Annotated in this window: 46 protein-coding genes and 3 pseudogenes (1 of these 49 only partly in view); 21 read left to right on the top strand and 28 right to left on the bottom strand. The window is 68.8% G+C overall.

Going from position 1 to position 56,492, the window contains the following annotated elements:
* Together ACQ859_RS28970 and ACQ859_RS28965 are read left to right on the top strand one after the other, a co-directional pair.
* Positions 1-393, top strand: the 3' portion of a protein-coding gene (locus ACQ859_RS28970) for a phage holin family protein (RefSeq protein WP_431263875.1). The gene continues 15 nt to the left of window position 1, outside the view; 393 of the gene's 408 nt are visible here — the last part of the coding sequence; its start codon lies beyond the left edge, outside the window; the stop codon is at positions 391-393.
* Positions 390-812 carry a hypothetical protein gene (locus ACQ859_RS28965; RefSeq protein WP_431263874.1) on the top strand — a complete coding sequence of 141 codons (423 nt, stop codon included), beginning with the start codon at positions 390-392 and terminating at the stop codon, positions 810-812. Before ACQ859_RS28970 ends, ACQ859_RS28965 begins: the two co-directional genes overlap by 4 nt.
* Before the next feature lie 6 nt (positions 813-818).
* Here ACQ859_RS28965 and ACQ859_RS28960 read toward each other — a convergent pair whose 3' ends face one another.
* Both ACQ859_RS28960 and ACQ859_RS28955 read right to left on the bottom strand, forming a co-directional pair.
* Positions 819-3,332: a YgiQ family radical SAM protein gene (locus ACQ859_RS28960; protein ID WP_431263873.1), complete on the bottom strand. Its 2,514-nt coding sequence runs from the start codon at positions 3,330-3,332 to the stop codon at positions 819-821.
* Positions 3,333-3,432: 100 nt separating this feature from the next.
* The gene (locus ACQ859_RS28955; protein WP_431263872.1) at positions 3,433-4,227 is read right to left on the bottom strand and encodes a TetR family transcriptional regulator; all 795 of its coding nucleotides are present in this window, start codon (positions 4,225-4,227) and stop codon (positions 3,433-3,435) included.
* Positions 4,228-4,499: 272 nt separating this feature from the next.
* Between ACQ859_RS28955 and ACQ859_RS28950 the strand changes: the two genes are divergently transcribed.
* Genes ACQ859_RS28950 through ACQ859_RS28940 form a run of 3 tightly spaced genes read left to right on the top strand, consistent with a single transcriptional unit; the run spans position 4,500 to position 10,332 of the window.
* On the top strand, positions 4,500-5,696 hold the full coding sequence (locus ACQ859_RS28950; RefSeq protein WP_431263871.1) for an efflux RND transporter periplasmic adaptor subunit: 1,197 nt from the start codon (positions 4,500-4,502) through the stop codon (positions 5,694-5,696).
* Between the two features lie 29 nt (positions 5,697-5,725).
* Positions 5,726-8,911, top strand: coding sequence for an efflux RND transporter permease subunit (locus ACQ859_RS28945; protein ID WP_431263870.1), 3,186 nt, complete (start codon positions 5,726-5,728; stop codon positions 8,909-8,911).
* 2 nt (positions 8,912-8,913) lie between these two features.
* Positions 8,914-10,332 carry an efflux transporter outer membrane subunit gene (locus ACQ859_RS28940; RefSeq protein WP_431263869.1) on the top strand — a complete coding sequence of 473 codons (1,419 nt, stop codon included), beginning with the start codon at positions 8,914-8,916 and terminating at the stop codon, positions 10,330-10,332.
* Between the two features lie 322 nt (positions 10,333-10,654).
* Here ACQ859_RS28940 and ACQ859_RS28935 read toward each other — a convergent pair whose 3' ends face one another.
* The 4 genes and pseudogenes from ACQ859_RS28935 to ACQ859_RS28920 form a co-directional block, all read right to left on the bottom strand.
* Positions 10,655-11,617: an IS110 family transposase gene (locus tag ACQ859_RS28935; RefSeq protein WP_431263868.1), complete on the bottom strand. Its 963-nt coding sequence runs from the start codon at positions 11,615-11,617 to the stop codon at positions 10,655-10,657.
* A gap of 222 nt (positions 11,618-11,839) precedes the next feature.
* Positions 11,840-12,742: an NAD(P)-dependent oxidoreductase gene (locus ACQ859_RS28930; protein WP_431263867.1), complete on the bottom strand. Its 903-nt coding sequence runs from the start codon at positions 12,740-12,742 to the stop codon at positions 11,840-11,842.
* 156 nt (positions 12,743-12,898) lie between these two features.
* A complete protein-coding gene (locus ACQ859_RS28925) occupies positions 12,899-14,035 on the bottom strand; it encodes a PilT/PilU family type 4a pilus ATPase (RefSeq protein WP_431263866.1) in 1,137 nt (378 codons plus the stop codon).
* Positions 14,036-14,121: 86 nt separating this feature from the next.
* Positions 14,122-15,164 (bottom strand): annotated as a pseudogene (locus ACQ859_RS28920) (type IV pilus twitching motility protein PilT).
* Between the two features lie 25 nt (positions 15,165-15,189).
* On the opposite strand from ACQ859_RS28920, the pseudogene ACQ859_RS28915 reads away from it, so the two are divergent.
* From ACQ859_RS28915 to ylqF, 10 genes and pseudogenes are all read left to right on the top strand, one after another.
* Positions 15,190-15,920, top strand: a pseudogene (locus ACQ859_RS28915) (YggS family pyridoxal phosphate-dependent enzyme).
* Positions 15,921-17,459 (top strand): diguanylate cyclase, encoded by a 1,539-nt coding sequence (locus tag ACQ859_RS28910; protein WP_431263865.1) that lies wholly within the window; start codon positions 15,921-15,923, stop codon positions 17,457-17,459.
* A 334-nt stretch (positions 17,460-17,793) separates the two neighbouring features.
* Entirely contained in the window at positions 17,794-19,353 is a 1,560-nt protein-coding gene (locus tag ACQ859_RS28905; RefSeq protein ID WP_088407841.1) for a methyl-accepting chemotaxis protein, read from the top strand.
* A gap of 56 nt (positions 19,354-19,409) precedes the next feature.
* Entirely contained in the window at positions 19,410-19,760 is a 351-nt protein-coding gene (locus ACQ859_RS28900) for an energy transducer TonB (RefSeq protein ID WP_431263864.1), read from the top strand.
* Between the two features lie 158 nt (positions 19,761-19,918).
* Complete coding sequence (locus ACQ859_RS28895) at positions 19,919-20,413, top strand: hypothetical protein (RefSeq protein ID WP_431263863.1); 495 nt, start codon at positions 19,919-19,921, stop codon at positions 20,411-20,413.
* 98 nt (positions 20,414-20,511) lie between these two features.
* Positions 20,512-20,781: a hypothetical protein gene (locus ACQ859_RS28890; protein WP_431263862.1), complete on the top strand. Its 270-nt coding sequence runs from the start codon at positions 20,512-20,514 to the stop codon at positions 20,779-20,781.
* Between the two features lie 10 nt (positions 20,782-20,791).
* Positions 20,792-22,237, top strand: a complete 1,446-nt coding sequence (locus ACQ859_RS28885; protein WP_431263861.1) for a TolC family protein — start codon at positions 20,792-20,794, stop codon at positions 22,235-22,237.
* Positions 22,238-22,263: 26 nt separating this feature from the next.
* On the top strand, positions 22,264-23,685 hold the full coding sequence (locus ACQ859_RS28880; protein WP_431263860.1) for a multicopper oxidase family protein: 1,422 nt from the start codon (positions 22,264-22,266) through the stop codon (positions 23,683-23,685).
* A gap of 40 nt (positions 23,686-23,725) precedes the next feature.
* Entirely contained in the window at positions 23,726-24,109 is a 384-nt protein-coding gene (locus tag ACQ859_RS28875) for a copper-binding protein (protein ID WP_431263859.1), read from the top strand.
* A 38-nt stretch (positions 24,110-24,147) separates the two neighbouring features.
* On the top strand, positions 24,148-25,158 hold the full coding sequence (gene ylqF / locus ACQ859_RS28870; RefSeq protein WP_431263858.1) for a ribosome biogenesis GTPase YlqF: 1,011 nt from the start codon (positions 24,148-24,150) through the stop codon (positions 25,156-25,158).
* Between the two features lie 125 nt (positions 25,159-25,283).
* Here the strand turns inward: ylqF and ACQ859_RS28865 are convergent, their stop codons facing one another.
* Positions 25,284-25,904 (bottom strand): trimeric intracellular cation channel family protein, encoded by a 621-nt coding sequence (locus tag ACQ859_RS28865; protein WP_431263857.1) that lies wholly within the window; start codon positions 25,902-25,904, stop codon positions 25,284-25,286.
* 152 nt (positions 25,905-26,056) lie between these two features.
* Between ACQ859_RS28865 and htpG the strand changes: the two genes are divergently transcribed.
* Complete coding sequence (gene htpG / locus ACQ859_RS28860; protein WP_431263856.1) at positions 26,057-27,949, top strand: molecular chaperone HtpG; 1,893 nt, start codon at positions 26,057-26,059, stop codon at positions 27,947-27,949.
* A 118-nt stretch (positions 27,950-28,067) separates the two neighbouring features.
* On the opposite strand, the gene ACQ859_RS28855 is transcribed toward htpG, so the two are convergent.
* From ACQ859_RS28855 to ACQ859_RS28845, 3 genes are all read right to left on the bottom strand, one after another.
* Positions 28,068-29,093: a serine/threonine protein kinase gene (locus tag ACQ859_RS28855; protein ID WP_431263855.1), complete on the bottom strand. Its 1,026-nt coding sequence runs from the start codon at positions 29,091-29,093 to the stop codon at positions 28,068-28,070.
* A 71-nt stretch (positions 29,094-29,164) separates the two neighbouring features.
* A complete protein-coding gene (locus tag ACQ859_RS28850) occupies positions 29,165-30,082 on the bottom strand; it encodes a DUF2726 domain-containing protein (protein WP_431263854.1) in 918 nt (305 codons plus the stop codon).
* A 207-nt stretch (positions 30,083-30,289) separates the two neighbouring features.
* The gene (locus ACQ859_RS28845) at positions 30,290-31,012 is read right to left on the bottom strand and encodes a GNAT family N-acetyltransferase (protein WP_431263853.1); all 723 of its coding nucleotides are present in this window, start codon (positions 31,010-31,012) and stop codon (positions 30,290-30,292) included.
* A 313-nt stretch (positions 31,013-31,325) separates the two neighbouring features.
* Here ACQ859_RS28845 and rplM point away from each other — a divergent pair, with 313 nt between their 5' ends.
* The 3 genes from rplM to erpA all read left to right on the top strand — a co-directional run bounded on the left by rplM (position 31,326) and on the right by erpA (position 32,732).
* Positions 31,326-31,754, top strand: a complete 429-nt coding sequence (rplM, locus tag ACQ859_RS28840; RefSeq protein ID WP_067065533.1) for a 50S ribosomal protein L13 — start codon at positions 31,326-31,328, stop codon at positions 31,752-31,754.
* A 9-nt stretch (positions 31,755-31,763) separates the two neighbouring features.
* Positions 31,764-32,156: a 30S ribosomal protein S9 gene (gene rpsI, locus ACQ859_RS28835; RefSeq protein WP_067065532.1), complete on the top strand. Its 393-nt coding sequence runs from the start codon at positions 31,764-31,766 to the stop codon at positions 32,154-32,156.
* Between the two features lie 201 nt (positions 32,157-32,357).
* Positions 32,358-32,732, top strand: coding sequence for an iron-sulfur cluster insertion protein ErpA (gene erpA, locus ACQ859_RS28830; RefSeq protein WP_088407855.1), 375 nt, complete (start codon positions 32,358-32,360; stop codon positions 32,730-32,732).
* Between the two features lie 151 nt (positions 32,733-32,883).
* On the opposite strand, the gene ACQ859_RS28825 is transcribed toward erpA, so the two are convergent.
* Positions 32,884-34,014: an anhydro-N-acetylmuramic acid kinase gene (locus ACQ859_RS28825; protein WP_431263852.1), complete on the bottom strand. Its 1,131-nt coding sequence runs from the start codon at positions 34,012-34,014 to the stop codon at positions 32,884-32,886.
* 58 nt (positions 34,015-34,072) lie between these two features.
* Positions 34,073-35,458, bottom strand: a complete 1,386-nt coding sequence (locus tag ACQ859_RS28820) for a peptidoglycan DD-metalloendopeptidase family protein (RefSeq protein ID WP_431266689.1) — start codon at positions 35,456-35,458, stop codon at positions 34,073-34,075.
* A gap of 384 nt (positions 35,459-35,842) precedes the next feature.
* Here ACQ859_RS28820 and tyrS point away from each other — a divergent pair, with 384 nt between their 5' ends.
* Complete coding sequence (gene tyrS, locus ACQ859_RS28815; RefSeq protein WP_431266688.1) at positions 35,843-37,021, top strand: tyrosine--tRNA ligase; 1,179 nt, start codon at positions 35,843-35,845, stop codon at positions 37,019-37,021.
* A gap of 158 nt (positions 37,022-37,179) precedes the next feature.
* Here the strand turns inward: tyrS and ACQ859_RS28810 are convergent, their stop codons facing one another.
* From ACQ859_RS28810 to gspG, 14 genes and pseudogenes are all read right to left on the bottom strand, one after another.
* The gene (locus ACQ859_RS28810) at positions 37,180-40,650 is read right to left on the bottom strand and encodes a S41 family peptidase (protein WP_431263851.1); all 3,471 of its coding nucleotides are present in this window, start codon (positions 40,648-40,650) and stop codon (positions 37,180-37,182) included.
* Between the two features lie 109 nt (positions 40,651-40,759).
* Complete coding sequence (locus ACQ859_RS28805; RefSeq protein ID WP_431263850.1) at positions 40,760-41,659, bottom strand: 5'-nucleotidase; 900 nt, start codon at positions 41,657-41,659, stop codon at positions 40,760-40,762.
* Between the two features lie 63 nt (positions 41,660-41,722).
* A complete protein-coding gene (gspF, locus tag ACQ859_RS28800) occupies positions 41,723-42,934 on the bottom strand; it encodes a type II secretion system inner membrane protein GspF (RefSeq protein WP_431263849.1) in 1,212 nt (403 codons plus the stop codon).
* A 51-nt stretch (positions 42,935-42,985) separates the two neighbouring features.
* Positions 42,986-44,419, bottom strand: a complete 1,434-nt coding sequence (gene gspE, locus ACQ859_RS28795; RefSeq protein ID WP_431263848.1) for a type II secretion system ATPase GspE — start codon at positions 44,417-44,419, stop codon at positions 42,986-42,988.
* 13 nt (positions 44,420-44,432) lie between these two features.
* A complete protein-coding gene (gspD, locus tag ACQ859_RS28790) occupies positions 44,433-46,712 on the bottom strand; it encodes a type II secretion system secretin GspD (RefSeq protein ID WP_431263847.1) in 2,280 nt (759 codons plus the stop codon).
* Positions 46,713-46,714: 2 nt separating this feature from the next.
* Entirely contained in the window at positions 46,715-47,623 is a 909-nt protein-coding gene (gene gspN, locus ACQ859_RS28785) for a type II secretion system protein N (RefSeq protein WP_431263846.1), read from the bottom strand.
* 3 nt (positions 47,624-47,626) lie between these two features.
* Entirely contained in the window at positions 47,627-48,124 is a 498-nt protein-coding gene (gene gspM / locus ACQ859_RS28780; RefSeq protein ID WP_431263845.1) for a type II secretion system protein GspM, read from the bottom strand.
* Positions 48,121-48,915, bottom strand: coding sequence for a GspL/Epsl periplasmic domain-containing protein (locus ACQ859_RS28775; protein ID WP_431263844.1), 795 nt, complete (start codon positions 48,913-48,915; stop codon positions 48,121-48,123). Before ACQ859_RS28775 ends, gspM begins: the two co-directional genes overlap by 4 nt.
* 17 nt (positions 48,916-48,932) lie before the next feature.
* A pseudogene (gene gspL, locus ACQ859_RS28770) lies at positions 48,933-49,343 on the bottom strand (type II secretion system protein GspL); the annotation flags it as partial.
* A gap of 157 nt (positions 49,344-49,500) precedes the next feature.
* A complete protein-coding gene (gene gspK, locus ACQ859_RS28765) occupies positions 49,501-50,568 on the bottom strand; it encodes a type II secretion system minor pseudopilin GspK (RefSeq protein WP_431263843.1) in 1,068 nt (355 codons plus the stop codon).
* A complete protein-coding gene (locus ACQ859_RS28760) occupies positions 50,568-51,218 on the bottom strand; it encodes a PulJ/GspJ family protein (RefSeq protein WP_431263842.1) in 651 nt (216 codons plus the stop codon). Before ACQ859_RS28760 ends, gspK begins: the two co-directional genes overlap by 1 nt.
* On the bottom strand, positions 51,218-51,598 hold the full coding sequence (gspI, locus tag ACQ859_RS28755) for a type II secretion system minor pseudopilin GspI (protein ID WP_431263841.1): 381 nt from the start codon (positions 51,596-51,598) through the stop codon (positions 51,218-51,220). Before gspI ends, ACQ859_RS28760 begins: the two co-directional genes overlap by 1 nt.
* On the bottom strand, positions 51,595-52,074 hold the full coding sequence (locus ACQ859_RS28750; RefSeq protein ID WP_431263840.1) for a type II secretion system protein: 480 nt from the start codon (positions 52,072-52,074) through the stop codon (positions 51,595-51,597). Before ACQ859_RS28750 ends, gspI begins: the two co-directional genes overlap by 4 nt.
* A gap of 52 nt (positions 52,075-52,126) precedes the next feature.
* Positions 52,127-52,567, bottom strand: a complete 441-nt coding sequence (gene gspG / locus ACQ859_RS28745; protein ID WP_431263839.1) for a type II secretion system major pseudopilin GspG — start codon at positions 52,565-52,567, stop codon at positions 52,127-52,129.
* Positions 52,568-52,730: 163 nt separating this feature from the next.
* Here gspG and ACQ859_RS28740 point away from each other — a divergent pair, with 163 nt between their 5' ends.
* Complete coding sequence (locus ACQ859_RS28740; RefSeq protein ID WP_431263838.1) at positions 52,731-53,240, top strand: hypothetical protein; 510 nt, start codon at positions 52,731-52,733, stop codon at positions 53,238-53,240.
* Between the two features lie 76 nt (positions 53,241-53,316).
* Here ACQ859_RS28740 and ACQ859_RS28735 read toward each other — a convergent pair whose 3' ends face one another.
* Positions 53,317-54,435 (bottom strand): nicotinate-nucleotide--dimethylbenzimidazole phosphoribosyltransferase, encoded by a 1,119-nt coding sequence (locus tag ACQ859_RS28735; RefSeq protein WP_431263837.1) that lies wholly within the window; start codon positions 54,433-54,435, stop codon positions 53,317-53,319.
* Positions 54,436-54,598: 163 nt separating this feature from the next.
* Positions 54,599-56,185, bottom strand: coding sequence for a threonine ammonia-lyase, biosynthetic (ilvA, locus tag ACQ859_RS28730; RefSeq protein ID WP_431263836.1), 1,587 nt, complete (start codon positions 56,183-56,185; stop codon positions 54,599-54,601).
* Between the last annotated feature and the right edge of the window lie 307 nt (positions 56,186-56,492).

The following is a 56,492-nucleotide window of genomic DNA, read 5'->3' as shown; positions in this document are numbered from 1 at the left end:
CCGGGGCTCACGGAACGGCTGCGGCGAGTGGCCGATCGGGCGCTCGAACTGGCCCGCGTGCGGCTGGAATTGCTGGGCGTGGAACTGCAGTCGGAGCTGCTCCGCCTGTTCGGCGCGTTGACCGCGCTGCTGCTGGCCTTGCTGCTCGGCGTGGCCGCCTTGCTGATGCTGGTGTTCGCCGCGCTGCTGTGGGTGCCTGACGTGTGGCGGGCTCCGGTGGGCGCCGGGTTGGGGGCCGCATTCCTGATCGGCGCAGCCGCGTGCTGGCTCTGGGCGAAGCGGCAACTGGCGGCGGGCAAGCCGTTCGCGGCGAGCGTCGCGGAACTGGCACGCGACCGGCGCGCGCTCGAGCCCGACGACGGCCAGCCTGGCGACCGGAGGGCGCAGCCGTGATGTGGGGCGACGCGCAACAGCGGCTTCAATTGCGGCAGCTCGAACTGCAACTGCGCAGCGCCGAGCTGCGGCTCGGCTTGCGGCACGAGGTGAGGGGGCTCGAAGGCCCGATGCGCTGGGTCGACCGCGGGCATGCGTTCTATCGGCTGGCCGGCAGCCTGCCGCGTCTGTGGCGGACGGTGGCCGCGCTGGCCGCGGCGGGCGGCCTGGCAGGCCTGATGCGCGTCTTCCGCCGGCACGAGCCCGGGTCGGGCGACAGCTCGCCGGGACGGATCGCCCGGCTCTGGGCCTGGATCAGTCTGGGCTGGAAGGTCTGGCAGTGGGTGAAGCCGGCACCGTCGGCCGAGTCGCCGACGGCAGCCCCGTCGACGGCAACCCCGTCGACGGCGGCCCGATCGACCCCCGCGGACGATTGCTGATCCGCTTCAGCGCGGGCCGCGCTTCGCGTCGGCCTTCGTTCCTGTCCGTGCCCCTGCCTTGGTTCCTGACCTTGTTGTCGACCCCGGCTTGACGAAGGGTGACGACGTCGGACGCGCGCCGGCGCCGGCAGGGCGCTGCGGCGTCCGGGCCGAGCCGGTCTCGCGCGGCGGCAAGCCGGTGTGCTGGGTCAGGATCTGGCCCGAACGCGGCTTGTTCGGCGCGACCTTCTCGCCGGCCTGCGTCGAGTTCTTGCGGCGCGCCGATTCGTAGCCGCCATCGGTCGCCGGCTGGAAGGTCGGGATCAGGTGGTGCTTGCCGTTGCCGATCAGGTCGGCGCGGCCCATGTCCTTGAGCGCCTCGCGCAGCAGCGGCCAGTTGTTGGGGTCGTGGTAGCGCAGGAAGGCCTTGTGCAGGCGACGACGGCGCTCGCCCTTGACGATGTCGACCGGCTCGCTGTCGCGGGTCACCTTCTTCAGCGGGTTCTTGCCCGAGTGGTACATCGCCGTGGCCGTGGCCATCGGGCTCGGGTAGAAGGTCTGCACCTGGTCCGCGCGGAAGCCGTTGCGCTTGAGCCAGAGGGCGAGGTTCATCATGTCCTCGTCGGCCGTGCCCGGGTGCGCCGCGATGAAGTACGGGATCAGGAACTGCTTCTTGCCCGCCGCCGCGCTCGCCTGCTCGAACAGCTGCTTGAAGCGGTCGTAGGTGCCGATGCCCGGCTTCATCATCTTCGAGAGCGGCCCGCCCTCGGTGTGTTCCGGCGCGATCTTCAGGTAGCCGCCCACGTGGTGGGTGACCAGTTCCTGGATGTACTCCGGCGACTCGATCGCCAGGTCATAGCGCAGGCCGGAGCCGATCAGGATCTTCTTGACGCCGCGCAGCGCGCGGGCGCGCCGGTACAGCTTGATCAGCGGACCGTGGTCGGTGTGCAGGTTCGGGCAGATGCCGGGATAGACGCAGCTCGGCTTGCGGCAGGCGGCCTCGATCTCGGGGCTCTTGCAGCCGATGTGCCACATGTTGGCGGTGGGGCCGCCCAGGTCCGAGATGATCCCGGTGAAGCCCTTGACCTTGTCGCGGATGTCCTCGATCTCGCGGATGACCGAGTCCTCGCTGCGGCTCTGGATCACGCGGCCTTCGTGCTCGGTGATCGAGCAGAAGGTGCAGCCGCCGAAGCAGCCGCGCATGATGTTCACGCTGAAGCGGATCATTTCCCACGCCGGGATCTTGGTGGCGTGGTCGTGGCTGCCGTTCTCGTCGGCGTAGACCGGATGCGGGCTGCGGGCGTAGGGCAGGTCGAAGACGTGGTCCATCTCGACCGTCGTCAGCGGAATCGGCGGCGGGTTGAACCAGACGTCGCGGTCGACGCCGCCCGACGAATGCCGCTGCACCAGCGCGCGGGCGTTGCCAGGGTTGGTCTCCAGATGCAGCACGCGGTTGGCGTGGGCGTAGAGGACCGGATCGCTCTTGACCTGCTCGTAGGCCGGCAGCCGGATCACGGTGCGCTCGCGCGGCGTGACCAGCGCGCGGCCGTCGGTCTTGGACAGCGTCTGGCGGATGATCTTGATCGGCTTGATCTCGGGCATGCCCGGCTGCGCCGCAGCACCTGCGGAGACCGCCGAGGCGGGAGCGCCAGCCGCGCCGGCCGCACTGGCCGCTTGCGCCTGTTCCTGCTGCTTCGAGCAATCGGTGCCCTGATCGGCCGCCGCTTCCTCGGTGGTCATGTACGGGCTGAGCAGCGCGTCGATCTTGCCGGGGGCGTCGACGTCGGTCGAGTCGATCTCGAACCAGCCGTCCAGCGAGGCGTCGTCCGGCTTGCGCATGAAGGCGGTGCCGCGCACGTCGGTGATCGACTCGATCGGCTTCTTCTGCGACAGGCGGTGGGCGATCTCGATGATCGCGCGCTCGGCGTTGCCGTAGACCAGCAGGTCGGCTTTCGAGTCCACCAGGATGGAGCGGCGGACCTTGTCCTGCCAGTAGTCGTAATGGGCGATGCGGCGCAGCGAGGCCTCGATGCCGCCGATGATCACGGGGACGTCCTTGAACGCCTCCTTGCAGCGCTGCGTGTAGACCAGCGTCGCGCGGTCGGGCCGCTTGCCGGCGGCGCCGCCCGGCGTGTAGACGTCGTCCGAGCGGATCTTCCGGTCCGCCGTGTAATGGTTGATCATCGAATCCATGTTCCCGGCCGCCACGCCGAAGAACAGGTTGGGCTTGCCCAGGGCCCGGAACGCGTCCGGCGAGTTCCAGTCGGGCTGCGCGATGATCCCCACGCGGAAGCCCTGCGCCTCCAGCGTCCGCCCGATGACCGCCATGCCGAAGCTGGGGTGGTCCACATAGGCGTCGCCGCTGACGATGATGATGTCGCAGCTGTCCCAGCCGAGTTGCGTCATCTCCTCCCGCGACATCGGCAGGAAGGGGGCGGGACCGAAGCGTTTCGCCCAGAACGGGCGGTACGAGGTCAACGCCTTCTGGCCGGTCTTCTTCAGATCGGACAGCGGACGGGTGGGCGGGGGTGCGATGGACACGGCGGCGGCTCGGGCGTGGGCAACCGGGTATTGTCGCCGCAGCCTGGGGTTGACCCCAGGGCACCCTGCATAAATACAGGGCTTTCCAACGGAAAGGCGTTTATTCCCGAGGATGGATGGGAGTTGCCGCGTCGCCGGCGGCCGTGCCGTCCGTCTGCGCGGTGCCGGGGGCGGCGTCGGCCAGCGGGTCCCGGCACGCGTCACGGCCCGCCTCGCAGACCGGCTGCCGGCCCAGCGCACCGCGCTCGGCGGCCGTCAGCGGCGGGAAGCGGTTCGGCACCACCACCGTCAGCGAGGACAGGTAATGCTCCAGCCGCGCCTGGCCGACCACGATCAGGTCGAAGGCCTCCGGATCCAGGATCCAGTGATGCAGCAGCCCCCCGATCAGCGCCATCAGCCCGATGGCGGCCTGGTGCGCGTCGACCTCCGGGGGCAACTGGCCGAGCGACTTGGCGCGCTCGAAGGCCTCGCGGTTGTGCTCGGTCCATTCCCGGTGGGCGGCGACCTTGCGGCCGCGGATCGACGCCATCTCCCCGACGAACTCGACCCGCAGGTTGGCGATCTCGAAGGCGCGACGCGTGCGGGCATTGAACGCTGCGCAGTGCATGACGTTCATCAATCTCAGGCGCAGATCGTCCAATGGCCGGTCCGGCCCGGGCGACACCGAGGGCTCGAAGTCCTCCTCCAGCGGCATGGTGGCGCGTTCCATCATCGCGTTGAAGAGCTGGACCTTGTCCTCGAAGTGCCAGTACACGGCGCCCCGGGTCACGCCGGCGGCCTGCGCGATGTCCTGCAGCGAGGTGCGCGAGACGCCGCGCTCATGGAACAGCTGCTCCGCGGCGTCCAGCAGACGGGCGCGGGTTTCCTGGGCTTCCTGTTTGGTTCGACGAGCCATGCGCCGATTGTAGGAGCACATGGCAGAAACATACATGCATGAATGTATGTATATACTGCGCCACTTTGGTCGAACCGTACCGATGCCGTACGTCGTGACGGTAGGGCCGCGGTTTGCCCTGTCCGCCCGGCCGTCCAAGCCGGGCCGACCCCCTGGATCTGCGAATCTGCACTTCGAATCTGTACTGCGAGAGGAATCCCATCGTGATGTCTACCCCTCTGACAAAAGCAACGCCGGGGTCGGAGCGCCCGAGCCTGAAGGCCGGCGCGCGCATGCTTTATCTGCTGCCGCTGGTGATCTCGATCGCGGCGGTGCTGACCGCCTGCGGCAAGGACGAGAAGGCCGCCGGTGCGCCGGGTGGCGGCATGCCGCCGGCCAACGTCGGTGTCGTGACGGTGGGTGAGCAGGCGGTCGCGCTGCAGACCGAACTGCCGGGGCGCGTCGAGGCGCTGCGCACCGCGCAGGTCCGCGCCCGCGTCAACGGCGTGATCCTGAAGCGCCTGTTCACCGAAGGTTCCGAAGTGAAGGCCGGCCAGGCGCTGTTCCTGATCGATCCGGCGCCGTACCAGGCCCAGCTCGACAGCGCCAACGCCAACGTGGCCAAGGCGCAGGCCAATGAGGCCCAGGCCTCGGCACAGGCCGCGCGCAACAAGCCGCTGGCCGACGCGAAGGCGATCAGCCAGCAGGAATACATCACCTCGGTCGCGACCGCCAAGGCCGCCGCGGCCGACGTGGCCGCCGCCAAGGCCGCCGCGGTGCAGGCCAAGCTGAGCCTGGACTACGCGCATGTCTACGCCCCGATCGCCGGCCGCATCGGCCGCGCGCTGGTGACCGAAGGCGCGCTGGTCGGCGCCTCCGACGCCACGCAGCTGGCGCTGATCCAGCAGGTCAGCAGCGTCTACGTGAACTTCACGCAGTCGGCGAATGAAGTGCAGGCGATGCGCCGCGCGCTGGCCGCCGGCCAGTTGCGCAGTGCAGGCAACAACGCCGCGCAGGTCGAGATCGTCGGCGACGACGGCGCCGTGCTGCCGCGCACCGGCAAGCTGCTGTTCACCGACCTGACGGTCGATCCGACCTCGGGCCAGGTCACGCTGCGCGCCGAAGTGCCCAACCCCGACAGCGCGCTGCTGCCCGGCCAGTACGTGCGCGTGCGCGTGGCGCAGGCGGAACTACCGTCGGCCATCCTGCTGCCGCAGCAGGCGGTGACGCGGGGCTCGGCCGGCGACACGGTGCTGGTGGTCGGTCCCGACAACAAGCCCGCGCCGCGCAAGGTCAAGATCGGCAACGCGATCGGCAACCAGTGGGTGGTGCTCGACGGCCTGAAGGCCGGCGAGAAGGTCATCGCCGACGGTTTCCAGAAGATGTTCGTGCCGGGCGCGCCGGTCAATCCGGTGCCGTTCAACCCGGCCAGCGCCGCCTCCGGCGCGGCGTCCGGCGCAGCGCCCGCCGCCTCCGCGGCGAGCCGCTGAGCGCCTGACGCTCAGGAAGGATCCAAGACATGGCACGTTTCTTCATTGATCGCCCCATCTTCGCGTGGGTGATCGCCTTGTTCATCCTGGTCTTCGGCGGGGTGGCCATCACCCAGCTGCCGGTGGCCCAGTACCCCACCGTCGCGCCGCCGTCGCTGTCCATCAACGTCGCCTACCCGGGCGCATCGGCCAAGACGCTGGACGAGTCGGTGATCTCTGTCATCGAGCAGGAGCTCAACGGCGCCCCCGGCCTGGCCTACATGGAATCGGTCAGCCAGGCCAACGGCACGGGCGCCATCACGGTGACCTTCGAGTCGGGCACCAACATCGACCTGGCGCAGGTGGAAGTGCAGAACCGCCTGTCGCGCGCGACGCCCCGGCTGCCCGCCGCGGTGACGCAGCAGGGCGTGCGCGTCGACAAGGCGCGCTCCAACTTCCTGCTGTTCGTGACGCTGTCGTCCAAGGACGGCTCGATGGACCCGATCGCGCTGGGCGACTACGCCGCCCGCAACGTCGTGCCCGAGATCCAGCGGATCGCCGGCGTCGGCCAGGCGCAGCTGTTCGGTTCCGAGCAGGCGATGCGCATCTGGCTGGATCCGGCCAAGATGGAGTCGTACAAGCTCAGCCCCGCCGAGGTCAACGCCGCCATCACCGCGCAGAACGCGCTGGTGCCGGCCGGTGTGCTGGGCGACCGCCCGAACACCAGCAGCCAGACCATGTCCGCGACCATCGTGGTCAAGGGCCAGCTGGAGAACAAGGAGCAGTTCGGCAACATCGTGCTGCGCGCCAACACCGACGGCTCCACCGTGAAGCTGAAGGACGTCGCGCGCATCGAGATGGGCGGCCAGAGCTACAGCACCTATGCGCGGCTGAACGGCCAGCCGTCCACCGGCGTGGGGGTGCAGCTGTCGCCGACCGGCAACGCGCTGGGCACCGCCAAGGCGGTCAAGGCGCGCATGGAAGAGCTGAAGAAGTACTTCCCCGCCGGCGTCGAATACAAGGTGCCGTACGACTCGTCCAAGTTCGTGCAGATCTCCATCTCGCAGGTGGTGGAGACGCTGATCGAGGCGATCGTGCTGGTGTTCCTGGTGATGTACCTGTTCCTGCAGGACTGGCGCTACACGCTGATCCCGACGCTGGTGGTGCCGGTGGCGCTGCTGGGCACCTTCGGGGTGATGCTGACGCTGGGCTTCTCGATCAACGTGCTGACGCTGTTCGGCATGGTGCTGGCGATCGGCATCCTGGTCGACGATGCGATCGTGGTCGTCGAGAACGTCGAGCGCATCATGAGCGAGGAGGGGCTCAGTCCCCGTGAAGCGACCAAGAAGGCGATGGGCCAGATCTCGGGCGCCATCATCGGCATTACCACGGTGCTGATCGCGGTGTTCATCCCGATGGCCTTCTTCGCCGGCTCGGTGGGCAACATCTACCGCCAGTTCTCGCTGGCGATGGTGGCCTCGATGGCGCTGTCGGCGCTGATGGCGCTGTCGCTCACGCCGGCGCTGTGCGCGACGCTGCTCAAGCCGGTCGACGCCGGCCACCACCACGAGAAGCGCGGCTTCTTCGGCTGGTTCAATCGCGGCTTCTCGCGCACTGCCAAGGGCTACGAGGGCTGGGTCGCCAAGCTGCTCAAGCGCGCCGGTCCGATGATGGTCGCTTTCGTCGCCGTGGTCGCGGTCGTGGGCTGGCTGTACGTCCGCATGCCGACGTCCTTCCTGCCCAACGAAGACCAGGGTTACCTGATCGTCAACGTGCAGCTGCCGCCGGGTGCGACGTCCAACCGGACCGAAGCGGCCGTGGCCACGCTGGAGCAGTTCCTGCACAAGCAGCCGGAAGTCGCCGACACCATCGGCGTGATCGGTTTCTCCTTCTCCGGCCAGGGCCAGAACGCCGCGCTGGTGTTCGTGCCGCTCAAGCCCTGGGACGAGCGCAAGGGCAAGGACCACAGCGCGCAGGCGGTGGCCGGCCGCGTGATGGGCGCGATGATGGTGGGCGTGCGGGACGCGTTCATCTTCCCGCTCTCGCCGCCGCCTATCCAGGAACTGGGCAACGCCACCGGCTTCGCGCTGCGTTTGCAGGACCGCGCCGGCCTCGGCCACGAGGCGCTGCTGAACGCGCGCAACCAGCTGATGGGCATGGCCTCCAAGAGCAAGCTGATCACCGGCATGCGTCCTGACGGCCTGGAAGACGCGCCGCAGCTGCAGATCGACATCGACCGCGCCAAGGCGCAGGCGCTGGGCGTCAGCTTCGACACCATCGCGCGCGTGCTGGGCACGCAGCTGGGTTCCGCCTACGTGAACGACTTCCCGAGCACCGGCCGCATGCAGCGCGTCGTGGTGCAGGCCGACGCGGCGCGCCGCTCGACGCCGGAAGACGTCCTCAAGCTGAACGTGACCAACGCGGCGGGCGCCAACGTGCCGGTCTCGGCCTTCGCGTCCAGCAAGTGGATCACCGGCCAGATGCAGGCCACGCGCTACAACGGCTATCCGGCGATGCGTCTGGCGGGCGATCCCGCGGCGGGCGTGTCCTCGGGCCAGGCGATGAAGGAACTGGAGAACATGGTCTCGCAGCTCCCGGCCGGCATCGGCTTCGAGTGGACGGGCCTGTCGCGTGAAGAGCAGCTGTCGGGCTCGCAGGCGGGCATCCTGCTGGCGTTCTCGCTGCTGGCGGTCTTCCTCTGCCTGGCCGCGCTGTACGAGAGCTGGTCCATCCCGATGTCGGTGATGCTGGTGGTCCCGCTGGGCCTGCTGGGCGCGCTGGCGGGGGCGACCTTGCGCGGCATGCCCAACGACGTGTACTTCAAGGTCGGCCTGATCACCATCATCGGCCTGTCGGCGAAGAACGCGATCCTGATCATCGAGTTCGCCAAGGACCTGCAGGCGCAGGGCAGGGGCCTGGTCGAGGCGATCCTGGAGGCGGCGCACCTGCGCTTCCGCCCGATCATCATGACCTCGCTGGCCTTCATCCTGGGCGTGACGCCGCTGTTCTTCGCCAGCGGCGCGGGCTCGGCGAGCCAGCGCGCCATCGGCACCGGCGTGCTCTCGGGCATGGTCACCGCGACCCTGCTGGCGGTGATCTTCGTGCCGGTGTTCTTCCTGGTGGTGCGCCGCTTCTTCAAGGGCAGCGACCGCCAGCAGAAGCTGTACGCCCACGAACTGGACGGTCCGGATCCGACCAAGGCCATCGCGGCCGCCAAGAACGCGGACGGAGTCTGAGCATGATGAAAAGCAAACTTTCCGTGATGGCCGCGGCGGCCGCGACCGTGGCGCTGCTGACCGGCTGCGTGAACCTCGCGCCCGACCACAAGCGCCCGGACGCGCCGGTGGCGCCGCAGTGGCCGCAAGGCCCGGGCGCCGAGGCGACCGACGCCAAGGCGGCGACCGAGCTGCAATGGCAGCAGTTCTTCCGCGACGAGCGGCTCAAGCAACTGATCGATCTCGCGCTGAAGAACAACCGCGACCTGCGCATCGCGCTGCTGAACGTCGACGTGGCGCGGGCGCAGGCCAACGTCACGGCGGCGAGCCGCTGGCCGACGATCAACGCCGGTCTGTCGGCGTCGCGCGCGCCGCAGACCACGGCCAACGGCGACAGCCGCATCGTCAACGCCTACCAGGCGGGCCTGCAGATCACCTCGTACGAGATCGACCTGTTCAGCCGCGTCAAGAACCAGAGCGCCGCGTCCTTCGCGCAGTACCTGGCGACGGGCGAGGCGGCGCGCTCGGCGCAGATCAGCCTGGTGGCCGGCGTCGCGTCGGCCTACCTGGCGGTCCAGGCCGACGAGGAACTGCTGGCGCTGACGCGCCAGACGCTGTCGACGCGTGAGGACAGCCTCAAGCTGATGCAGCTGAAATTCGACAACGGCGCCGCGTCCAACCTCGACCTGAGCACCGCGAAATCCTCGTACGAGGCGGCGCGCGCGACGCTGGCGCAGGCAGAGCGCACGCGCCAGCAGGACCTGAACGCGCTGACGCTGCTGGTGGGGCAGGGCGTGCCGGATTCGCTGCCGCAGTCCAAGCCGCTGAGTGACCAGACCATGGGCTCGCTGCTGGCGGGCATGCCGTCGCAAGTGCTCGTGGGTCGCCCGGACGTGCTCCAGGCCGAGCAGCAACTGGTGGCGGCCGAGGCCAACATCGGTGTCGCGCGGGCGGCGTATTTCCCGAGCATCACGCTGACGAGCAGCGTGGGCACGGCGAGCAGCGCGTTGCGCGACCTGTTCAGCCAGAGCGCGTGGAGCATCGCCGGTTCGGCGCTGATGCCGATCTTCGACGCGGGGCGCGTGCGCAACAACGTCGACGCGGCCAAGGCCAGCCGCGAGATCGCGGTCGCCCAGTACGAGAAGGTCGTGCAGACGGCGTTCCGTGAAGTGGCCGATGCCTTGGCCGGCCGCGCGACGCTCGACGAGCAACTGCGCGCGCAGGATGCGCAGGCCGCCGCCGAAGCGACACGCCTCGAACTGGTCGATCTGAGCTACCGCAACGGCGCGGCGTCCAGCCTGGACCTGCTGGACGCGCAACGCGCGACCTTCGCAGCGCAGCAGGCGGCGCTGCAGGTGCGCCTAGCGCAGCTGCAGAACCAGGTGCAGCTCTACAAGGTGCTGGGCGGGGGCCTGGACGCTCCGCGCCAATCCGGCGGCTGATCAAGCTGCGACGAAGCGCCAAAGACAACGGCGCCGGACCGCGCAAGCGGCCGGCGCCGTTTTTTCTGACTGCGGCGGCCGCTGGCCCTCACCCCACCCTCTCCCGCAGTGCGGGAGAGGGAGTCCGACCCGGCTCCACTCGCAGCGCTGGCTCCTCTTGCCCCCTCTCCCGCTTGCGGGAGAGCAACCTCATCAAGCGCCTTCGGCGGTGACAGTGCTGAGACCTTCTTACTCCCTCTCCCGCACTGCGGGAGAGCAACCGTGTCAAACGCAGGCAGCGGTAGACGTTGCCCCCTCTCCCGCTTGCGGGAGAGCAACCGTGTCAAGCGGCTTCGGCGTTTCTCCAGGGTTGGCCGGTTTTGAGGATGGCGTTGAGGATGATCAGCAGCTTGCGCATGCATGCGGTCATCGCCACCTTGAAGGGCTTGCCCGCCAGGCGCAGACGTTCGTACAACGCCTTGATAGGCCCGTTGCATCGCTTGGCCGTGAGTGCAGCCATGTACATCGCCGTGCGGATGTCCGCTCGTCCGCCCTGGATGTAGCGCTGGCCGCGCCGCTTGCCGCTGTCATCGGCAAACGGCGCCAGGCCCACCAACGCCGTCAGGCGCTTGCGGTCCAAGGTGCCCAGTTCGGGCAGGCGCCCCAGCAGCATCGTGACCGTGACTCGACCGACACCCGGCACGCTGTCCAACAGTTCGTACTTGGGCTGGTAGATCGTCGAGTCCTTCAAGCGACCGTCCAGATCCCTGTCGATCTCCTTGATCCGCTTATCCAGCCACTCGATGTGTTGCCGCACGCTCGTGCGTGCCACGTGCTTGACCGTGGACAAGCGGTTCTTCTCCTGCGCCCGCATGGTCACCAGCTGCGCTCGCCGATCCACCAGCTCGATGATCTCCTGCTGCGTCTCGCCCGGCAGCGCATACACCTGAGGACGAATGGCCTGTGCGAACCTGGCCAACACCTGAGCGTCCAGCCGGTCCGTCTTGGCAAGGACGCCGGTCGCGCGGGCGAAGTCGCGCACCTTCTTGGGATTGACCACCGCCACGGCGATTCCAGCCGCGCACAGCTCACTCGCCAGCGCCGCTTCGAAGCCACCGGTGGCCTCCATCACAACCAGCGTGGGCCCCAGCTTCTTGAGCTGCGATACCAGCGCTGCTCGTCCAGGCTCGTCGTTGTCCACTCGCGGCGACAACGCGCCAGACTTGTCGGCAGGCGCAGCGGGTACCTGAGCCAGGTCCAGCCACGCCTTGCAAACGTCGACACCGATGAAGATCTCTTCGCTCATGTCAGCGCCCTTCCTTGTGTTCGATACGGCCTCAATGGACCTCACAACCGTTCGGGCTGTCTGTTCATGACGAACCGAGGTCGGCCGCCACGACCCTCGCTCTCCCTCGGCATGGCGCCGAAGCGCCTACCCTGGGCTGGTCGGCCTGTGGCGGCCTGGGCGTACTTTGCTACATACAAGGGCAGGGGTGAGGGCCAGCGGCCGTCGAACATCACAGTCTGATCAGCGCAGTCGCTTGATCAAGCTCGACGTATCGAAGCGGTTCCCGCCCATCTCCTGCACATCCGCATAGAACTGGTCGACCAACGCCGTCACCGGCAAGCGGGCGCCGTTGCGGCGCGCTTCATCGAGTACCAGTCCGAGGTCCTTGCGCATCCAGTCCACGGCGAAGCCGAAGTCGAACTTGTCTTCGACCATGGTCTTGCCGCGGTTGTCCATCTGCCAGCTCTGCGCGGCGCCTTTGCCGATGACATCGAGCACCAGTGCCATCGGCAGGCCGCTCTTCTGTCCGAAGGCGATGGCTTCCGACAGCCCCTGGACGATGCCGGCGATGCAGATCTGGTTGACCATCTTGGCGAGCTGTCCGGCGCCGGCCTCGCCCACGCGGGTGACCGCCTTGGCGAAGTGGATGGCGTAGGGGCGGATCTTGTCGAAGACGGCTTCCTCGCCGCCGCACATGACGGTCAGCGCGCCGTTGACCGCGCCGGCCTGGCCGCCCGAGACGGGGGCGTCGATGAAGTGCAGGCCGAGCTTCTGCGCTTCGGCCGCGAGTTCGCGGGCGACCTCGGCGGAGGCGGTCGTGTGGTCGACGAAGACCGCGCCCGGCTTCATGCCGGCGAAGGCGCCGTCGGCGCCCAGCACGACCGAGCGCAGGTCGGCGTCGTTGCCGACGCAGCAGAAGACGATGTCCGCGTCCTTGGCCGCTTCACGCGGCGTCGCGGCGGACCGGCCGCCGAACTCCGAGGTCCAGGCCTGGGCCTTCGCGGGCGACCGGTTGTAGACCGTGACCTGCTGGCCGGCCTTGGCCAGATGACCCGCCATCGGGAAGCCCATCACGCCGAGTCCCAGGAAGGACACGCGGAGGGACGGAGTCGATTCGTAGGAACGCTGGCCGATGCTGCTCATGGAGGACCTGTTGTGGGGTGATTGAGAACCCGACGATTGTGGCCCTTCCGCAGCCCCGCTTTGGGCGCCCCGCGTCGTTGCGAATCCTCGCAATAGCGCTGCGCTGCTATGGCTCCGGTTCGCGCCTAGCGGGGCATCCCAAATGAGGTCTGCGGGTCAGACGATCGTGAAATGCTCCGTGCCCGACGACAGATCGCCGCTGCGCGCCCGCTCGCTGTTGAGCTTGATCTGCAGGCGCAGGTCGTTGACCGAGTCGGCGTTGCGCAGCGCGTCCTCGTAGGTCACCTTGCCCATCTCGTAGAGGTCGAACAGCGCCTGGTCGAAGGTCTGCATGCCGAGCTCGCGCGAGCGCTTCATGATCTCCTTGATCTCGCCCACCTCGCCCTTGAAGATCAGGTCGCTGATCAGCGGCGTGTTCAGCAGGATCTCGACCGCCGCGATCCGGCCCTTGCCTTCCTGGCGCGGCAGCAGACGCTGCGACACCAGCGCCTTCAGGTTCAGCGACAGGTCCATCAGCAGCTGTGCGCGCCGCTCTTCCGGGAAGAAGTTGATGATCCGGTCCAGCGCCTGGTTGGCGCTATTGGCGTGCAGCGTGGCCATGCACAGGTGACCCGTCTCGGCGAAGGCCACCGCGTGCTCCATCGTCTCGCGGTCGCGGATCTCGCCCATCAGGATCACGTCCGGCGCCTGGCGCAGCGTGTTCTTCAGCGCCTGCTCCCAGCCCTCGGTGTCGAGGCCGACCTCGCGCTGGCTGACGATGCAGTTCTTGTGCGGATGCACGAACTCGACCGGATCCTCGATCGTGATGATGTGGCCGTAGGTCGTCTGGTTGCGGTGGTCCACCATCGCCGCCAGCGAGGTGCTCTTGCCCGAACCGGTCGCGCCGACCAGGATCACCAGGCCGCGCTTGGTCTGCACCACGTCCTTGAGGATGTGCGGCAGGTCCAGCGACTCGACCGTCGGCAGCGTCTGCGGGATGGTCCGCAGCACCAGCGCCACGTGGCCTTGCTGGATGTAGGCATTGACGCGGAAACGGCCGATGCCTTGCGGCGAGATCGCGAAGTTGCACTCCTTGGTGCGTTCGAAATCGGCCGCCTGCTTGTCGTTCATGATGGAGCGCGCCAGCTGCAGCGTGTGCTGGCCGGTCAGCGGCTGAGGCGACACCTTGGTCACCTTGCCGTCGACCTTCACCGCCGGCGGGAACTCCGCCGTCAGGAAGAGGTCGGAGCCCTTGCGCGACACCATCAGGCGAAGCAGGTCGTTGATGAACTTGGTGGCCTGATCGCGTTCCATGGCGGCGTCCTGTCCTGTATGCCGGGAGCGCGGCGGTCACCCGCCCGGTCCCGATCGTTCTGTCGTTGTGGTGGGGGCCGGTCCGCTCAGCCGGGGAAGTTCTCGGGCATCTTGGCCTTGGCGCGCGCCTCGGCCGGCGAGATGATGTTGCGGCGGACCAGGTCGGTGAGGTTCTGGTCCAGGGTCTGCATGCCCAGGTTGTTGCCGGTCTGGATCGACGAGTACATCTGCGCGACCTTGTTCTCCCGGATCAGGTTCCGGATCGCGGAGGTGCCCAGCATGATCTCGTGCGCGGCGACCCGGCCGTTGCCGTCCTTGGTCTTGCACAGCGTCTGCGAGATCACCGCCTGCAGCGATTCCGACAGCATGGCGCGGACCATGTCCTTCTCCGCCGCGGGGAAGACGTCGACGATCCGGTCGACCGTCTTGGCCGCCGACGAGGTGTGCAGCGTGCCGAAGACCAGGTGACCCGTTTCCGCGGCGGTCAGCGCCAGGCGGATGGTTTCCAGGTCCCGCATTTCGCCGACCAGGATGCAGTCCGGGTCTTCGCGCAGCGCCGAGCGCAGCGCGTTGGAGAAGCTCATCGTCTGCGGACCCACCTCGCGCTGGTTGACCAGGCACTTCTTGGATTCGTGGACGAATTCGATCGGGTCCTCGACGGTCAGGATGTGGCCGTACTCGTTCTCGTTGAGGTGGTTGACCATCGCGGCCAGCGTCGTGCTCTTGCCCGAGCCCGTCGGGCCGGTCACCAGCACCATGCCGCGCGGCTTCATCGCGAGCTCGGTGAAGACCTTGGGGCAGTTCAGCTGCTCCAGCGTCAGGATCTTGCTCGGAATGGTCCGGAACACCGCGCCGGCGCCGCGGTTGTGGTTGAACGCGTTGACGCGGAAGCGCGCCAGACCCTGGATCTCGAAGGAGAAGTCGACTTCCAGCGTCTCCTCGTAGGACTTGCGCTGGGCGTCGCTCATGATGTCGTAGACCATGTCGTGCACCTGGCGGTGCTCGAGGGCCTCGACGTTGATGCGCCGCACGTCGCCATGGACGCGGATCATGGGGGCAGTCCGGCGGACAAGTGAAGGTCGGAGGCCTTGTTCTTGACCGAGAATGCCAGCAGTTGGGTGATGTCCATGGGATGAGGAAAAGCGTGGGCGATTATGGCGACGATCTCCGAGAACATACAACAGCTCCACGGCCGCATTGAGAGGGCTTGCCATCAGGCGTCGCGGCCTGTCGACAGCGTGACGCTGCTGGTGGTAACAAAGACTTTCCCGGCCTCGGATGTGAGAGAGGCCTTCGAGGCGGGGAGCGCCGCTTCGGGGAGAACTACGTCCAGGAGGGCGTGGACAAGATCGAGACGCTGGCGGATCTGCGCGGACAGGTCGAATGGCACTTGATCGGCCCGCTGCAGAGCAACAAGACCCGTGTCGTCGCCGAGCGCTTCGACTGGGTGCACAGCGTGGACCGCCTCAAGATCGCCCAGCGGCTGGCGGAGCAGCGCCCGGCCGACCTGCCGCCGCTGAACGTCTGCCTGCAGGTCAACATCAGCGGCGAGGACAGCAAGAGCGGCCTGGCGCCGGCGGAAGTGGCCGAGGTCGCCCGGGCCGTCGCCGCGCTGCCGGCGCTGCGCCTGCGCGGGTTGATGGCGATTCCCGAGCCGGCGGCGACGCTGGAGCAACAGCGGCAGCCGCACCGCGCGCTGGCTGATCTGCAGGCCGCGCTGAACCGGGACCTCGGCCTGGCGCTGGACACGCTCAGCATGGGCATGAGCGCCGACATGGACGCCGCGATCCTCGAGGGCGCCACGATGGTGCGCGTCGGATCGGCCATCTTCGGCTCGCGGGCCAGACCGGAACCACCGGCCGAGCCGTCTCTCCCGGCGGTCTGAATGGACCCGCTGCCGCGTCCCGCCGACCTGGTGCCCGAAACCCCGGGTGACCTGTCGGTCCGGGCGCTCTGGCGGGAGGGCGGCACGGCGGAGCGGAGCTGGGTGCTCGGTGGATGGTTCGCGACGATCGTCGCGTGCGTCCTGCTCGGATTGGCCACGGTCCGGGAAGGCTGGTCCGGCATCCCCGTCGATCTTGGCGGCGCCAATGCGTTCCTGACCTTCTACCCGCCACTCCCGCTGTGCCTGTGGTGGACCCTGTGCTTCGGCTGGCGGTGGGGCGCCGTGCCGGCCTGGCTGGCGACCTTCGTCCTGGCGCTGGATGCCGGCATGCCAGCCGCCTGGGCGGCGCTGTTCGCCTCCGCCAATCCGCTGGGACTGGCCGTGCTGGCGCTGGGCTATCGCGCCGTCGGCGCCCCGCGCGGGCTGCGCAGCCTGGGCGCCTGGCTGTTCTTCGTGCCGCTGTGCTTCGTGGCCGCGGTGTTCAGCTCCTCGGGCGCGTTGATCTGGAACTTCAGCCACGATCTCCCCGCGCATCGCCAGCTGCCGATCTGGCAGGGCTGGTGGCTGGGCGCCTTCCTCCAGAGCGTCCTGCTCGGCGGACCACTGATGGCGCTGACCTGGCCCCGGCTGTCGCGCTGGGTCGTGGCGCGACCGGCGCTGTTCACGCCGCCGCCCCGGGGTCGCCGCGCGTTGGGGCTGGGTCTGCTGTTCGCGATCGTGCTGGCGGTGCAGGGCTACGGGCTGGTCAGCCTCGGCCTGGGCTCCCTGCAGCTGCGGACGGCGCTCGGCAGCCACGACTGGGCGAAGCTCGACGAAGCCTCGCGCGCCATGCTCAGCACCGCCTGGGTGTTCTTCTGGGTCTTCACGCTGATCGTGCTGTTCGTCGCCCAGTTCGGCTACCAGGCGCTGTCGCGCTGGCTGCGCTCGACCGAGGCGCTCGTGACGCAACTCGCACAGGTGAACGCGGAGCTGGAACAGCGCTCGCGCACCGACGGCCTCACCGGCCTGGCCAATCGCATGGCGACGGAAGAAGGGCTGCGCGCGTTGCTGCGCACCGTGCGGCGCTACCGGACGCCGTCCGCGCTGCTGATGCTCGACATCGACCACTTCAAGCAGGTCAACGATCGTCATGGCCACGCCGCCGGCGATGCGGTCATCCGTGCGTTGGCGGAGGTGCTGAAGGCGTCATCGCGCGACGTGGACCTGCCGGGGCGCTTCGGCGGGGAGGAGTTCGTCATCGGGCTCGCCCACACGGACCTGCCGGGTGCGAAGCGTTTCGCGGAGCGGCTGCGCGAGCGCATCGCTGCCACGCCGGTTGGGATCGAGGCGAAGGACGGGAGGGTTGCGTCGATCGCGTACACCGTCAGCATCGGCGTCACCGTGCTGCGCGAGAACGATCCGGGTGTCGAGGACGCGTTGCGCCGCGCGGATGCGGCGATGTACCGGGCGAAGGAGGGCGGGCGCAACCGCGTCGAGTCCGTCGATGCGGACGTGCCGACGTCGCCTCGGCCCGTGCCGCCGGCATCGGGCAACGCCTGACCCTGCCTGACCCGGACGACGTCCGGTTACTGCGCGGGTACGGCCGTTGCGCCGGGGCCTCGCGCAGAAATGTGCAGGAATGGTGAAACCCCGCCGAGAGGCTCATTAGGGCTTCTACCGAGTGCCTGCCCGGTGGTTCGGTGACGCGCTTTCATTCAGTTGCAAGTGCCGCGTCAGAATTCACGGGGCCTTGATCCCGCCCAGGATTCCCCGAATCAAGTCCAACGATGATCGCGCCGAAGCCGATGGTCGGTCCGCACCGCTGGCGCCACGAGCGCTCGCGGATCCGCAGCGGTCCGACCATTCAAACAACTCAATCGTTGCGAGGGAATCGATGTCGTTTCTGTCCCGCCTGCGTATCGGCCAGCGCCTGACGCTGAGCTACGCGCTGCTGATCCTGCTGCTGGTCGTGATCGGCGCCTTCGGCGCCCACAACGCCAGCCGCCTGTCCCATGACCTGAGCACGACGGCCAATTCCAGCCTGGTGAAGATCGCGCTGGCCAACGCGCTCGAGAGCGACGTCAACGTCATCGCCCGCGCCTCGCGCGACCTGCTGCTGCTCGACACCGCCAACGCCATCAAGCGTCAGAAGGCCGACATCGCCGCCGCGCTCGAAGACGGCCAGAAGCAGCTGACCGAACTGGACGGCAAGGTCTCCGATGCCAAGGACAAGGAACTCGCCGCCAAGGTGCGCGAGGCCCAGACCAAGTTCGTCGACTCGGTGTCGAAGTTCCTGAAGGTGCAGCAGGACGGCAGCCCGGACGAAGCGCGCGAAGCGCTGATCAAGGACGTGCGCCCCGCGCAGAAGGACTACCAGGACACGCTGAAGAGCCTGGTGGACCTGCAGTTCGCCAACGGCCGCGAGCTCGCCGAAGGCGGCGCCAAGCTGGCCAACCAGTCGATCGTCATCACCGGCATCCTGGTCGTGATCGCCGTGGTCATCGGCAGCGTCGGCGGCCTGACGATCGCCCGCTCGATCATCGTGCCGGCCCGCAAGGCCAAGGACGCCGCCCAGGCGATCAGCTCCGGCGACCTGTCGCAGCACATCGAGGTCGAAGGTTCGGATGAACTGGCGCAGATGCTGCACGCGATGCGCGACATGCAGACCGCGCTGTCGGGTGTCGTCGCCAGCGTGAGCTCCGCGGCCGGTGAAGTGGCCCAGAACTCCAACGAGATCGCCGGCAGCAACGTCGACCTGTCGGACCGCACCGCGCGTTCCGCCGAGAGCCTGCAGAACACCGCCGCGTCGGTCGAGCAGATCGCCTCCAACCTGAACGGCGCCAGCGAGCTGACCCGCAAGGCCGCCAGCATCGCGACCAAGGCGCGCCAGTCGGCCTCGGCCGGCGGCACCGTGGTGAGCCAGGTCGTGTCGACGATGGAAGAGATCAGCGCGAGCTCGCGCAAGATCGGCGACATCATCGGCGTCATCGACGGCATCGCCTTCCAGACCAACATCCTGGCGCTGAACGCCGCCGTGGAAGCGGCCCGTGCCGGCGAGCACGGCAAGGGCTTCGCGGTGGTGGCGTCGGAAGTGCGCGCGCTGGCCTCGCGCTCGGCGCAGGCCGCGAAGGAAATCAAGGTGCTGATCCAGGAATCGTCCGTCAAGGTCGAGAACGGCACCGCCCTGGTCAACAACGCCGGCGCGACCATCCGCTCGGTCGTCGACGAAGTCAACAACATGGGCCAGCTGATCGAGGAGATCTCGCACTCGGCCCAGGAGCAGGCCGCCGGCGTCGGCGTCGTGAACAACGCGATGAACGAGCTGGACCGCGCGACGCAGCAGAACACCACGCTGGTGGACGAGCTGACCCGCTCGACCGACTCGCTGCGCGACAGCAGCTCGCGCCTGGTGCAGGCCGTCGGCTTCTTCAGCACCGCGCGCGCCGCCTCCTGAATCCCCAGTTCCTACCGGAAACCCGATTTCCTCACCCAAGACGTACGAGGTCCCAAATGAGCAAGCAACTGAACAAGACTGTCTCCCGCACGATTACCCGCACCCTGCTGGGCCTGGCGAGCGCGCTGGTCCTGGCCGCCGGCGCCCACGCCACCCCGAAGATCGTCAAGAAGGTGCCGCCGGAGTTCCCGGCCGAAGCCGCCCGCCAGTCGATCTCGCAAGGGTCCGTGCGCGCCAAGATGAACATCGAGCCGGACGGCAAGGTCTCGGGCGTCGAGATCCTGGAAGCCGAGCCGCGCAAGGTCTTCGACAAGGCCGTGACCCGCGCGCTGATGGACTGGAAGTTCGAGCCGAGCGGCCAGAAGGAAACGCACGAGGTCAAGCTCGTGTTCAAGAACGAGGACTGATCGCCGCCGCCGGTCCGCACGGATCGGCGACCGATGTCACCGAAGGGCCGCGCGAGCGGCCCTTTCCCATGGTGACGCCGGCCTTCGACCATCGATGCCAGCGAGCGCTTCAGGGTGACGTAAGTCCACGGGAAGCGCCTCGCCTACACTCACGCCCCATGTCCCGCCCGAACGCACCCGGTCCGCGCCGGCTCCTCTGGAGTCGCTGGCTGGTGCTCGTCCTGCTGAGCCTGACCCTGCCGCTGCAAGGCGCGCTGGCTGCGACGATGGGCATCGGCATGGCGCTGATGTCGTCGACCACCGGCACTGCCGTGATGACGATGCCGAGCGACTGCCAGGACATGGGTCACGGCATGGCGCACGATATGTCCGCCATGGCCGGGATGTCGCATGACAGGGGTGGCATGGATCACGCCGGCATGGCCTCGATGGACCATGGCATGTCGCATGACGACGGCGCGGATCACACGGCCACCTCGGACCACCATTGCGGCATCTGCCTGCAGTGCTGCATCGGCGCCGCTTTGCCGATCGCGTCGCTGACGCCTGCCGCGCAGGACCTGCGCGACGCCGCCCCTTCGCTCGACGCCCACGGTGCGCCCGAGCAGTCGCCGCAGCCGCTCGAGCGGCCGCCCAAAGCCTTCCTCGCCTGAACGCCGGCGCTCGTCCTGGACGAGCTGCCGTCCGAGCCAGTGTCCGTCCGCGTTTCCGCGGCAGACCGGCGTCGTTCCCGTTCATTCGAGAGGCAGCCATGTCTTCCCGTTTCATTCCCGCACTCGCGCTGGCGACGTGCCTGGGCGCCGCCACGGCCGCGCCGCCCGATCCCGCCGATGCGCGCCTGACGTCCTCCGCGCCGCGTCCCAAGCCGTCCGCTCCCGCATCGAGTGCCGCGGTCGTCGATCCTGGTGTCGGCGATTGGCGCCAGGCCAACCGCCGTGTGCTCGAGGCCGGCGGATGGCGTGCGCTGCTGCGTGAGAGCCAGGCCGCCTCGGCGCCGGCCGGCGGTCATCACCACCACTGAGGAGCGACCGATGTCCTCCATGAACACACCTGGACGTCCTCCTGTCCGGCTGCTGCTCGCGCTCGCCGCGACGATGGCCTTGTCGGCCTGCGCCGCCTTGTCGCCCGAACAGGCCGCCGCGCCTGTCCAGCAGAAGAGCCGTGATTGGCTAGGCGTCGAACTGCCGCTGCAGCGCTCCGACGATCAGCGCGCCGCCGGCCGCGCGCGCACGGACGCCCTGCTCGCGGCGCCTCTTGACGCACAGGGCGCGGTGCAACTCGCGCTGCTCAACCACCGCGGGTTGCGGTCGGGGCTGTACGGCCTTGGCATGGCGGAAGCCGAGCGCGTGCAGACGCTGCTCTGGCCCAATCCCGTGCTCAACATCGGCCGTCTGGTCCGGGGCGACGAGAGGGAGATCGAGCGCGGTCTCCAGTTCAACCTGCTGAGCCTGCTCGGTCGTGGCGCCCGTCAGGAAGCCGGCGCCCGGGCGCTTGAACGCGAGCAGGCCCGCGTTGCTCAACAGTTGCTGGACGTTGCAGGTCAGGCGCGTCGGAGCTGGATCCAGGCGGTCGCGTCGCAGGAGCAATTGCGACACGCGGAGACGGTGCTCGATTCGGCCTCGGCCGGTGCCGAACTCGCGCTGCGCATGCGGCAGGCGGGCAACGTCAGCGCGTTGCGTCTTGCGCGCGAGCGCACGGTGCTCGCCGAAGCGCAGCTCGCGATGGAGCAGGCGCAGTTGCAGGCGGCGGGCGATCGCGAAGCGTTGATCCGTGCGATCGGCCTCTGGGGCGACGACCTGGCCGCCTTGAAGCTGCCCGAGCGTCTGCCGGACGTGCCCACCGACTTCCGCACTGCGGACGATGTCGAGCGTCAGGCGGTGGCGCAACGGCTCGACATCCTGGCCGCGAAGAGGGAGTCCGAGCAACTCGCCGCGCAGCTGGGGCTGACGCGCCGTACCGGCCGCGTCAACGTGCTGGAGCTCGGCCTGCAGCGCAACAGCAGCAACGAGGAACCGACGCAGCGCGGTGTCGAGCTCAGCGTCGAACTGCCGCTGTTCGACTGGGGTCAGGCGCGTGTCGCCGGCGCGCGCGAGGCCTATGGCCAATCGCTGGAACGTACCGCGCAGATCGCGATCGAGGCGCGGTCCGAGGTGCGTGTCACCCGGGCGCGCGCGGAGACCGCGTGGCGCATCGCCCGACGCCATCACGACGAAGTGTTGCCGCTTGCCAGGCAGGTCTCCGACGAGACGCTGCTCCGCTACAACGGCATGCTGGTCGGCGTGATGGACCTGCTCGCCGATGCGCGGGTGCAAGCGCGCGCCGTGTCCGCGATCTTGAACGCGCAGCGCGACTTCTGGCTCGCGGAGTCCGAACTGTCGCAAAGCCTGCTCGGCCCCGTGCGCGATGGCGCCACGGCGGCCTCCTTCATTTCCTCGACCGCCGCCGCGCCTGAAGCCGCCGGTGGCGCCGCGCATTGAGCGCGCGGCCTCGAAAGGACCTTCCGATGATTTCCCGGAGAAACCTCTTTGCCCGAGCCGCCGCGGGGGCAGCACTCGGCGCGGCCGGCGCGGTGAACGCGAGCGGGGTGTCGCGCGTCGCGATGGCCGCGCTGCCCGAGCCTGCCCTGCGCGACAGCGCCGACACGGCACCGCCGCTGGCGCCGCCCAACGGGCGCCCGTACAACCCCGTCGTCACGCTGAACGGCTGGACGCTGCCCTGGCGCCTGCGCGACGGCGTCAAGGAGTTCCACCTTGTCGCCGAACCGGTGCTGCGCGAGCTTGCGCCCGGCACCACCGCGCACCTGTGGGGCTACAACGGCCAGTCGCCCGGCCCGACGATCGAGGTCGTCGAGGGTGATCGGGTCCGCATCTACGTCACCAACAAGCTGCCCGAGCACACCAGCGTGCACTGGCACGGGCAGCGCCTGCCCAACGGCATGGACGGCGTGTCCGGCCTGACGCAGCCGGCGATCAAGCCGGGCGAGACCTTCGTCTACGAGTTCGTCGCCCGGCGGCCGGGCACCTTCATGTACCACCCGCATGCCGACGAGATGACGCAGATGGCGATGGGCATGATGGGCTTCTGGGTCACGCATCCGAAGGCCCGGCATCCACAGATCGCCGAGGTGCAGCGCGACTTCTGCTTCCTGCTGTCGAGCTACGACATCGATCCCGGCAGCTACACGCCGCGCACGATGACGATGACCGACTTCAACCTGTGGACCTGGAACAGCCGCGTCTTCCCGGGCATCGACACGCTCAACGTGCGGCAGGGCGACCGGGTGCGGATCCGCGTCGGCAACCTGACGATGACCAACCACCCGATCCATCTGCACGGGCACGAGTTCGAGGTCACCGGCACCGACGGCGGTCCCGTGCCCAGGACGGCGCGCTGGCCCGAGGTCACCACCGATGTCGCGGTCGGGCAGATGCGGCAGATCGAGTTCCTCGCGGACGAGCCCGGCGACTGGGCGATCCACTGCCACAAGAGCCACCACACGATGAACGCGATGGGGCATCAGGTCGACACGCTGATCGGCGTGGATCACCGCGGGCTCGCGGCGCGCATCAACAAGGTCATCCCCGACTACATGGCGATGGGCGAGCGCGGCATGTCCGACATGGCCGAGATGGAGATGCCGCTGCCCGAGAACACCGTGCCCATGATGAGCGGGCAGGGGCCGCACGGGTCGCTGGAGATGGGCGGGATGTTCAGCGTCATCAAGGTGCGCAAGGACCAGAAGCCTGGCGACTACGGCGATCCGGGCTGGTACGCCGCGCCGTCGGGCAGCGTCGCGCGACCGGTGGCGACGCCCGCCGGCGCGCCGGTGGCTCCTGCGGCCCAACCTGCCGCCACGCCCGCAGCACCCACTTCGGAACCGCTGCGCGTCCGCAAGCCCGATGGGCACGGACATCAGGGGCATTGAGCCCCGGCAATCACATTCACGAATCAAGAAAGTCAGCACCATGAACCGCATTCACACCGCCTTCGCCGCCCTCGTCGTGATCTTGAGCGCAGCCGCCCTGCCGGTGCGCGCGCAGGAGCATTCGCACGAAGGCCATGACCAGCCGACGGAGGCCGCCGAGGCCCCGGCACCGTCCTCTCAGGACTGGATCCCGGCCGAAGTCCGCCGGATCGACATCCCCCAGCAGAAGCTCACCCTCAAGCACGGCGACATCCGCCACCTCGACATGCCGGGCATGACGATGCCGTTCCGGCTCGCGCCCGGGGTGGTGAGCGCGGCGCAGCTGTCCGCGATCAAGACCGGCGACAAGCTGGAGGTCCGGATCGAGTCGCGCGACGGAGCGCCGACCATCGTCGAACTGCGTCCGGCACCCGCGCAGAACTGAGGCGGCGGACCGCCGGCGAGATCGCGGACAATCGCGCCATGGCGATTCAATGGTTTCCCGGGCACATGCACAAGACCCGGGGCGCGATCCGCGAGCGCATGAAAAGCGGGATCGACGTGGTCATCGAGATGCTCGATGCCCGCGTGCCCGCGAGCAGCGCCAATCCGCTGATCGCGCAACTGACGCAGGGCCGGCCGGCGCTGAAGCTGATCAACAAGCAGGACCTGGCCGATCCGGCCCGCACGGCGGAGTGGCTGGCGTTCTATCGCGCGCAGCCGAACACCCACGCCGTCGCGATCCACCAGGGCCAGCCCGGTCTGGCGAAGCTGATGGCGGCCGAGTGCCGCGCGCTGGCGCCGAACCGCGGCGGTCTGGACAAGCCGTTGCGCGTGCTGATCTGCGGCATCCCGAACGTCGGCAAGTCCACGCTGATCAACACCATCGTCGGCAAGCGCGCCGCCGCCACCGGCGACGAGCCCGGCATCACCAAGATGGAGCAGAAGATCCTGCTCGACAAGGGCGTCTACCTGTTCGACACGCCGGGCATGCTGTGGCCCAAGATCCGCGTGCCGGAGGCGGGCATCAACCTCGCCGCCAGCGGCGCGGTCGGTCGCAACGCCTTCGAGGAGGAAGTGGTCGCGCTGGACCTGCTCGGCTACCTGCGCCTGCACTATCCGCAGTCGCTCAAGGCCCGGTACCAGCTTGAACCCGACGCTTCGCTGCTCGACGGCGAGGTGCTGCAGCTGATCGGCAAGCGGCGCGGCGCGGTGCTCTCGGGCGGTCGCATCAACATGCAGAAGGCTGCGGAGGTCCTGCTGTACGACCTGCGCCAGGGACAGCTCGGGCGCATCACGCTGGAGACGCCGGCTGAATTCGACGAGTGGACCGCCGCCGCAGACGCCGCGGAGGACGCCAGGATCGCCGAGAAGGAAGCCCGCGCCGTCGCCGCCAAGCGCGGGACCCGGGATGCGCAGCAGGCGTATGCCGCGGACGATGAAGACGAAAACGAAGACGACGACGAAGACGAGGACCTCGACCGCGACGACTGAACTGCCAGGGACCGAGCACGACGGCAGAAGCCGGGTGCCCCCTCGCTCATACGCTCGCAGGCTCCGCTAAATCGCTCGGGGGCACCCGGCTTCCGCCGTCCGGAGCGGGTGGCGGGCGTGCGGGGTCAGGGGTGAACCTGCAGCATCTGCAGCGCCGGCAGTTGCCAGCCGAAGTACAGCGCCGCCAGGCGCAGCGCGGCGACACCCACCATGCCGATGACGAAAGCCCAGCGCATCGGGACGCCCATCGCCTTCAGCAGGAAGTACAACGCAATGCCGCCGATCGCGGCCGTCGCGTAGATGTCCTTGCGCAGCAGCAGCGGGGCCTGACCGCTCAGGACGTCGCGCAGCACGCCGCCCCCGCAGGCGGTCAGCGTGCCCATCAGCAGTGCGGGCATCGGCTTCACGCCGTGCTCCTCGGCGATCTCGGTGCCGCACAGCGCGAACAGCGCCAGCCCCAGCGCGTCGGCAATCTTCAGGATCCCGATCGCATGCTCCGGGAACGGCCCCACGATCAGCGCGGCCAGGGCACTCGCGATGATCACCAGCAGATAGCGCGTGTCCTTCATCCAGAACACCGGATGCCGGTTCAGCAGGAGATCCCGCAGCGTGCCGCCGCCCACCGCCGTCATGGCGGCGATGACCAGCAGCCCGAACAGATCGAGCCCCGCCTGCATCGCGGCCAGCGCGCCACTGACGGCGAACACCGCCACGCCCAACAAGTCGAACCAGTAGATCATCGGCATAGGGCGCGGAGTTTAGAGGCGCGCACCGCCCCTTGAAATCGGGTCCGGGTGCCCCATCTGTCGCCGCGATAATCCAGGCCCCATCGGGGCGCGCTCCTGCCGCACCGCTTTGGACCCGTTGGCATCCCTTCGCATCACCGCTCTCACGAACGATGGACAAGCAAACCCATTCCTTCCAGGCCGAAGTCAAGCAGATCCTGCATCTGGTGACGCACTCGCTCTACTCGAACAAGGAGATCTTCCTGCGCGAGCTGGTCAGCAACGCCTCCGACGCGTGCGACAAGCTGCGCTTCGAGGCGCTCGACCACCCGCAGCTCTTCGAGGACCAGCCGACGCTTGAAGTCCGCGTGTCCTTCGACACCGAGGCCCGCACCGTCACCATCAGCGACACCGGCATCGGCCTGTCCGCGGAAGAGGCCATCGCCCACCTTGGCACGATCGCCAAGAGCGGCACCCGGGAGTTCATGGCCAAGCTCGAAGGCGAGCAGAAGAAGGATGCGAACCTGATCGGCCAGTTCGGCGTCGGGTTCTACTCCGGCTTCATCGTCGCCGACCGCATCACGGTCGAATCGCGCCGCGCGGGCCTGCCCGCCGAGCAGGGGGTGCGCTGGACCTCCGAAGGCACCGGCGACTTCGAGGTCGAGACCATCACCAAGCCGGGTCGCGGCACCGACGTCATCCTGCATCTGCGCGAGGGCGAGGAGGAGTTCCTCAAGACCTGGCGCCTGAAATCGACGATCGCGAAGTATTCGGACCACATCTCGCTGCCGATCCTGATGCGCAAGGAAGAGTGGGACGCCGACAACGCCACGCAGGTGCTCAAGGACGAGTGGGAGCCGGTGAACAAGGCGTCCGCGCTGTGGACACGCTCGAAGAGCGACATCACGCAGGCCGAGTACGACGCCTTCTACCAGCAGATCAGCTACGACACCGAAGCGCCGCTGGCCTTCACGCACAACCGCGTCGAGGGCCGCAGCGAGTACACCCAACTGCTCTACATCCCGGCCAAGGCGCCCTTTGACCTGTGGAACCGCGACAAGCGCGGCGGCGTGAAGCTGTACGTCAAGCGCGTGTTCATCATGGACGACGCCGAGGCGCTGATGCCGGTCTATCTGCGCTTCGTGAAGGGCGTGATCGACTCGGCCGACCTGCCGCTGAACGTCAGCCGCGAGCTGCTGCAGGAAAGCCGCGACGTGAAGGCGATCCGCGAAGGTTCGACCAAGCGCGTGCTGTCGATGCTGGAATCGCTGGCCCACAGCGAGGACGCCGGCGAGCGCGACAAGTACGCGCGTTTCTGGACCGATTTCGGCCAGGTGCTGAAGGAAGGCGTCGGCGAGGACCACACCAACCAGGAGCGCCTGGTCAAGCTGCTGCGTTTCGCGTCGACGCACGCCGACGAGAACGTCTCGTTCGCCGACTACGTGTCGCGGATGAAGGAGGGCCAGGAGGCCATCTTCTACATCACCGCCGACAGCCTGGGCGCCGCGAAGAACAGCCCGCAGCTCGAGATCTTCCGCAAGAAGGGCATCGAGGTGCTGCTGCTGACCGAGCGCGTCGACGAATGGATGCTGTCGCACCTGCACGAGTTCGAAGGCAAGTCGCTGCAGTCGGTTGCCAAGGGCGCCGTCGACCTCGGCCAGCTCCAGGACGAGGAAGAAAAGAAGAAGGCCGAGGAAGCCGCCGAGCAGTTCAAGCCGGTGCTGGACCGGCTGAAGACCGCGCTGGAAGGCCGCGCCAAGGATGTGCGTGTCACGACGCGGCTGGTGGATTCGCCGGCCTGCATCGTGGTCGAGGAGCACGACATCAGCGGCCACCTGGCCCGGATGCTGAAGCAGGCGGGCCAGACCGCGCCGGCGTCGCAGCCGACGCTGGAGATCAACCCCGACCACGCCCTGGTGAAGAAGCTGAGTGCGATCGAGGGTGACGAGGGGCGCTTCGGTGATCTGGCGCAGGTGCTGTTCGACCAGGCGCTGCTGGCCGAAGGGGGCGTGCTCGAGGACCCCGCGGCCTACGTGAAACGCGTCAACGCGCTGCTGCTGGGCTGACGTCGTTCCGCCGCCGCGCGCTCCTGCCGCGGCGGCCGCCCCTCGAGATACAGGCTACCGCCGGCGTTGCCGGCGCAACGCCGGAGCTGGTGGGGGATGGTCTCCCTCGACCGTGCCCTCAGCCGTGCCAGCCGGGCTGGGGCTCGGCTTGCGCGCGCATCGCCTCGAGCTGCTCCCGCAGCTTCACGACCTGGTCGCTCCAGTAGTTGGGCGTGCCGAACCAGGGGAAGGCCGCCGGAAAGGCCGGGTCGTCCCAGCGTCGCGCCAGCCAGGCGCTGTGGTGGATCATCCGCTGCGTGCGCAGCGCCTCGACCAGCTTCAGCTCGCGCCAGTCGAATTCGCGCACGCTCTCGTAGCCGTCAAGCAGCGCGTCGAGCTGGCGACGTGCGGCCTCCGGCTCCCCCGACAGCATCATCCACAGATCCTGCACCGCGGGGCCCTGAACGGCATCGTCGAGGTCCACGAAATGCGGACCGCGATCCGGCGTCCACAGGATGTTGCCGGGATGGCAGTCCCCATGCAGACGCAGCGCGCGGCGATCGGGCAGTGCATCGAAGGCGGCATCGATGGCATCGATGCAGCGCGCGGCTGCGTCGTGCCAATCGTTCGAGACCTCCGGCGCCAAGGTGTCGTGCGCGCGCAGCCAGTCGCGTGCTTCCCGCGCGGGTGCGGCGCTGTTCCAGGACAGGCGATGCTCGAAGGGCTCGCGTTGGCCGACCTCGTGCAGTCGCGCGAGCAGCCGGCCGATCCAGCGCAGCACCTCGGGATCCTCGAGCTCCGGCGCGCGGCCGCCCTGGCGCGGCGTCACCGCGAAGCGCTGCCCCTGGAAATGTCCCAGGGTGCTGGCCGTCGCGCCGTCGTCCGCTCCGTCCTTCAGCGCCAACGGCGCGACGACGGGCACTTCCGCTTCGGCGAGCGCCTTGGCGAACGCGTGCTCCTCGAGGATCTGCGCATCGCTCCACCGGCCAGGCCGGTAGAACTTCGCGACCACCGCCGCGCCGTCCTCCAGATGGGCCATCAGCACGCGGTTCTCGTAGGAGTTCAGCTGCAGCAGCCGGCCATCGGGGCGTAGCCCCGCATGCTCGAGCGCATCGAGCATCAGTTCGGGGGTCAGGAGGCCGAAACCGGCCGTCATGTCAGTCATCGGAGCGGCGAGGGCAGCAAAAACGGCGCCGGAGCGCCGTCGTGTCCTCGAGAAGCGGGCAGGGGCGTAGCTTAGCGCCGCCCGTAGCGGGGCGAGTCGACGACCACGCCGCCGATGTCGGGGTCCGGCAGCTCGCTGGGCAGGGTCGGGAAATCGCGACCGAACTGGGAGTCGCGGAACTGCGGATCGCGCGCATGCGGGTCCCGGAGCTGCGAGTCGCGGAAGCCGGATGCCTCGTGCGTTCCGGCGCGCGGGCGGTAGCCGCGGGCGCGCGGTTCCGCGGGCGGCAGCGGTGCCTGCATCGATTCACCGCTGAACGCGTCGTAGCGGCTGTCCGGTGCGAAGAAGGAATCGCTGAACACCGGGGAGTCATTCCAGAGCGTGTTGCGCGACGTGGCGGGCGCGGCCGGGGCCGGGCGGCGCGGGGCGGCGACCGGCGGCGCGCTGGGAAGATGGCTGGCGCCGGCGCGCGGCATCGCCGCCATGCCGGCGCGGCTGCCCTGGTTGCTGTAGGGCACGAGCAGTTGCAATTCGGTGGCGCTCGGGAGCTTGTCCACCGACGAGCGCAGGTAGCGGATGCGGCACGCCGCCAGGACCGCCTGCTTGATCTGCAGGCTGCGGGTGGAGCCCGGACGGTCGGTCTCGATGTCGATCGCGGCCAGCACGCGCCCGTTGGGGCTGCAGATCGCGAAGTTCACGCTGATGCCGCCCAGCAGCTCATACCAGTAGCGCACGTCGCGGGCTTCGGTCGGCTGGCAGAAACGCACCATCGGCAGCTTGCACATGACGACGTGGTGCGGCAGGGCCTCGCGCAGCAGGCGGAAGACGCGGCGTTCGTCGGCGCTGAAGACGGGGCGGGCGTTGAGCGACCACTCCGTGGGCAGCGGTTTGCGCTCGCGGCGTGGCCGCCGCAGCAGGAGCGCGGCGGCCAGTCCCAGGACTGCCAGCGCCGACAGTCCCGCGATGATCCACGGAAGCAGGTTCTGCATATCCCAACGAGCCCAAGGCACTGGACGGACCGGACGGATGGCGCTCGACGAGCGCCGGAGGACGCACGGGAGCAGCGGATCAGAGACACCGTACCGGGCGAATCGCGGGAATGTAGCGGAAAGGCGTTACAAATTGCATCAGAACTGACCCCTTGAACCCCCTGGAATGAGGTGGGGCCACGGGGAATGAAACCGCTACCTGTGCGATCAGCGTTTCGAGTCAGGATCGTTGGAGGGGTCGCGTACCTTGCGGATGCGGGACTTCACCTCGGCCACGCCGTCCAGGAAGTCGCCGACGGTGCGCATGTGCCGCTTGAACTGGAAATCCCATTCGGCCATGTGGCGCTCGAGGGCCTCGTCCACATGCGAGGACACCGAATCCGGCGGCAGGCGCAGCCAGGCCTCGGATTCGCCGCCGTCACGCTCGACCGTCGCCCCCGCATTGCGGGCGATCTTCAGCATCGGGGCGTTCTCGCTCAGCGCGTGGATGAACAGCGTGTCGATCCCGCGGTTGCGCGCATGCAGCGAGGCGCGCTCGAACAGCCGGCCGCCGAAACCCTTGCCGCGGGCGGACGTGGCCACCGAGACACCGAACTCCGCCATCGCCGGACGTCCCTTGATCTGTGGCGCCGGTGCGTAGGCCAGGTGGGCCACGGCGATCAGCTGCAGGCGGCGGTTGAAGATGCCCAGGACCTCGTCGCGGACGAGATCCAGGCCGGCGACATACTTCCCGATCTGCTCGTCGCGCGCCGGATAACCGAAGCGCAGGTAGCGGTCTCGCTCGCCCAGCGAGAGCAGGTGCTGAAGGATGCGCTTGCGGTGGCGCTTGCCCAGCGAGCGGATCGGCACCCAGCCGGTCCAGCGCGCCAGCATCGCGCGCGGGCTCCAGCGGGAGGGCGGCGTCGTCTCCGGCACCTTCGGCTGGGGCATGGTCGGGCGGGGATCGGACGGGGTGGGCATGGCGGGCTGGGCGATGGGGAAGGATGCTAGCGGGGAACGACCCCGGCGCCTGTCCGGATACGTCACAAAATCGGCGGCGCGGAGCGGCCGGCGGGGCGGGCTGCGCGGCGCCATCGACCTGGATTTGGGCTTTCGGGCAGGTTCTGCTAGACTCGTCGGCTTTCCCGTTTCCAAGGCAGCGGGGGAACGTCCGTGAGAGGCCGCAGCGAGTCATATCGCCAACAAGCGTGCACCGAGCGTACGGGGGCAGATCGCCCGAAGTTTCGCCTTTTGAAAGAATCTCATGAAGACCTTCAGCGCCAAGCCGGCCGAAGTGACGCACGAGTGGTTTGTGATTGACGCCACCGACAAGGTGCTCGGACGTGTTGCCAGCGAAGTGGCACTCCGTTTGCGCGGCAAGCACAAGGCCATCTACACGCCTCACGTCGACACCGGTGACTTCATCGTCATCATCAACGCCGAGAAGCTGCGCGTCACGGGCAACAAGGCCACGGACAAGGTGTACTACCGTCACTCGGGCTTCCCGGGCGGCATCTACGCCACCAAGTTCAAGGACATGCAAGCCAAGCATCCGGGCCGCGCCCTGGAAAAGGCCGTCAAGGGCATGCTGCCCAAGGGCCCGCTCGGCTACGCGATGATCAAGAAGCTGAAGGTGTATGCGGGCGACACGCATCCGCACACCGCCCAGCAGCCCAAGGCGCTGGAAATCTAAGGAGCGGTGATGATCGGAAACTGGAACTACGGTACCGGGCGTCGCAAGTCGTCGGTGGCTCGTGTCTTCATCAAGAAGGGCACTGGCCAGATCACGGTGAATGGCCGCTCGATCGAGCAGTACTTCGGCCGTCAAACGTCCATCATGATTTCGCGCCAGCCCCTGCTGCTGACGAACAATGGTGAAGCGTTCGACATCAAGGTCAACGTGCACGGCGGCGGCGAGTCCGGCCAAGCCGGTGCGGTCCGCCTGGGTATCACCCGCGCGCTGATCGACTACGACGCGGCCCTGAAGCCCGAACTGAGCCGCGCCGGCTTCGTCACGCGTGACGCGCGTGAAGTCGAGCGTAAGAAGGTCGGTCTGCACGGCGCCCGTCGCCGGAAGCAGTTCAGCAAGCGCTGATCGACTTCCGTCCACTGGTGGCATCCGGGTTGGGATGCCATCGGTGGCGAAAGCTCAAGAACAAGGCCGCTGCTTCAGCGGCCTTGTTTTTTGCTCGTCAGGGAGCATATTCCTGCCGAAGGGGCTTATCTCCAAGCGTCTGCTTCCCAGGCGGCGGCTTTGAGATAATCCCGCCATTCCTCCGACACAACAGGATCCACGATGAGCGCAGTCCTCGAAACCACCTCCACCGATCTGGGCGGCATGCCGGCCCCGCTGGTCTTCACCGACAGCGCGGCCGAGAAGGTGCGTGAGCTGGTGCTGGAAGAAGGCAATCCGGAACTGAAGCTGCGCGTGTTCGTGCAGGGCGGCGGTTGCTCCGGCTTCCAGTACGGCTTCACCTTCGACGAGGCCGTCAACGACGACGACACGCAGATGGCCAAGAACGGCGTGACGCTGCTGATCGACGCGATGAGCCTGCAGTACCTGGTCGGCGCCGAGATCGACTACAAGGAAGACCTGCAAGGCGCCCAGTTCGTGATCAAGAATCCGAACGCGCAGACGACCTGCGGGTGCGGATCGAGCTTCTCGGTCTGACCGGGGTTCGCTCCGGACTTGTCGGAAGCCTCGGCCTCCGGGCCGAATGACAAAGACCGCCTTCGGGCGGTCTTGTCGTTTCTGGCGCTTGACGTTTGCTGCGAGGTGCCGATCAGGCGCGCGGTGATGATGCCTGCAGTCGGGCGAGCAGTCAGGCAGGCGTGTAGCTGCCCAGCACGCGCAGCCCGGATGCCCCGGTTGCTGCCGGCAGATTGCCGGGCAGCCCGCGCACATGGCGCATCGCCAGCCAGGCGAAAGCAGCGCCCTCGACCTGCATCGGCGGCAGCCCCTTGGCTTCGGTGGTGCGGATCGCCACGGTGGGCAGCAGCGCCTGGAGGCGTTTCAGCAGCGTGTCGTTGAATGCGCCGCCGCCGCAGACCAGCAACTCGCGCCATGCGCCGGGTGCGAAGGCGACCAAGCTGTCGAGCACGCACAGCGCGCTCAACTCAAGCAGCGTCGCCTGCACGTCGACGGCAGACACGCGCGGTGCATGTGCCGCGATCCGGGCATCGAGCCAGTCCAGGTGGAACAGATCCCGCCCTGTGCTGCGCGGAGGCGACTGGCGGAAGTAGGGCTCATCCAGCAGGGCGTTGAGCAGGCCCGCATGGACCTGACCCTGCGCGGCCCATTGGCCGCTGGCGTCGTAGGCGGCGCCCTGATGGCGATGGATCCAGCCGTCCATCAGGCAGTTGCCCGGTCCGCAGTCGAAGCCGCCACTGCGGCCGTCCGCCCAGAGCAGGCTCACATTGCTGATGCCGCCGACGTTCAGCACGACGACATCGGTGCCGTCCTGTGCCAGCACCGCGCGATGGAAGGCGGGCACCAGCGGCGCGCCCTGTCCGCCGGCCGCAAGATCGCGGGTGCGCAGATCGTGGACGACCGCGATGCCGCTGAGTTCAGCCAACAGGGGTGCGTTGAGCAGTTGCAGGGTGAAGCCGGTGCCGTCGAACTCGCCGGGACGGTGTCGCACGGTCTGTCCATGCGCGCCGAGTGCGCGGATCTCTTGAGGCGCGAGCCGCTGCGCCGTCAGCAGCGACCGGCACGCCTGGGCATAGGCGCGAGTGACCGCGTTGCCGGCGAGCGCCGCGCGCTGCAGTTCGTTGTTGCCGGGGCTGTTGAGCGCCAGCAGTTCCGAACGCAACTCAGGGCCGAAGGGCTGGTAGTCGTGGGCCAGGGCCTGGACGCGCCCCTCGGACTCGGCGTGCAGCAGCACCGCGTCGACGCCGTCGAGCGAGGTGCCGGACATCAGTCCGATGTAGAGCTCGGCGCCAGACTTCTTCATGGCGGAACGGACGGGAGCGGGCTGATCCAGCGAAGCGCTTGAGGGAGCGCTGGCTGGCTTATTCGCCGACGACGCCGTCGTGGATCGAGGCCGCGGCCTCGAGTGCGTTCTTCGCGCTGGCGACCTGGGCCTTGAAGGCGGCCTTGGCGGTTGCGGGCAGCGTGACTGCCTCGGAGGCGCGGGCGATCACGCGCGGATCCTGCTGCTTGCCGTTGACGCGGAACTCGAAGTGCAGATGCGGCCCGGTGGCCCAGCCGGTCGAGCCGACGGCGCCGATCTTCTGGCCTTGCTCGATCTTCTGGCCCTTCTTGACGTCGATCCGGCTCAGGTGGGCATAGACCGTCATGCGGCTGCCGCTGTGCTTCAGCTGGATGACGTTGCCGAAGCCGTTCTGCCAGCCGGCGAACTCGACGTTGCCATCGCCGACGCTGCGCACCGCAGTACCCGTCGGCGCGCCGTAGTCGATGCCCTGATGCTGGCGCCACGTCTGCAGGATCGGATGGAAACGCATCGCGAAGCCGGAGGTGACGCGCGAGAACTCCATCGGGCTCGCCAAGAACGAGCGGCGCTTGCTCTCGCCGTCGAAGCCGTAGTAGTTGCTCTTGCCGCTGGCCGGGTCGCGGAACAGCACCGACTGATAGTTCTTGCCGTTGTTCACGAACTCGGCAGCCAGCAGGCGACCCGACCGGTTACCCCAGGTGATGGGTTCGCCGTCGGCGGTCAGGGTCTCGTAGACCAGCGAGAAGCGGTCGCCCTTGCGCAGTTCGCGATGGAAATCGATGTCGCCCGAGAACATGTCCGCCAGCTGCGTGGCGATCGCGTCGGGCACGTTGGCCTCGTCGGTCGCGGCGAACAGCGAGGACTGGATCGTGCCGCTGCCCAGGCGGGTCTGCGTCTCGTACGCCACGGTCTCGAGCTTCGAGACGAACTTGTCGCCCTGGCGGGTGATGCTCAGGCGCGTGAAATGGGTGTCCAGCTGCTCGTTGGACTCGGCGGCGTAGCGGGCGACCAGGGACTGGACCTCGCCGCTGGCGGTCGCGACGACCTGCACGCGCTTGCCGACGCGGCCGGTCAGCAGCTTCCTGGCGGTGTCGTCGGTGCGCAGGAACGAGGCGGCGGCGGCATCGAAGGCGCCCATGCGCTTGAGCAGCACATCGGCGGTATCGGCGGCGCGGGTGACATCGCTGCGGGACAGGCCCGGATCGAACGCGGCCAGGTCGGCCAGTTGCGCGTCCAGCGACTGCAGCGGGATGGATTCGGAGACGACGCGTTGCGGGAGGTCCGCGGCGTCAGGGGCCAGCGGCGCGACGCCGAAGGCGGTCACGGCAAAGCCGCTCAGGACACCGACCACGGTGCCGGTCAGGGCGCGGGGGTGTTTGGCCGCGAAGGATTCGGCGCGAGCGAGGGTGCGCTGCACGCGCTGCCATTCGTCATTCCAATTCATCACGCGCCGAGGACCTTTTTCTGGAGCCTGAGGTGCGCCACCCACCGCCACGCCTGGAAAGCGCGTGGCCTGGATGGCCCGGACCGGGATTCGGTGGCCTGTAAAGCGAAGGACGCCCTGAGGGGCGTCCGGAGCGCTCGGCAGACCGTCCACTAGAATCGCCGTCTTGCGTTGCAGCGACAGGTCAGGCATGTGAATTGCCCTCTTGGCGCCCCGCAAAAACAGCCGAAAGTATAGCGGCGGGCCCGGGTTACAAATGCTAGAAAACCCGATAAATCAAGACTTTACGTAAGCCCGTGCGGGCTCCGAAGTGCCATGTCTGACATCCGAACCCAGGCGACGCCGGCCGCCGAATTCCCGATCACGGATCGGGTCCGTCATGCAATGCAGCAATCGCTGCGCGGCTGTGAGGAATTGCTGCCGCAGGACGAATGGCTGAAGAAGCTGGCGCGGTCCGAGGCCACCGGCCAGCCCTTGCGCATCAAGCTGGGTCTGGATCCGACCGCGCCCGACATCCACGTCGGCCACACGGTGGTGCTCAACAAGATGCGCCAGCTGCAGGACCTGGGCCACCAGGTGATCTTCCTGATCGGCGACTTCACCTCGATGATCGGCGACCCGTCCGGCCGTAATGCGACGCGTCCGCCGCTGACGCCGGAGCAGATCAAGCACAACGCCGAGACCTACTACAAGCAGGCCAGCTTGGTGCTGGACCCGGCCCGCACCGAGATCCGCTACAACAGCGAATGGAGCGATCCGCTGGGCGCGCGCGGCCTCATCCAGCTGGCGGCGAAGTACACCGTGGCCCGCATGATGGAGCGCGACGACTTCACCAAGCGCTACGCGGCCGGCACGCCGATCTCGGTGCACGAATTCCTCTACCCGCTGATGCAGGGCTACGACTCGGTCGCGCTGAAGTCCGACCTGGAGCTCGGCGGCACCGACCAGAAGTTCAACCTGCTGATGGGCCGGCACCTGCAGGCCGAGTACGGCCAGGAATCGCAGTGCATCCTGACGATGCCGCTGCTCGAGGGCCTGGACGGCGTCGAGAAGATGTCCAAGTCCAAGAACAACTACGTGGGCATCACCGAGCCGGCCAACGGCATGTTCGCCAAGATCCTGTCGATCAGCGACGTGCAGATGTGGAAGTGGTTCGACCTGCTGAGCTTCAAGTCCATCGAGGAGATCGCCGCGCTGAAGCGCGAGATCGAGGGCGGGCGCAATCCGAAGGAAGCGAAGGTGATGCTCGCCAAGGAGATCACCGCGCGTTTCCACAGCGCGCAGGCGGCGGAAGATGCCGAAGCGGACTTCAACAACCGCGCCCGCGGCGGCATCCCGGACGACATCCCCGAGGTCTCGCTGAGCGGCGCCCCGATGGGCATCGCGGCCTTGCTGAAGGCGGCGAATCTGGTGCCGTCGAACGGCGAGGGCAACCGCAAGATCGAGCAGGGCGGCGTCAAGATCGACGGCGTCACGATCAGCGACAAGGCCCTGAAGGTCGAGGCCGGCACCATGGTGCTGCAGGTCGGCAGGCGCCTGTTCGCGCGCGTCACGCTGAGCTGAACGCACGACAGCAACGCGCGACGCCAACGACAAACGGGAGGCCAAGGCCTCCCGTTTTCATTGGTGAACAGCGAGTGCCACCGGGACCGGAACAGGGTGGGAGGTTCGCGGACGCGAGGCCTCCTACCCTGTGCAGGGCCGCGCTCGACGTCTCGAAGTTACTGCTTGATCGGTCGCAGATAGGGGCCCGGCTTCGGCGTCTTGACCGGGTCCTTCGCGATCGCGTCCTTGAGCCAGGAGATCGCCGCATCGAGCTGTGCATCCTGGCCGTTCGCGGTCGCGCGGGGCGGGTTGTCGACCTCGATGTCCGGCGTCACGCCCTTGCCTTCGACGAGGAACTGGCCGTCGACGGTGATCTGGCCGTTCTCGGCCGAGCGCATCAGCCCGTTGTCCATCAGCCGGTTCTGATCCGACAGCCACACCCCGGCGCCCGAGGTCGTCTTGCCGATGACCGGACCCAGGCCCAGGCGTTTGAAGCCTTCGGAGAAGGTTTCCCCGTCGGAGTAGGTTTCCTCGTTGGCGATCACGACGACCTTGCCGCGGAACACCTGCTGCATGTTCGGATACGGCTTGCTCGCGTAGGGCGAGCGCGGCTGCCAGAACGCCCAGGCGCGGCGCAGCAGCGTCTGCAGGATCCAGCTGTCGATGTTGCCGCCGTTGTTGTGGCGGACGTCGATGATCAGGCCTTCGCGCTCGCTCTGCGCGTAGAACTCGCGGACGAAGTCGCCGATGTCGTCGCGGGTCATCGCGCGCAGATGCAGGTAGCCGATCTTGCCGTCGGCGGCCTTGTCGACGAGCTTGCCGCGGCTGAAGCGCCAGTCGTTGACACGGAGCTGTCCTTCTCGCCGCATGTCGACCGGCGTGACCACGACCGGGCGCTCCTTGCCCGAAGGCTCGCGCACCTGCAGCAGCACCTGCTTGCCGGCCTGACCGCGCATCAGCTCGCTCGGGTCGGGCACCTGCGTGGCGTCGCGGCCGTTGATCTGCGTGATCACCGTGCCCACCGGCAGGTTCAGCCCTGGCGCCGCCAGCGGGGCGGCCTCGGACGGCAGCTCCGGATCGCCGGCGTAGATGCGGGCGATCTTCCAGCCCTTCGGATCGCGATCCAGCTGCGCGCCCAGGCCGGCGAAGCCCGGCTCCTCGACGCCCCGGCGCACCTCGCCCGGCGCGACCTGGCTGTGCAGCAGGCTCAGCTCGCCGACCATCTGCGCCATGATTTCCGCGAGCTCGTTGCGCTCCGTGACGCGCTCGACCAGCGGTGCGTACTTCGCCTTCATCGCGACCCAGTCCACGCCGTGCATGTCCTTGTCGTAGAAGAAGTCGCGCTGCATGCGCCACGCGTCGTTGAAGAGCTGACGCCATTCGGCCTTCGGATCGACGGCGATCTGCCAGTCGGTCCAGCGCACGCGCGCCTTCTCCAGGTCGCCCGGGATCTTCGGACCCGCGTCGACGATCAGGATCTCCGGCGCCGCGCCCGGCGCGGCCGGACGGCGGATCATCAGCTTCTTGCCGTCGGCGCTCAGATCCCAGAAGGCGACGCCTTCGGAGAAGGTCTCGAGCTTCGATTCCTGCGGGCCGATCGGCAGCTGGCGCAGGAAGGTGCCTTCCTGCAGGTACAGCCGCTTCGAGTCGACCGCCAGCGCGTTGTAGTTGGCCGGCGCGACCGGCACCTCGTACAGGCGCAGCGAGAGGCCGGGGATCTGGATCTCCGGCTTGCCCTTGGGGGCAGGTTTTGCCTCCTTCACGGCGGCGGCCTTGGCCTCCTCGACCTTCTGCTTGGACTCCTTGTTGTCGGGCTTGTCCTTCTCCTGCTCGCGGACTTCGGCCTCTTCCTTGGCTTTCATCGACTGCAGCTCGTCCGGCGCGGCGAAGGGGAAGCGCAGACCCGGTTGCAGCGCCAGCGCGTAGACCTTCCAGCCGCGGTCGAAGTACGGGCCCATGTTGCGGTCGCCCCAGGGGCCGGGGTTGCCGGTCACGTTGAAGGTGCGGCGCGACAGGAAGTACAGCCACTGGCCGTCGGGGCTGAAGGCCGGGGCGGTGGCGGCGTAGCGGTCGCTGCCGAGCTGATGGACCTTGCCGTCGGCGACGGTCAGCAGCATCAGCTGCTCGCGGTAGGGGTTGCTGGTGTTGCGGACGTAGGCCATTGCCTTGCCGTCGGCGGACCAGCTCATGAACTGCGCGCCGTCGCCCAGTGGATCGTGGTCGACTTCGCGGGTTGCCGCGGCGCGGTTCGGATTCTTGAGGTCGGTCAGGAAGAGGCGGCCTTCCTTGTCGGCGTGTGCGATCCAGCGGCCGTCCGGCGATGGCGACAGCGTGCGCCGCATCGCGACCGCGCCTTCGGTGATCTGCTTGGGCTGGCCGGTGCCGTTGGCGGCGAAGCGCCAGATCTCCAGTTCACCGCTGAAGTCGCAGAGCGCGAACACCGACTGGCTGTCGCCGCTGAAGGCGTTGTCGCGGCAGCGGCCGGCGTCGGTGAGGGCGGTGGGCACGGGCAGCTCGGCGCGACGCAGCGGACCGACGCCCTGCGTGGCCAGCCGGCCGCGCGAGGTCATGACGACCTGCTCGCCGTTCGGCGACAGCGAGACGGCGGTCAGGTAATCCTGCGGACGGGTGACCCAGCGCTTGCGTTGCTGGTCGTAGTCGCCGCCCAGGCTGATGGCGATCTTCTGTTCGGCGGCGCTGCCATTGAGGTCGACGCGATAGAGGTCGGCGCCGAGGGCATAGACTGCCTGCGATCCGTCCAGGCTCGCATGACGGACGTCCCAGCCCTTGTGGCGGGTGTGCTGCTGCGGGTCGGAGCCGTCGGCCTTCACGGACCACAGGTTGTAGGTGCCGTCGCGGTCGGACAGGAAGGCCACGCGCGCGTTGCCGGCCGCATCCTTGTAGGGCATCGGGCGGCGGTCGTTGGCGCCTTCGGGCAACAGCGGCTTCGCCTCGGCGGTGCCGGAGAGGTCCATCACCCACAGGCGCGCGAGGGCGCCGCCGCGGTACTGGCGGGCGTTGTCGCCGCGCAGGCCGTTGCGGGTGAAGTACAGGGTCTTGCCGTCGGCGCTGAGCGCGCCGTCGCTGGCCTGGCCCACGGGCAGCGCGCGGTGCGAGCCGGTGATCAGGGAGACCAGATGCAGCTGGGTGCCGGGTTCGCCGCGCTCGGTGGCGCCGGAGTAGAGCACCTCGTTCTCGGCGGTGACGCCCCAGACGCGCACGGCGCCGGTGTCCCAGGTCAGGCGGCGGGCGACGCCGCCGGCTGCCGGCATCACGAACACGTCGCCGGCCGATTCCTGCTGGCCGACGAAGGCGATCCAGCGGCCGTCGGGCGAGACGGCGGGGAAGGTTTCCGCGCCGCCGTGCGTGGTGATGCGCTGGGCGGTGCCGCCGGCGGCGCTGGCCTGCCAGAGGTCGCCCTCGGCGACGAAGACCAGCCGGTCACCGCGCAGCGCGGGCTGGCGGTAGAAGCCGAGCGAGGGATCGGTGACGGCCGGCCGGGCAGGGGCGCCGCGGGCGACGGCGTCGGCGGTGCCCGCGGCGGCCACCGAGCTGGCGGCCGCGGAGGCGGTGGATTCGGCGGCGATGGCGAGGGTGGCCATCGAGCAGGCCGTGGCGATGGCCAGGCGACGGAGCGTGATGCGCATCGTGGGTCTTCCTTGTGGGAGTCCGGAGCGGAGCGTCGGAATGTGGAGGGGACCGGCCTGACGGCAGCCGGAAGTCATGCGGCGCGGATTCTGGCGCCGCGTTTCGGCGTCAGCGGTTCGTCACCCCCATGGCCACATGCCCGGCGGGCACGTGCGGGACGGCGTTCTGGACGTGGCCATGCTGGTCATCGAAGAAGAAGTCGGGCTCGAATTCCCGGAGGAATTCGCCCTTGGGCAGGCCGCCCAGGAACATGGCCTCGTCGACCTCGACGTCCCAGTCCATCAGCGTGCGGATGGCGCGCTCGTGGGCGGGGGCGCTGCGGGCGGTGACGAGCGCGGTGCGCAGGCGCATCGGCACGGCGGGCGCGTCCTGCAGGCGCTGCAGCTCATGCAGCACCTGCTTGAACGGACCGGCGGGCAGCGGGGTCAGCTTGCGGGCGATCTCATGCTCTTGGAAGGCGTCGAGGCCGTCGCGCTGGTAGACCTGTTCGGCCTCGTCGGAGAAGAGCACCGCGTCGCCGTCGAAGGCGATGCGCAGCTCATCCGGATAGGCGGCGGAGGCGCGCGCCGACTGCGGGAAAACACGGGCCGCCGCGACGCCCGCGACGAGCGCAGATCGCACGTCGTCCTCGTTGGCGGAGAGGAAGAGCTGAGCCTTGAGCGGCTTCAGATAGCGCCAGGGGCTGTGGCCCCGCGTGAAGACGCCGCGTTCGATGTTCAGGCCGTAATGCTGCGCGGAGCGGAACACGCGCATGCCGGAGATCGGGTCGTTGCGCGACAGCACGACCACCTCGACGCGCGGCGTCCCGCCGGGCGCGTTGAACGCGAGCAGCTTGCGCACGAGGGAGAACGCGGTGCCGGGCTTGGCGGGCTCGTCCAGGCGCTGCTGCTGCAGGCGCATGTAGGCGCGGTCGTCGCTGTCCTCGAAGAGCTGGTTCTCTTCTTCGAAGTCGAACAGGGCGCGAGAGGAAAGGGCCACGACAAGGCGGCCGTCGAGAGAGGCAGGCATGGGCCGGATGATAGGCCGCGGCCCGGCGCCGGTGGATCGGCGCGCGGGCGCCGGCAGCGGGCCCTACTGAGCCGCCAGCTTGTTCATGTCGATGATCGGCAGCAGCACCGACAGCACGATCAGCATCACCACGCCGCCCATCGCCACGATCAGCAGCGGCTCCAGCAGCGTCGCCAGCGTCATCGCGCGTCGCTTCACTTCATTGCCGAGCTGCTTGGCCGCGCGCTGCAGCATGTCGGGCAGTTGACCCGTCTGCTCGCCCAGCCGGGCGAACATCGACAGCAGACCCGGGAAGCGCTTCTTGCCCGCGAGCGCCGCGCCCAGCGGCGCGCCTTCGCGGACCTGCACCAGCGCGTCCATCGCGTCGGCGCGCATCGCGCTGTTGGACAGCGTCTCCGCCGCGGCCTGCAGCGCCTTCAGGATCGGCACCCCCGCGCCCGCCAGCATCGCCAGCGTGCCCGAGAAGCGCGCCGCGTTGTACCCGCGCGCCAGCCGGCCCAGCACCGGCACGTTGAGGAAGGCCGCGTCGAAGCGCTGTCGCGGTCCGTCGCGCTTGAGCACCTGCCTCATGCCGAAGGCCCCGCCGACGACGACGATCAGGATCAACAGGCCCCAGTTCCGCAGCACGTCGGACGTGCCCATCATGATGCGTGTCAGCAGCGGCAGGGTCTGCCGCGTCTGCGTGAACACCGCCGCCACCTGCGGCACCACGTAGGTCAGCAGGAAGCTGACCGCCAGCACCGCGATGATGCAGACGATCACCGGATACGCCAGTGCGCCGAAGAGTTCCGAGCGCAGCCGCTGCTGTTCCTCGAGGTCGTCCGCCAGGCTCTCCAGCACGGGGCCGAGCGCGCCGCTCTGCTCGCCGGCGGCGACCACCGCGCGGTAGACGTCGTCGAACTCGCGGGGCGCGAGGCCCAGTGCGCGCGCGAACGACGAGCCCGCGTTGATCTCCGCCTTCAGCTGCGACATCAGTTCGCGCTGGCGCGGATCGTCGGCTTCGTCGGCCAGCGCCGCCATCGAGCGCTCCAGCGGCAGCCCCGCCGCGACGAGTCCCGCGAGCTGCCGCGTCCACACCGCCAGACCGGCGGCCTTGAAAGCGCGGCGGGTGAAACGCGATTGCTTGCCCGGCTGCGCCGCCACCGCCTTCACCTCCAGCGGCACCAGTCCCTGCGTCCGCAACTGCGACCGCGCGGCTTTCAGGGTGTCCGCCTCCAGCAGCCCTTGGCGGGCTTTGCCGGACGCGTCCAGGGCGTCGTACTTGAAGGCGGGCATCGCTCGGAACCTCGTGTCTCTACTGCTCGTGCGTCCGTGTCATCACCGCGATCACTCGCGGGTGACCCGCAGCACTTCCTCTTCGGACGTGATGCCCGTGGCCACCAGCCGGTCGCCGTCCTCGCGCATCGAGCGCAGGCCGTTCGCGCGCGCGGCTTCCAGCATCGCGGACTCCGGGGCCTGGTTGTGGATGAGGCTGCGGATCGCGCCGTCGCAGACCATCAGCTCGTACACGCCGGTCCGGCCCTTGTAGCCGCTGCTCGAGCAGGACGAGCAGCCCACCGGGTGATACCGCGTGCCGCCGCCGGGGATCGGCTCGGGCGACTTGCACACCGGGCACAGCTTGCGCACCAGCCGCTGCGCCAGCACGCCCAGCAGCGACGAGCTCAGCAGGAAGGGCTCCACGCCCATGTCGGTCAGGCGCGTCACCGCGCTCACCGCGTCGTTCGTGTGCAGCGTCGCCAGAACCAAGTGACCCGTCAGCGAGGCCTGGATCGCGATCTGCGCCGTCTCGTAATCGCGGATTTCGCCGATCATGATCACGTCCGGATCCTGGCGCAGGATCGCGCGCAGCGCCTTCGCGAAGGTCAGGTCGATCCGCGAGTTCACCTGCGTCTGGCCGATGCCGGGCAGCTCGTATTCGATCGGGTCCTCGACGGTCAGCACGTTCGTCGTCGACGTGTCCACCGTCTGCAGCGCCGCATACAGCGTCGTCGTCTTGCCCGAGCCCGTCGGACCCGTCACCAGCACGATGCCGTGCGGCTGCTGCACGACGCGCTGGAAGCGTTCCAGCCGCTCGCCGTCCATGCCCAGCGCGGCGAGCGTGAAGCGCGATTCCGACTTGTCCAGCAGACGCAGCACCGCGCGCTCGCCGTGCGCCGACGGCAGCGTGCTCACGCGCACGTCGATCGCGCGGCCGCCGATGCGCAGCGAGATCCGGCCGTCCTGCGGCAGCCGCTTCTCGGCGATGTCGAGCTCCGCCATGATCTTCAGCCGCGAGATCAGCGCCGCGTGCAGCGCGCGGTTCGGCCGCACGACCTCGCGCAGCGTGCCGTCGACGCGGAAGCGCACCGAGCTCTCGCGCTCGTAGGGTTCGATGTGGATGTCGCTCGCGCCGTTGTTCGCGGCCTGCGTCAGCAGCGCGTTCAGCATCCGGATGATAGGCGCGTCGTCGGCGGCTTCCAGCAGATCCTCGACCGCCGGCAGGTCCTGCATCATGCGCGACAGGTCGACGGCGTTCTCGACCTCGCCGATCACCAGCGCGGCGTTGTCCTCGCCGCCGGCATAGGCGGACTGGATGCGCGCCGACAGCTCGGCCACGCTCAGGCATTCGATGCGCGTCGGCGCGTAGACGCGCTGCAGTTCCGACAGCACCGGCAGCGTCAGCGCGGGCGACGCCCACAGCGTGCGCTGCTGGCCGTCGTCCTCGATCAGCAGTTGCTGCGCCTTGGCGACGGCGTAGGGAAGGGGATGGCGGCTGCCCATGATCGCTCCGGGCTCAGCGGCCTTGCGGGCCGCTGGCCGCATCGCCCGGCGCCTTGGCCGGGCCCGGCACCGGCGACGAGGCCGGATACACCGGCAGCGGCAGTTGCTGGGGCAGCGTGCCGCCGGGCACCGACGCCGGCTTCTCCGGCAGCAGCGGGGCCCCGGTGTCGGGCAGCACCAGGGTGCTCTTCGGCTGCGATTCCTGCTGGTAGGCGCGGATCGCGTCGTAGCGGTCCATCGTCAGCGCCGCCGCGCTTTCCGGCGTGCGCAGCACCACCGGACGCAGGAAGATCATCAGGTTGGACTTGGTCCGCTTGCGGCTCTGGTTCTTGAACAGGTTGCCCAGGATGGGGATGTCGCCCAGGCCGGGCACCTTGTCCTCGCCGTCGATGTATTCGTCCTTCAGCATGCCGCCGAGCACCAGCACCTGGCCGTCCTCCAGCGTCACCGAGGTCTCCACCGCGCTCTTGTCGAAGGTCGGGCCCTGCGTGCCCGAGTTGACTGAGGCCACGACGCTGGAGTTCTCCTGGTAGGCCTTCATGCGCACGGTGCCGTTCTCGCCGACGGTGGCGCGCACCTTCAGGCGCAGACCGACGTCGCGACGCTCGAAGGTCTGGAAGGGACTGGTGGTGGTGCCCGAGGTCGTCGTCGAGTTGCCGGTCAGCACCGGGACGTTGCTGCCGATCAGCAGATCGGCTTCCTCGTTGTCCTGCACGATCAGCGAGGGCGTGGACAGCACGTTCGTCCCGGACACGGAGCCCAGCACGTTCGCGATGGCGCCCAGCGTGTAGAGGCTGCCGACCTTCTTGATGATGCCGACGTTCAGGCCGGTCGGAATGCCGCCGCTCGCGATGGCGCTGCTGACGCCCGTGGTGCCGCCGGCCGTGGCGGCCGTCAGGTTCAGGATGTTCGAGAAGCCGGTGCCGAAGTTGGTGCCGACCGCGCCTTCGCCGAACAGCTGCTGGAACTGCACGCCGAACTGGCCGGCCTTGCTGGCGTCGACCTTCACGATCAGCGCTTCGACGTAGACCTGCGCACGGCGCGTGTCGAGCTGCTCGACGACCGCGCGGATCTGGCGGTACATCGGCTCCGGCGCCGTGATGATCAGCGAGTTGGTCGCGGGGTCGGCCTGCACGAAGCCGCCGGTGCTCACCTGCGCGGTCTGGCTGACCTGCGTCGAGGCGCCGCCGCTGCCGCTCGATCCGCTGGAACCCGAGCCCGACGAGCTGCCGCCGAAGGACCCGCTGTTGCCCGCGAAGCCGCCCGACTGCCCCGAGCTGCCGGTCTGCGCGCCGGCGAAGTTGCCGGTGCCGCCGCCGCTGTTGGAGCCGCCCGCGCCGGGCCCCGCGTTGTTCGTGTACGCCGCGCGCAGCACCGTGGCCAGGCGCACCGCGTCCGCGTTCTTCAGGTAGATCACGCGGATGCTGCCGCCGGTGTCGCTGCTGGGCTGGTCGAGCTTGGCGATCATCGCGCGCAGCTGCATCAGCTTGGCCGGATTGGCCGCGCGCACGATCAGCGCGTTGCTGCGCGGATCGGCCATCACGCTGCCGCTGCCGCCGCCACCGCCTTGCACCTGGACGCCCGGCGCGCCGCCGCCGCCGTCCGTCAGCCGTTGCACCAGCTGCACGATGTCCGAGGCCACCGCGTTGCGCAGCGGGATCACCTCGATGTCGGTGTTGGACGGCTGGTCCAGCGCCGCCACGATGCGGCTGATGCGCTGCAGGTTGTCGGCGTAGTCGGTGATGACCAGGCTGTTGTTGCCCGGGTTCGCGTTGATCGTGTTGTTCGGCGTGATCAGCGGACGCAGCACCGCGACCAGGTTGTTCGCGTTCTCGTGGCTGAGCTTGAAGATCTGCGTGACGACCTGGTCGCCGCGCGAGCGCGATTCCCCGGCGATGGTCACCGAGCCGGTCTGCAGCTTGGCTTCGGCCTCGGGCACGAGCTTCAGCAGCCCGCCGGCCTCGACCATCGCGAAGCCCATGCCGCGCAGCGAGGCCAGGTAGCTCAGGTAGGCCTCCTGCACCGGCACCGGCTGCTCGGCGGTCAGCGTCATCGTGCCCTTGACCCGCGGGTCGACGAGGATCGGCTTGCCGATCGCGGCGGACATCGCGCGCGACACTGCCTCGATGTCGGTGTTGACGAAGTTCAGCGTGACCGGCGTGCTCGCGCGCACGGCGGGTTGCCGGCGGTTCTGCTGCTGGCTCGACTGTGCGCCGACCTGCATCGGCAGGCTGCCCGCGATCAGGGTGATCGCGACGCCCAGCGCCGTCGGTCGCATCATGTGCTTGTTCATGCTCATCCCACCGAGATGATCGAGCGCACGCCCTCGCGGCGCCCGATGATGTTCAACAAATTGGCCAATGCGGCTTCGCTGCCCGGCGCGGCTGTCGCCTCGCCGCGGAATTGCGTCCGCGTCGCGCCCAGGGTGCCCTGGCCGCTCAATTGCAACGGGCCCTGGCTCGTCGTCAGGATCAGCTGCGGCGCCGGACCGCCGCCCACCAGGCCCATCCGGTAGCTGCCCAGCGGCGCCACCTGCGCCAGCCGCGACGAGAAGTCGCGCAGTTCGACCAGGGCCAGCCCGCTCACGTTGATCGTCTGACCCCGGCCGTCGAAGACGAAGCCCTGTGCGCTGACGGCGATGACGCCATCCGGCGCCAGCGTGTTCCAGGGCGTGCCGAGTCCCGCCAGCCAGGCCGCGGGCCATCGGATCCACGGCTGCTCGGGCGTGGCGTCGGGCAGGCGCACGGTGAGGCGGTTCATGCCGAAGCCCGCCGTCATCGGCGCGCCGGGCTTGATGCAGCAGGACTGGTCCAGCGTCAGCCGTACGCCCAGACCGCCGTCGATCCACGTCGGGCGCAGCGACCAGGCCAGGCGTTGCGGCAGTTCGCTCGCGTCGCGGCTGCCCTCGCCCGGACTCAGGATCACGCGCGCGCTGCCGTTCCAGAGGCTGCCGCGCGCGTCGGCGAGCAGCAGCCGTTCATTCGTCGCCGACGCCACCGCCTTGGCCAGCCAGGCCGCCGGGGCCCAGACGACGACCGCGGTCAGCAGGCCCAGCAGGGCGCCGACACACGCCCAGCGTGCGGCGGCTCGATCGTTGCGGACCAGGGCCACGACCTTGCCCGGCGCGGCCAGGATCATGAAGGCCGACTGCATGAAGGCCGACTGCTGGAAAGCCGACTGACTGAAGCGAGACTTGCGGGCCATCGCTCAGGTCCCCGTCGCCGCGGGCAGCTGCAGCGTCATCCGGCCGCTGAAACCCTGCGGACCGTTCTGCAGTTCGGCCTCCTGAGGACGCGCGCGCGCGCCCTGGCGCGCCTCGCTGATCCACAGGGCCAGCGCGCCGCCCGGCACGCCGCGCAGCCGCAGCTGGGCCTGCGTGCCGCTGAATGTCAGTTCGGCTGCCGGTCCGAGCCGCGCGGTGGCGGCCTTCAGGGCCGTCATCGACTGCTCGGTGGACACCGGCACCGCCTGCTTGAAGGCCTGCGCCTGCTGCGCCATGGTGCGCATCTGCTGGAGTTCGCGATCGAGCCGGTCGATCTCGCCCGGCGCCTTGCGCAGCGTGCCCCAGGCGGGCGCGAGGGCGATCAGCCACAGCAGGAGCAGGCTGACGATCACGGCGGTCACCCGCGCGATCAGCCGGTCGCGCGGTGCGGCGGCCCGCCAGCGGGCCACGAGGTCCCGTTGCATGGTCGTGAGGCTGTTCATCGGTTGTCGGGTCGCAGGCTGAGTTGGAGTGCGTCGCCGTCCTCGGCGACCCGCAGGACGGGGTCCTGGGCGAGCCGATCGCGCAGTTGCGCGCGCTGCGGCGGCGACAGGCCGGCCAGAAGCAGCCGCCCTTGCTCGAACCGGATGTTGGGCAGCGGCGGCTCGCCTTGCGGCCACACGCGGGCGACGGCGCCGAGCAGGTCCTCGAGATCGCCGGGACCGACCTGACCCGCGCCGCCGCGCAGCGCCTCGGTCTCGCGCACCATCTGGGCGCGGGCGTCACGGACCACGCGGACCTGCGGGAAGGCCTGCCGCAGCAGCGCTTCCTGCTCGGTCTTGCGCGCGTCGATGGCGCGGCCCTGTTGCCAGGCCATCGCGTTCAGGCCGATCACCTGGACGGCGATCAGGCCCACCAGGCCCCAGCGGAACGGCCGCCAGGTCGGCGTCTGCAGCGTCTGCCAGGCCTGATGCACGCGTCGCCAGCCGCGCTGGCGCGGTGTCAGGTCGAACTGCAGCAGATTGATCGGCGCCTCGCGGGCGGCCCAGATGCGATCGGTGTCGTTGAGCACCTGCACCTTGCGACCCAGCCACTGCTCGGCCTGGGCGGACGCGGCCGGGCTGGCGGACACCGGGGCGTCGGCCCACCAGTCCTCGCCCAGCCAGCCGCGCAGGCCGCCGCTGTCCAGCGGGAAGGTGGCGACGCCGTCGGCCCGGAAGACGCGCAGCCGGGCGCGGTCGTCGGGACCGGCGTCGACGTGGCCGCCCTCCTTGCCATCGGGGCCTGCGGCCACGACAGCGGGCGCAGCGATTCGACCATCAGCCCGGCGGCTTCCATCGCCTGCAGGTGCGTGCGCAACGGTTCGCGCGCGGTCACGGCGATCCAGTGCGACTGGCCTTCGACGTCGCGGCTCTCCATCAGCGCGAGGTGCAGCCGCTCGGGGTCCTCGAGCAGGTGGTCCTCCATCACGCCGACGACGGCGCTGCGCAACTTTGCGCCCTTGATCTTGGGCAGTTGCGCGGGAAGCCAGCTGACCTGGTCGTCGCCGAGCAGCAGCACGACGCGGTCGGCGTGCGGCATCGCGTCCAGCGGGGCGCGCTGTCCGTGCCCGCGTGCGTGGGCCGGCGCTTGCGCGTCGTGGCTGAACCAGAATTCGTAGTCGTGCGGGGCGGCGCCGTTCTGAGGCGGGCTGGCCGGCAGGAGGATGAGCAGGGTACTCATGAGAACGCGGATTCTAGGAGGGCTTGGATGACGGATTGGCCTCCGGCGCCCCCGAGCAAGCCCGTAGACGACCCCCTTACAAGTGCATGCATCCCGTCCCTCTTCTTTCCAATCGTTTCAAGCGCGTGTGGGTGGCGCGCGACGCCATCCCGGGCGTTCAAGGCGTGGCTCCGTAGCCGTTGGTCGTTCCCGCCAGGGTCGACTGGCGTTGCAGCCGCTGGCGGTCGATGACGCGCACGTTGGTGCCGTCCCGGAATACCAGCGATCGCTGCGCCAGGATCCGGTCGTCCATCCGCAGCTGGCCTTCGACGAAGAAGTAGGCCGACGTGAAGGCGGCCATCTGCTGGCGCGTGTCGGTGGCGGGGATCCCCGGCACCAGCGACGTGAGACGCTCGTCCCAGGCCGTGAAGGCCTTGCTCTGACGGGCCCGGACGATGCTGTCGGCGACGCCGAGGTCCACGCCCAGGACGTCCGCGATGACCTCCCGGGAGGCGGTGTTGAGGTTCAGCGTGGTCTGCGCCTTGGGCAGCAGCACGGCCAGCGTGCTCAGCCGCGCGACCTGTTCATCGTTGAGGCCGAACCAGCGCAGCTGGTCGATCCGGGCCGGTCTCAGCGGCACATCGCCCTGCTGGTCCGAGCCCTTGCCGCCCGCCGAGGCGATGAGGCTCTTCTGGACCTGTTCGGCGATCGATGCGCTCATGCCCGCCCGCTGGAAGATCCGGCGTGCCGCGTTCAGGTTGTCGATGGCCTTCTGCGCGGCCTGCGTATCCGGCGCCTGCCCGGGCTGCGGCTGTGCCGGCTGCGTCTCGAGGTTGCGCAGGTTGAACAGGCCCTGCGCATCGTCGATGTGGCCCGAGAGGAAGGCGTCCGGACCGGCGTCCTCCGACTTGTTCTCGTCCTGCGACAGGAAGCTCGACAGCCGCGCTTCTGCCAGGGGCACGGCCCAGACTTCGCCCAGGTTGTCGCTCTGTCCCTCGACGTTCCTGCGGGAGGCCTTGGCGTCCTCGGCCAGGATCAGCCGGGCCCAGTCGAGCGCGCCCTGCAGCACCCAGTCCGCCTGGGCGCGGCCGCGATCGGCGGCTTCGATCTGGATCGAGCGCGACTGCCGCCACAGCATCGCGGCGGAGAGGGTGGTCACCAGCACGACGATGAGCAGCGCGGTGAGCAGTGCGGCGCCGCGCGGCGGTCGCATCCGGCGCGGCGGGCGGGGCAGGGCGGTGCGCATCAGCTGCCGGCCTCCACCGAGACTTCACGGATCAGTTCGCCGCGATAACCGCTGTCCTCACCGAACTGCAGCCGCATGCGGACGCCTTCCGGCATGCTGTTCGACGGTTGGGACTTGTTCGCCTGGTCCTTGTCGTCGTTCCTGTCGAGCGAGGATTGCGCGTTGGCCCAGGCCCCTTGCTGGAAGAAGTACATCTGCCAGCCGAGGACGCGATCCAGCCCCGGCAGGTCCCGCATCTCCTTGGCGTTGAGCTGCTGGCTGCGGAACCACGCGTCCCGCAAGGCATCGGCGTTGGCCAGCGTCTGCGACTCCCACCGCGCCAGGCGGCCTTCCTTGAGCTGCCAGACCACCAGCTGCAGGCCCGTCTCGCGACGGCGCGTGATGCGCAGCGTCGCGCCGTCGAACGTCAACGCGTCGAACACGTCGCTCTTCTGCACCTCTCGCAGATCCAGCTCCCACTGGCGGATCAGGGTCTGCAGCGTCTCGGCGCGATCCATCGCGGCCTCGTTGCGCTCGCGGCTGGTGGTGAGCGTCGAGACCGCGCGCCACGCCATGACCGACATCACCGCCATCACGACGAGCGCGACGACGACCTCGATCAGCGTGAACCCGCGCGCCGCGCGCCGGGAAGGGCCTGTCGCGCGGCGCATCAGGAGTTGCGTCCCACGATGGTGGTGATCGTCAGCAGCGGGCGGTCGCGGTCGTCGAAGACCTGGGCCTCGACGCGGCGGAAGTTCGGATTCGGCGTGCCGCGCACGATCATCTTGACGTTGAAATCGCGGCCGAGCTGCGAGCAGCTGATGCTGTTGTCGCCGATGCCCGGGAAGGCCTTGGTCAGGCGCATCTCGGTGAGCTCGTTCTCGGCGCACCACTGCGCCAGCGAGTTGATCGCGAGCCGGTCCGAGTTGGAGGTCATCGCGCCGGCCGCGCGCAGGCCGGCCGCCAGGCAGAGCGCGACGATGGTCAGCGCCACCAGCACCTCGACGAGCGTGAAGCCGCGCGCGCGCCGCGTGTGAATGGCGGGTCTCATGCGCCGCCCTTCGCGATCGCGAACGGTCGCAGCCCGTCCGTGACCAGCGTGATGCGGTGATCCCCGCGGATCAGCGTCACGCGCTGCGCGCCGATCAGCGGTTCCGGGCCGAGGCGGATCGAACGTCCATTGATGGTGGCGCCCTCGATCTCGACGATCGGCGGCTCGCCCAGCCAGGGACGTTCCAGTTCCAGGCGCTTGACCAGCGCGGCCGGCAGGCCGGTGACGCGGTAGCGGGTGGCGTCGTTGCTCGAATCGGGGATCCAGCGCACGTCGAGCGACGCCGCGCGCGCTTCCGAGCGGGCTGTCTCGAGCACCGAGGCCAGGTGCAGCGCCTCGCGCTCCAGCTGCACGTCGGCCCGGTCGCGCACGGCCACCGCGACGGTGGCGCTGGCGATCGCCACGATCGTGATCGCGACGATCAGCTCGATCAGCGTGAAGCCGCGCTGGGGTCGGCCGGACGGACGCGCGCGCACGGCTCTGGGCGGTCGGTGGGGGAGGGAGCGAAGCGCACGGCAGGCCGCGCGCTTATTCCCAGGATCCGATGTCGGCGTCGGAACCTTCGCCGCCCGGCTTGCCGTCCCCACCCAGGCTGTAGATGTCGATCTCGCCCTTCAGGCCGGGGTTGTCGTACTGGTATGGGTTGCCCCAGGGATCCTTGGGCAGCTTCTCGATGTAGACCTTCCAGTTCGGCGCCGCCGGGCCGTTGGTCGGCTTGGCCACGAGCGCGCCCAGGCCCTGCTCGCCGCTCGGATAGCGGCCGTTGTCCATCTTGTAGAGCTTGAGCGCCTGCATCAGCGTGTTCACATCGGAGCGGGCCGCGGTGCGGCGTGCTTCGGACACGTGGTTCATCACCGCCGGCACGACCACCGCGCCCATGACGGCGACGATGGTGATGGCGACGATCAGTTCGATCAGCGTGAAGCCGCGAGCACGGCGCGGAGAGAACTTGGAGAAGGGTCGACGCATGGTGTTGCAATCCTCGTGGAGCCGCCCTTGGTGGCCCATCGCGCTGCATCATAATCGTCGGATGCATGCACGATGGTTAAGCTTCGTAGTCTGGGCGGCGATGGCGGCGAGCCTCGCTTACTGGTCGTTGACGTTGATGGTGAAGGGCCCGCAGGCCCCCGCCATGACGCGCTCCGCGATCGCCGAGAGCGTCCCCGCCGACTGGACCCGACTCTTCGCTGCCGCCAAGGCGGCAGAGGCCCCGGTCGAGTCCGCCTCTTCGCGCTATCAACTGCTGGGGGTGGTCGCACCGACGGCGGGTGGGCGTTATCCCGGTGAGGGCGTGGCGCTGATCGCGACCGCCGGGGGCGTGCCGAAGCCCGTGCGCATGGGCTTTCCCGTCGATGGCGACCTGAAGCTGATCGAGATCAATCGTCGCGACGTGGGCCTGGGCACCGGCACCGCGGTGACCGTCCGGTTGAGCCTCGCGCCGGGCGCGCCGGACCTGGTGCTCGCGCCGCCGCCGCAGTTCGCGCCGGGTGGCGGCATGGCCCCGCCGCCGAACTTCGCCGGTCCGCAGATGCAGCCGCACGCCGGGGCACCGGGGCCGGACGGCATCGTGCCGCCGACGGCCGTCACCGGTTCGCTGCCGCAGATGCCTCCGGGTGACGGCAGTAACAATCCGATCAAGTAATTCCAAAGAGGTAGCGCGTCTGGCGCCCCCGAGGCCGCCGCCCCCGCGCCGATGGCGCCGGGCGCCCGATGAGGGGTCAGTACTTGCTGCCCAAGGTCGACCGGCCTGAGCCCGTGTGCAGCGCGGCCGCGTTGCCGGGGCCCGTATCGCGCAGGTCGGACGGACGACTGTGGATGGTGCCGTCGGGCAGGTCCTGGACTTCCGTCAGCAGCGCGGCGGCGCAACGGACCAACGGCCACGCCAAGGTCGAGCCGGTGCCGTCGCCGCACTCCATGCCGAGTTCCAGCAGCGCGGCCGCATGGAACAGCTGGAGCGCCTCGTCCAACCCGCGATGGGTGGTGCTGCGGCAGAACACCGCGTAATCGGTGACCGGCGGCGCGATCATGGACGCCACCTTCAACGCCGCGCACGCCGGGATGCCGTCCACGAGGATCAGTTGCCGCTTCGACGCCGCGACCAGCATCGCGCCGACCATCACCGCCAGTTCGAATCCGCCGAAGGCCGCGAGCACGGCCATCGGTTCCTGCACCTCGCGATGCCGCTGCTGGGCGCCTTGAAGCACCAGCATCAGATGAGAGAGGTCGTCGTGCGGCATGTCGGGGCCGGAAATGATGAAGTCCTGCACCGGCATGTCCATCAGCCGCGACAGCACCAGGGCCGACGCCTCCAGCGACCCCTGGCCCAGTCCCGCGCAGGCGATGACATTGCCCGCGAGGTTGTCGGAAATCTCCATGCCGACGCGAACGCCGGCATGCGCCTGTTCCACGGTCATCGCCGGACCGGCCCGCGAGTTCCGCGTCCCATGCGCGATCTTGCGTGCGAGCAGGCGCTGCTGGGGGCTGAGCGGCTCGGCGATGCCGCAGTCGACGACGGTCACGTGCATGCCCTGGTTGCGCGCGAAGACCGTGGAGGGCAGCCGGTGCTGCAGCGCGAGCAGGGCCTGCTCCCGCGTGCTGCGGCCGTTCGGCAATGCGATGCCGTCCACCGCCAGCCCGTGATCGGCGGCGAACAGCACCAGCGTCGGGTCGCGGAATTTCGGCGTCTGTGTTGCCTGGATCAACCCCAGCCGCACGGCGAGCGGCTCCAGTTCACCCAGCCGGCCGGCCAGCGTGCAGCGGCGTTCCAGGCGCTGGCGCAGGGCGCGTTCCAGCTCCGGATTGGCGGTCGGCGAGATGAGGGACTGATGGATGGACATGGGGACCGCCATTCTCGGGCCGCGCCGCTGGCAGACCATCGGCAATTGCCCCCGACGCCTCGCGTCTGCCCCTTGTCCCGGGGGCAACCGTTGGTGTCAAGCCGTAACCACGCGCTCGGTTGCACGACGGGGCGCCCGCACGGTCACGGGCGCTTGACGCGGGTCAGCGCAGGAAGAGCCGGTACACCGGATTGTCGGTCTCTTCGGTGTACGGGTAGTTCAACTGGTCCAGGAAGGTCTTGAACGCCTTGCCGTCGCCCTTCGGGACCTGCAGGCCGACGAGGATGCGCCCGTAGTCCGCGCCCTGGTTGCGATAGTGGAACAGGCTGATGTTCCAGTCCGGGCTCATGCTGGACAGGAAGCGCATCAGCGCGCCGGGCCGTTCCGGGAAGATGAAGCGGAACAGGCGTTCGTTCTTCGCGAGTTCGGTCCGTCCGCCGACCATGTGGCGGACGTGCTGCTTGGCCAGCTCGTCGTCGGTGAGGTCGACCGTGGCGAAGCGGTGCCGCTCGAAGCTGCGGACCAGCTTGTCAGCCTCCTCACGCTTGGTGATGGCCACGCCGACGAAGACGTGCGCCACCTGCTGGTCGGAGATGCGGTAATTGAACTCCGTGACACTGCGGCCCTGGACCAGCTCGCAGAAGCGCCGGAAGCTGCCGCGTTCCTCCGGGATGGTGACGGCGAACAGTGCTTCGCGCTCCTCGCCGACTTCGGCCCGCTCGGCGACGAAGCGCAGCCGGTCGAAGTTCATGTTCGCGCCGCAGGTGATGGCGACGTAGGTCTCGCCCTTCGTCCCGTGCTGCGCCGCGTACTGCTTGATCGCCGCGACGCCGAGCCCGCCGGCCGGTTCCAGGATGCTGCGCGTGTCGACGAAGACGTCCTTGATCGCGGCACAGACGGCGTCGGTGTCGACGAGGAGGTAGTCGTCGACCAGTTCGCGGCAGATGCGGAAGGTTTCCTCGCCGACCAACTTGACCGCGGTGCCGTCCGAGAACAGGCCCACGTCGTTGAGCGTGATCCGCTTGCCGGCGCGCACGGAACGCACCATGGCGTCCGAGTCCTTGGTCTGGACGCCGATGACCTTGATCTCCGGCCGCACGGCCTTGATGTAGGCCGCCACTCCCGAGATCAGTCCGCCGCCGCCGATCGCGACGAAGATCGCGTCGATCGGTCCCGGATGCTGTCGCAGCAGCTCCATCGCGATGGTGCCCTGGCCGGCGATGACATCGGGATCGTCGAACGGATGGACGAAGCTCAGGGCCTGCTGCTGTTCGAGTTCCAGCGCGTGGCCATAGGCGTCGGTGAAGGACTCCCCGGCCAGCACGACTTCGCCGCCCAGCGCCTGGACGGCATCGATCTTGACCTTGGGCGTCGTCACCGGCATCACGATGACCGCGCGGCAGCCGAGTTTCTTCGCCGACAGCGCCACGCCCTGGGCATGATTCCCCGCCGATGCGCAAATCACCCCGCGCGCCAATTGCTCGGGCGCGAGATTTGCCATCTTGTTATAGGCGCCCCGCAGTTTGAAGCTGAATACCGGCTGCTGATCTTCTCTTTTCAGCCAGACCTTGTTGCCAATGCGCTTGGAGAGATTGCGGGCGGCGTCGAGGGAGGTTTCCTGCGCGACCTCATACACCTTGGCGTTAAGAATCCGTTGGAGATAACTCTGATCGGCAGGGAGTAACGCAGGGTGTTGCGCCGATGGGCGCGTCGAGGTGGTCTTGCGCGATGCGCGGCGGGTGCCGGCCATGGAAATCCCTCCAGTTCCCCTCCCGCGCGGGCGCGGCGGAAGTCGGGCGGACGATGATAGCCAGGGTTTGCCCGAGGCGCGGAGACGCCTGGTCCGCGATGACGGCCGCGCTTTCGCCATTGGAGGAGCGAGCCTTGCGCGGTGCCGCGGGTGCGTCCGGACGAAAAAAGCCCGAGGCTTGTGGCCTCGGGCTGAATCCACCATGGAGGCGGTGGAGGAGACAATCGGTGCGGGGCAGACCCCACAGAGTGGGGTAGCGCTATCGCATGCCTAGAATTCTAGGGGGATGCATGTTGCGCTGCAATAT

Source organism: Roseateles chitinivorans (assembly GCF_050632235.1).
In the GTDB taxonomy this organism is placed as follows: Bacteria; Pseudomonadota; Gammaproteobacteria; order Burkholderiales; family Burkholderiaceae_C; genus Roseateles; species Roseateles chitinivorans_A.
The sequence above is the reverse complement of the archived record's forward strand: the minus strand, read 5'-3'. Positions and strand labels throughout refer to the sequence as shown.

Excerpts from the sequence above, each read along its gene's own strand:
- ylqF (WP_431263858.1), top strand. The coding sequence starts at position 24,148 with ATGGCGATTCAATGGTTTCCCGGGCACATGCACAAGACCCGGGGCGCG.
- gspE (WP_431263848.1), bottom strand. The coding sequence starts at position 44,419 with ATGGGCAGCCGCCATCCCCTTCCCTACGCCGTCGCCAAGGCGCAGCAA.
- ACQ859_RS28930 (WP_431263867.1), bottom strand. The coding sequence starts at position 12,742 with ATGAGCAGCATCGGCCAGCGTTCCTACGAATCGACTCCGTCCCTCCGC.
- htpG (WP_431263856.1), top strand. The coding sequence starts at position 26,057 with ATGGACAAGCAAACCCATTCCTTCCAGGCCGAAGTCAAGCAGATCCTG.
- ACQ859_RS28910 (WP_431263865.1), top strand. The coding sequence starts at position 15,921 with ATGGACCCGCTGCCGCGTCCCGCCGACCTGGTGCCCGAAACCCCGGGT.
- ACQ859_RS28900 (WP_431263864.1), top strand. The coding sequence starts at position 19,410 with ATGAGCAAGCAACTGAACAAGACTGTCTCCCGCACGATTACCCGCACC.
- ACQ859_RS28885 (WP_431263861.1), top strand. The coding sequence starts at position 20,792 with ATGTCCTCCATGAACACACCTGGACGTCCTCCTGTCCGGCTGCTGCTC.
- gspF (WP_431263849.1), bottom strand. The coding sequence starts at position 42,934 with ATGCCCGCCTTCAAGTACGACGCCCTGGACGCGTCCGGCAAAGCCCGC.
- ACQ859_RS28935 (WP_431263868.1), bottom strand. The coding sequence starts at position 11,617 with ATGAGCGAAGAGATCTTCATCGGTGTCGACGTTTGCAAGGCGTGGCTG.
- ACQ859_RS28855 (WP_431263855.1), bottom strand. The coding sequence starts at position 29,093 with ATGACTGACATGACGGCCGGTTTCGGCCTCCTGACCCCCGAACTGATG.
- erpA (WP_088407855.1), top strand. The coding sequence starts at position 32,358 with ATGAGCGCAGTCCTCGAAACCACCTCCACCGATCTGGGCGGCATGCCG.
- ACQ859_RS28735 (WP_431263837.1), bottom strand. The coding sequence starts at position 54,435 with ATGTCCATCCATCAGTCCCTCATCTCGCCGACCGCCAATCCGGAGCTG.
- ACQ859_RS28845 (WP_431263853.1), bottom strand. The coding sequence starts at position 31,012 with ATGCCCCAGCCGAAGGTGCCGGAGACGACGCCGCCCTCCCGCTGGAGC.
- gspI (WP_431263841.1), bottom strand. The coding sequence starts at position 51,598 with ATGAGACCCGCCATTCACACGCGGCGCGCGCGCGGCTTCACGCTCGTC.
- ACQ859_RS28875 (WP_431263859.1), top strand. The coding sequence starts at position 23,726 with ATGAACCGCATTCACACCGCCTTCGCCGCCCTCGTCGTGATCTTGAGC.
- ACQ859_RS28865 (WP_431263857.1), bottom strand. The coding sequence starts at position 25,904 with ATGCCGATGATCTACTGGTTCGACTTGTTGGGCGTGGCGGTGTTCGCC.
- ACQ859_RS28850 (WP_431263854.1), bottom strand. The coding sequence starts at position 30,082 with ATGCAGAACCTGCTTCCGTGGATCATCGCGGGACTGTCGGCGCTGGCA.
- gspD (WP_431263847.1), bottom strand. The coding sequence starts at position 46,712 with ATGAACAAGCACATGATGCGACCGACGGCGCTGGGCGTCGCGATCACC.
- ACQ859_RS28955 (WP_431263872.1), bottom strand. The coding sequence starts at position 4,227 with ATGGCTCGTCGAACCAAACAGGAAGCCCAGGAAACCCGCGCCCGTCTG.
- ACQ859_RS28880 (WP_431263860.1), top strand. The coding sequence starts at position 22,264 with ATGATTTCCCGGAGAAACCTCTTTGCCCGAGCCGCCGCGGGGGCAGCA.
- ACQ859_RS28945 (WP_431263870.1), top strand. The coding sequence starts at position 5,726 with ATGGCACGTTTCTTCATTGATCGCCCCATCTTCGCGTGGGTGATCGCC.
- ACQ859_RS28905 (WP_088407841.1), top strand. The coding sequence starts at position 17,794 with ATGTCGTTTCTGTCCCGCCTGCGTATCGGCCAGCGCCTGACGCTGAGC.
- ACQ859_RS28740 (WP_431263838.1), top strand. The coding sequence starts at position 52,731 with ATGACGCGCTCCGCGATCGCCGAGAGCGTCCCCGCCGACTGGACCCGA.
- gspG (WP_431263839.1), bottom strand. The coding sequence starts at position 52,567 with ATGCGTCGACCCTTCTCCAAGTTCTCTCCGCGCCGTGCTCGCGGCTTC.
- ACQ859_RS28810 (WP_431263851.1), bottom strand. The coding sequence starts at position 40,650 with ATGCGCATCACGCTCCGTCGCCTGGCCATCGCCACGGCCTGCTCGATG.
- rpsI (WP_067065532.1), top strand. The coding sequence starts at position 31,764 with ATGATCGGAAACTGGAACTACGGTACCGGGCGTCGCAAGTCGTCGGTG.
- ACQ859_RS28805 (WP_431263850.1), bottom strand. The coding sequence starts at position 41,659 with ATGCCTGCCTCTCTCGACGGCCGCCTTGTCGTGGCCCTTTCCTCTCGC.
- ilvA (WP_431263836.1), bottom strand. The coding sequence starts at position 56,185 with ATGGCCGGCACCCGCCGCGCATCGCGCAAGACCACCTCGACGCGCCCA.
- ACQ859_RS28820 (WP_431266689.1), bottom strand. The coding sequence starts at position 35,458 with ATGAATTGGAATGACGAATGGCAGCGCGTGCAGCGCACCCTCGCTCGC.
- ACQ859_RS28950 (WP_431263871.1), top strand. The coding sequence starts at position 4,500 with ATGCTTTATCTGCTGCCGCTGGTGATCTCGATCGCGGCGGTGCTGACC.
- ACQ859_RS28825 (WP_431263852.1), bottom strand. The coding sequence starts at position 34,014 with ATGAAGAAGTCTGGCGCCGAGCTCTACATCGGACTGATGTCCGGCACC.
- ACQ859_RS28890 (WP_431263862.1), top strand. The coding sequence starts at position 20,512 with ATGTCTTCCCGTTTCATTCCCGCACTCGCGCTGGCGACGTGCCTGGGC.
- rplM (WP_067065533.1), top strand. The coding sequence starts at position 31,326 with ATGAAGACCTTCAGCGCCAAGCCGGCCGAAGTGACGCACGAGTGGTTT.
- ACQ859_RS28760 (WP_431263842.1), bottom strand. The coding sequence starts at position 51,218 with ATGCGCCGCGCGACAGGCCCTTCCCGGCGCGCGGCGCGCGGGTTCACG.
- ACQ859_RS28925 (WP_431263866.1), bottom strand. The coding sequence starts at position 14,035 with ATGGAACGCGATCAGGCCACCAAGTTCATCAACGACCTGCTTCGCCTG.
- gspN (WP_431263846.1), bottom strand. The coding sequence starts at position 47,623 with ATGGCCCGCAAGTCTCGCTTCAGTCAGTCGGCTTTCCAGCAGTCGGCC.
- gspK (WP_431263843.1), bottom strand. The coding sequence starts at position 50,568 with ATGCGCACCGCCCTGCCCCGCCCGCCGCGCCGGATGCGACCGCCGCGC.
- ACQ859_RS28895 (WP_431263863.1), top strand. The coding sequence starts at position 19,919 with ATGTCCCGCCCGAACGCACCCGGTCCGCGCCGGCTCCTCTGGAGTCGC.
- ACQ859_RS28940 (WP_431263869.1), top strand. The coding sequence starts at position 8,914 with ATGATGAAAAGCAAACTTTCCGTGATGGCCGCGGCGGCCGCGACCGTG.
- gspM (WP_431263845.1), bottom strand. The coding sequence starts at position 48,124 with ATGAACAGCCTCACGACCATGCAACGGGACCTCGTGGCCCGCTGGCGG.
- tyrS (WP_431266688.1), top strand. The coding sequence starts at position 35,843 with ATGCAGCAATCGCTGCGCGGCTGTGAGGAATTGCTGCCGCAGGACGAA.